Here is a 57,671-nt window from a genome sequence, read left to right as displayed (position 1 = left end):
TAGCGGTTATTCTCAAAACGCGAAGATTGCTCTCATTGATATACATCACGCTTGCCGCCAGCACGGGTTTCGCGTAAAACTGTCTGCCATTCATTAGTGTCGTTAATAACCGCATCTGGACATCTCTTTTACTCATTATGTTTCAAGATAATCCGCTGCTTGCCCAGCTAAAACAGCAACTTCACTACCAAATTCCGCGTGCTGAAGGCGTAGTGAAAGGCACTGATAAAGGGTTCGGCTTTTTGGAAGTCGACGCACAAAAAAGCTACTTTATTCCACCACCGCAGATGAAGAAGGTGATGCATGGCGATCGTATCGTTGCGACGCTCCACTCCGATAAAGATCGTGAAATCGCAGAGCCGGAATCCCTGATTGAACCCTTTTTGACGCGCTTTGTTGGCCGCGTGCAGAAAAAGGATGACCGTTTTTCCATCCTGCCCGATAATCCGCTGTTGAAAGAGGTGATCCCCTGCCGTACCGGACGCGACGTCAATCACACCTTTCAGGATGGTGATTGGGCCGTGGCGGAAATGCGTCGCCATCCGCTCAAAGGCGATCGCAGCTTCCATGCTGAATTAACGCAATACATCACCACCGGCGACGATCCGCTGGCGCCGTGGTGGGTGACGTTGTCACGTCATAATCTTGAACGTACTGCGCCAGAAATGGACAGCGAATTGACACTCAATGACGGCAATCTGACGCGCGAAGATTTGACCGCACTGACCTTTGTTACCATCGACAGCGCCAGCACCGAAGACATGGACGATGCGCTGTATGCCAAAGACAACGGCGACGGCACGCTGGAACTCACGATCGCCATTGCTGACCCTACCGCCTATGTGGAAGCGGGCAGCACGCTGGATAGGCTGGCGCGTCAACGTGCGTTTACCAACTACCTGCCGGGATTCAATATTCCGATGCTGCCGCGCGTGCTTTCCGACGATCTCTGCTCGCTGCGCGCGCAGGAGCGCCGCCCGGCAGTGGTGTGCCGCGTCACCGTCGCGGCCGACGGTACGCTGGGCGATGATGCGCAGTTCTTTGCCGCTTGGGTAGAATCCAAGGCCAAACTGGTTTACGACAACGTTTCAGACTGGCTGGAGCAACAGGGGGAATGGCAGCCGGAGAACGATGCCGTTGCCGAGCAAATCCGTTTGTTACACCGCATCGGTCTGGCCCGCAGCGCTTGGCGTGCCACCCATGCGCTGGAGTTTAAAGATCGTCCTGATTACCGTTTCCTGCTCGGTGAGCAGGGCGATGTGCTGGATATCGTGGTTGAGCAACGTCGCATCGCTAATCGTATCGTCGAAGAAACCATGATCACCGCCAATATCTGCGCCGCACGCATGCTTAAAGAGAAGCTTGGCTTCGGCATTTACAACGTGCACAACGGTTTCGAGCCAACTCAGGTCGATCAGGCCGTGACGGTGTTAAGCAACAACGGCATTGAAGCGGACGCTGCTGCGCTGTTGACCCTGGACGGCTTTTGCAAACTGCGCCGAGAGCTGGATGCGCAGCCGACGTCATTTTTAGACAGCCGCATTCGCCGCTTCCAAACCTTCGCCGAGGTTTCCACTACGCCAGGGCCGCATTTTGGTTTGGGGCTGGATGCGTATGCCACCTGGACCTCACCCATCCGCAAGTTTGGCGACATGATCAACCATCGCCTGCTGAAAGCAATTATTTGCCGACAGCCCGCTGAGAAACCGCAAGATGACATCACGCAACAAATGGCGGAGCGCCGTCGTTTAAACCGGATGGCCGAGCGTGACGTCGGTGACTGGCTGTATGCTCGTTTCCTGAAACAGAAAGCCGGGACTGATGCCCGCTTCCGCGCCGAGATCATCAATGTGACGCGTGGTGGTCTGCGTGTACGTTTGCTGGACAACGGTGCCGTTGCCTTTATCCCGGCTTCGTTTATTCACGCAGTACGCGATGAGTTAGTCAGCAGCCAGGAAACGGGCACGGTCTCCGTCAAAGGTGAAGTGGTCTACCGCCAAAGCGATACGCTAGATGTGGTATTGACCGACGTGCGCATGGAAACGCGCAGTATCATTGCCAAACCCGTAGCATAAACTTCTGGTGTCGCCAACCTGCGGGTTGGCGACACCGATTTTCTCCGCATCAGATTCTCCCTGCCCCTATCATCATTAGCCAAAACTGAATTTAATTTACAAAAATTCACTCTTGCTCACACTTTCTCATCTGCACCTGCCGCGCATCACGCTGAAATACACTATGTTTTTAAGGGTTGCGCCGTTTGCCATGGCGCCACGCCCTAAAAGCCAGCAAAACTCTCGCCCCATTAGTTGGGTAACGAAGGAGCCGTTGTCATGAATAATGTCAAGAGTATAGTGATCTGGCTGTTGGTCGCTTAGCGGGGGCTATCGCCTTCGCGATGCTGGCCTTAAGCCGTGGAGAGCACGTTAATGCCGTGTGGTTGGTCATTGTCGCCTTATCCTGCTACAGCATTGCCTACCGCTTTTACAGTCTGTTTATTGCTAAAAAAGTGTTTGAACTGGACGACCGTCGTGTCACGCCAGCTGAGCGTCACAATGACGGGTTGGATTATGTTCCCACCAACAAGTGGGTGTTGTTTGGTCACCACTTTGCCGCTATCGCCGGGGCTGGTCCGTTGGTTGGTCCGATTCTCGCCGCGCAGATGGGCTTTCTGCCGGGCACCATCTAGATTTTGGTCGGGGTGATGTTCGCCGGTGCGGTACAAGATTTTCTGGTCCTGTTTATCTCGACGCGCCGCGATGGCCGTTCGCTCGGGGAAATGGCAAAACAAGAGTTAGGCACCTTTGCGGGCGTGGTGACGATGCTGGGTGCACTGGGTGTGATGATAATCATCCTTTTCGCACTGGCACTTGTGGTGGTCAAAGCTCTGGCACACAGCCCCTGGGGAGTATTTACCATTGCAGAAACCATCCCGATTGCGCTGTTTATGGGCGTCTATATGCGTTTTCTGCGCCCTGGCAAAATAGCTGAAGTCTCATTGATCGGTTTTGTGCTGATGATGATGGCCATCGTGTACGGCGGCGACATTTCTGTCCATCCGTACTGGGGTCCCTTCTTCACCCTGCAAGGTACCACGCTGACCTGGGCGCTGGTGATTTACGGCTTTGTCGCTTCGGTGCTGCCAGTATGGCTGCTGTTGGCCCCACGCGACTATCTTTCTACGTTCCTGAAAATTGGTGTTATTGTCGGTCTGGCTGTAGGTATTGTGTTCGCCACACCAGAACTGAAAATGCCGTCTGTGACACGCTTTATTGACGGTAGCGGGCCGGTGTTCTCCGGTAGCCTGTTCCCCTTCCTGTTTATCACCATCGCTTGCGGTGCCATCTCCGGGTTCCACGCGTTGGTCTCCAGCGGTACCACGCCTAAGCTGATTGAACGCGAAAGTCACATTCGCATGATTGGTTATGGTGCGATGCTGATGGAATCGTTTGTGGCGATCATGGCGCTGATTTGCGCTTCAGTTATCGATCCGGGCGTCTATTTCGCCATGAACTCACCGTCTGCACTAATCGGTACCACCGTTGAACAAGCCTCACAGGTGATCAACGGCTGGGGCTTTATGATCACACCGGAAGCTCTGAGTGAAATAGCCAAAGACGTGGGCGAAGCCTCTATTCTGTCACGTGCCGGTGGGGCACCTACCTTTGCGGTAGGTATGGCGCATATCATCACCGAAATCTTTAACAGTCGGGCCATGATGGCATTCTGGTATCACTTCGCCATCCTGTTTGAAGCGCTGTTCATTTTGACTGCTGTCGATGTCGGTACCCGCGCCTGCCGTTTCATGGTGCAGGATCTGGTCGGCCTCGCCATTCCCGGTATGGGCAAGAGCCACTCCTGGCTGGGTAACATTGCGGGCACCACGGTGGCGGTTGCCGGTTGGGGATTCTTTGTCTATCAGGGCATTATCGATCCTCTCTGTGGGATTAACACCTTGTGGCCGCTGTTTGGTATCGGGAACCAGATGCTGGCTTCTATGGCGCTGATTCTTGGTACCGTTGTGCTGTTCAAAATGAAGAAACAGCGCTACGCCTGGGTAACTATACTGCCGATCATCTGGCTGTTTATCACTTCCATGACAGCCGGCTGGCAGAAAATCTTCCATGAAAAAGCCAGTATCGGTTTTCTGGCTCAGGCTAAACGTTTCTCGCAGGGTATTGAACAAGGCACGTTAATCGCTCCGGCCAAGACCATCAAAGATATGGAAACCATTGTGTTCAGCAACCAGATCAACGCCGCACTGTGCGGGTTCTTTATGCTGGTAGCGGTTACCATGCTCATTTCCGCCTTTTTCGTAATTCGCCGTGCGCTGGCAAGCGAGACGCCGACGGCAAAAGAAGTGGCTGTTATCTTACGTGAAGAAACAACGCACCGTTAACCGCCTCATTAACGGTGCTGTGTGCCGATGCCCGTCAGCAATGACGGGCATTTTTTTCCATTGTGATACTAGGATGAGGCCTTCGGTTGCAGGGCGCGTTCGCGCGACTGCCCGACAAAATAAGGTAAAAACAGTTGGATCAGAGGACCAATCGCAAAGGCATACACCACCGTACCCACGCCGACCGTACCGCCGAGTATCCATCCTACCACCAGCACCGTCAGCTCAATTCCGGTTCACACATAACGAATTTGCCATCCGGTACGCGCCACAGGGCCAAAACCGGCACCGATATACATGCCAGTAGCTAGCCCGTTGGTGATGACACCCCCGATCAACAGCGCCGTGCGTGCCCCGAGGTGTTCGATTTCTGGCAGTAAATCCAATCCCACATTGGTTGCCAGCCCAATCACAATAACGTTACTGATGGTCCCCAATCCTGGTCGCTGGCGCAGCGGGATCCACAGCAGCAGCACTAACGCCCCCATCAGGATGATGATGGTGCCCACACTCAGTGGCAGATGCTGCGCTAACCCGAGGTGAAACACATCCCACGGGTCCACCCCTAAATTTCCCCGGATCATCATGGCGATTGCCATGCCGTACAGCGCTAATCCCACATACAGTAACCCAAGCCGATACGTCATAGAACTTCACCCCACCATAAACCCTTCGTCACCAACAGGGTGACGTCATCAAGGAAGTTGTGTTACCTTGACGCAAAATGGACTTTATTTTAAGGTCCAGTTTATCGAAAGTGGCTTTTTAATCCGTTTGGGGGTTTGCTATGGCTGCACGGCGAATCGGCTCGGCCTCATTACAGCGTCTGCTCGGTAACTGGCAGCAACCCGAATCACGCACTCCGGCTTATCGACAGCTAGCAGATAGCCTGCGGTTGCTGATCCTGAACGGACGTTTGCCGCTGGATACCCGTCTTCCGGGCGAGCGCGACGTGGCGGAGATATTGCACATCAGCCGTACCGCAGTGACCGGCGCCTTGGCCGAGTTGCGCAGCGAGGGTTATCTTGCCAGCCGACAGGGCTCCGGCTCCCTCACAACGCTACCCATCGCACGCACTGAGCCGGATTTGGCCCGCCTGCCGTTGCCTGCGGTCGATCTCTCCTGCGCCGCCCTGCCCGCGGGTCCTGAGATCCATCAGGCCTATACCCGCGCCCTGTCTCAGTTGCCAGAGTACCTTGAACACAGCGGCTATGACGCTGCCTGGTTGCCACGGCTGCGCAGCGCGATTGCACAACGCTACAACGCACGCGGTCTACCCACTACGGCGGATCAAATCATGGTGGTGAACGGCGCAGTCAGCGGTTTTACCCTGCTGCTGCGGCTGTTGACCGGCCCGGGAGACCGCGTAATTATTGAACACCCTACCTATCCTCATGCGATTGGTGCGATAAAAGGCGCGGCCTGTCGCCCGATTCCAGTGGCACTCCCCGATCAGGGATGGGATACCGATGGTCTTGGCATCACGATTGCTCAGGCAGCTCCGCGTATCGCCTACCTGATCACCGATTATCACAACCCCACCGGTCGCTGCATGGACAGCGCCACGCGCCAAATTGTGGCGGAGATCGTGGCACGCACGCGTACGCCAATAGTGGTGGATGAAACCATGTCGGAACTGTGGTATGACGTGCCACCGCCGCTGGTCGCCTTTGATGACAGCGGGCACGTCATCATGCTGGGATCGGCTGGCAAAAGCTTTTGGGGCGGACTGCGACTCGGCTGGATTCGTGCCAGCGCCCGCACCATAGCCGCATTGATACAAATTCGCGATACTGTGGATTTGGGTTCTCCATTATTGGAACAGCTCGCCTGTGCGGAACTGTTGCAGAACGCAGAACAGATTTTACCTGCACGCCGCTCCGGATTGCGTCAGCAGCGGAACGAGACCGGTGCCGCCATCGCGCGCCAGTTTCCTGAGTGGCAGTTGAATACGCCCAGCGGTGGCCTCTGTTGGTGGGCAGAGCTGCCACAACCCGTCTCAACCATGTTGGCAGCCAATGCATAAACCTTGGGGATACGGATTGGCGCAGGACCGCGTTTTGGAATTGAAGGGGCTTTTGAACGCTTTTTGCGCGTCCCTTTTACGCTGCCAGTCAATGAAATTGAAGATGCGCTAATACGCGCATCAGACCGGTGTGGGATCGTATTGCAGCCCACCGCGTCATTTATCCACGCGGTGGTTTGATTTAAGGTTATTGCCTGTAATAGGCGTTTTTACTGTGCTTACGCAGATAGTGCTTATACAACAGTTGCTGCTGCATCGGGCCAACGTCCGGTGTCAGTTGGCGGGTAAATATGCCCATGTAGGCGATCTCTTCCAGTACCACCGCGTTGTGCACAGCGGTATCGGCATCCTTTCCCCAGGCGAAGGGGTCGTGTGCGTTGACAAGCACGGCGGGGATATCCAAAGGGGGAAAGCCGGCGTTGATGAAAGGTCTCTACAATCACATTCCCCGTTTCCCATTCATAGCGGCCGTCGATCTCCGCGTCTGTCATCAGACGGGTGCAAGGGATTGCGCCATAAAAGTAATCGGCATGGGTGGTACCAAAGGCCGGCAAATCTTTGCCCGCCTGCGCCCAAATTGTCGCATGGCGTGAGTGCGTATGCACAATGCCACCAATCTGATCAAACGCCAGATAGAGCACGCGATGTGTATCTGAATCCGATGAAGGCTTCTTGCTTCCTTCAACCACGCGCCCGGTTGCCAGCTCCACCACTACCATATTTTCGGCGGTCATCACCGGGTAAGCCACCCACGACGGTTTGATGACCATCAGCCCCTGCTGACGATCGACTGCACTGACATTTCCCCAGGTAAAGGTCACCAGGTGATGCGCTGGCAGCGCCAGATTAGCCTCCAGCACCTGCTGTTTGAGTTCTTCTAACATCATTCGCCCCCTTTCATCCGATAGGATATTGTCGGGGAGTCGGAGTGCCGCACCTATGGGCTAACTGGCTAAAAACCCTGCTACGATCTGCTGCGCATTACCGTTTATGACCGGGAAATCATTTATCACCGCGCTCACCGTTATGGTACAAACAGCATTTACGGCAAACCTCGCGCGAAGCAATTAGGATTTTTCCACCTGCCCAGAGTACTTCCGACGATTATATTGAGATAAAGAGAGATGACCGACAAGGTCAGATTAAATAGTGCAAATATCGTGTAATGCGATATTTTCCCGCAGTCGCGGGCGAAAAAATCAGGAGATCACCATGGTTGTGAAAAAAGGTTTCGTCGTTACTGCCCTTGCCGTAGCACTCGTCATGACGCTCAGCGGCTGTTCCAACATGTCCAAACGCCGCCATTGGCGCTGGGGCTGGCGCAGTCGGTGGGGCAATCCTGACCGGTTGCGGCACGCTGGGTGGTGCGGTCATTGGCGGCATTATTGGCCATCAGGTCGATTAATAGCGAGTGACAGCATGGGTCTCCCTGCTGTCAGATTCTGTATTAACCACCCGCCAGCTTAACCTTCAATCCTTTTGCTTCCAATAGCTGTTTTAGCAGATCGCGCTTATCGCCCTGAATCTCAATGGTGCCTTCTTTGACCGCACCGCCACAGCCACACTTCTTTTTCAGTTCTGCGGCCAACGCGGTCAGCGCGTCATCATCCAGATCGAGCCCCGTGATAATACACACACCCTTTCCTTTGCGCCCGCTGGTTTGCCGTTGGATGCGCACTACACCGTCGCCTTTGGCACGCGTTACCGGAGCGGGTTCTTCCTTGATGCGTCCGGTATCGGTGGAATAGACCAACCGACTGTTACTCTCACTCATGCCTGCCCTCCCACCAACAACGAATGCCGAATCTGCGCCAGCGTGTGCGCCGGATCGGCAGATTGGGTGATCGGACGCCCAATTACCATATAATCAACCCCTGCCGCCTGCGCTTGTTCTGGCGTCATAATGCGACGCTGATCGCCACTGGCGCTGCCCGCAGGGCGAATACCCGGCGTGACCAACTTGAACGCGCTACCACAAACCTGCTTCAGTCGCTGTGCTTCCTGCGCAGAACACACCACACCATCCAATCCACAATCACGGGTCAGCACCGCAAGGCGCTCAGCCTGCTGAGCCGGTGTCGCGGTGATGCCTAACGCCAGCAGATCGTCCGCCTCCATGCTGGTCAACACGGTAACGGCAATCAGCAACGGCGCATCGGCGCCAAAGGGCTGCAATGCCGCTTTCGCCGCTTCCATCATCCGCCGACCGCCACTGGCATGGACGTTAACCATCCACACACCTAATTCTGCCGCAGCCGCCACCGCATGTGCGGCCGTGTTAGGGATATCGTGAAACTTTAGGTCGAGAAAAACGTAAAAGCCGCGCTGTTGTAACGCCTTAACAAATTGTGGACCGAAAAGGGTAAACATCTCTTTGCCCACTTTCAACCGACAATCCTGTGGGTTAATGCGATCGACAAACGCCAACGCCTGATTCTGGTCAGCATAATCTAATGCGACAACGATTGGCGACGTAACGGCATGCGGTGGGGTGATGTTCGCTCATGTCGCCCTCAGTTTTGCTTGGCGATTGAATCCGTGGAGTGAGATTGGTCCGCGTATGAAAATTTTCCGCCGCATTCTACCCTTCTCTCCCGCGAAAGCCCAGCGGCCCTGCTGGACCGCGCTGCATTTCGCGCGATGTTCACCGTGAATGTGTTTTCAATAATAAGTATGTTGTAACTAAATTGCGTTTTATAAAATAGACAATAGCATAAGGCACACCCTACGCTATTGTCCGTCCAGACCACGAATCGGTTTGATGCTGGCCCATGAGCGGCATGAAGGACAGTGCCAGTATAGGGATTGCGAGGTGAAGCCACACTTCTGGCAGCTATAGCGCGGTTTGGTGCGTATCTGTTCTCCCACCATATCGCACAGCGCCAGCAAGCTCTCTTTGGCTCGACCATCTTCGGCTTCACTCAGGTGGAAATCCATCAGACGATGGAAAACACGCATTGTCGGGTGACGCTGTAACTGGCGGTTGATGTAGACCTGTGCCACCTCAGCCCCTTCTTTGCGCTCCAGGATATCCGCCAACATCAGATCGGCGCTGGCACCGGTATTCTCTTCAACACAGCGTTTGAGAAAATCTTCCCATGCCTCCGACGCAGGCAAGTTCTGGTAACAGGTTTCCAGCATCGACAGGGTTTCACTGACAAAGGCTTTATCCTGTTCCAGAACCTGCTGGAGCACCTCTACCGCAGGCGCATAGCGCTCCTGAGCGATATGAATGCGTCCCATCATGATCGACGCCCGAGCGCACGCTTTATCCGTTGCTGCACCATTTTTCAGTAGCGTCAACGCTTTATCCAGATCGTCACTGCTCATCGCTTGCAGCGCCAGTTCGCAGTAGAAATGGGCGATTTCCGTATTCAACTGCGGCTGGCCGAGTTTGACCAGTTTTTCCGCAATATCGATCGCCTTCTGCCAGTCGCTGGTAGCCTGATAGATCTGCAACAGTTGTTGAAGCGCGCTGCGACGAAAATCCTCTTCATCCACCAGTTGGGTGAAGATCTCTTCAGCACGGTCATACAGCCCGGCGGCCATATAATCACGCCCGAGTTGCTGCACCGCCAGCAGGCGCTGTTCGAACGATAATGAAGCGCTTTCCGTCAATGCATGATGCATGCGAATAGCACGGTCGACCTCACCGCGTGAGCGGAACAGGTTACCCAGCGTCAGATGCGCCTCGAAGGTGTTACTCTCGTCCTTGATCATATCAAGGAACAGTTCCACCGTTTTATTCTGCTGATTAGAAAGCAAAAAGTTCACGCCTGTCACATACTCTCGCGACAAGCGGTTGGCTTCCTGCTCCTTGTCCTGCTGCGCGCTTCTGCGGCCCATGTACCACCCGTATGCGGCGGCCACCGGCAATAACAGAAACAGCAGTTCTAACATAGAGGAGGATCCTTAGTGGGAAACAGAGGGCGCAGAGGGCGGCGTTTCGCTCCCTGTTACAGACCGTTGCTGTTCCAGGCGTTTGATTTTACGTTGCGCACGGCCGAGGGTGATGCGCAATCGCAGGTAGAATAAACCGCAGATCACCCACCCCAGCACAAACCCGACTGCAAACAGCGTAGCAAGTAGCGTGGAAACACGATATTCGCCCTGTGCCAGCAGATAGTTGAAGGTGACAACCTGCTCGTTGTGCGCCCCCAATGTAATGGAAATGATGAATATCGCCAGTACCAATAAGAAGATCAGCAAGTATTTCACGTTCTTGTTCCTGTGATATCGCCTTAACCTGATGATTATGCCAAATGTTGGCGCTAAACCCCATAGAATTATCCATTATAGCCGGAGAAAGGACGTGGCTAGCTGAGGTAGCATCAGACGAGAGCGGCAGCACCGCCTGTTTTTGAACAACCCGATAATAAAAAGCGATGATCGACAAAACGCGATTCAGGCAAAAGCAATTTTATATAGGGCAAGAACGCGTGGCGGGCTTCAGCCGGAGGCATGAAATGGCCGCTGGCATTACTCCAAAAAGTCAGCTGCTGTTGAGCAAATTTTAGCACCCCAGAGAAATGCACCTTGGTGGCATTCACAAAAGAAGAGCGTCCTTTAAGGGGGAACCTGCTTATCGGTTCTTCAGGGCATGCTAGCGCTGCGCACTGGATCTTGTAGGGCGCGTCGACAGGGATGATAATAACCGTCAATGTGTGAGGCTACCACCTCAATCGCATTGATCATGCGGTACTCCGTTCCCCACTTTTCCAACGTAAAAATTTCGGTTGGGTCGTAAGGCAATTGCACCGTTTTACCTTTGACGATAGTGTGCTGAGACACCAGGGTGACGTTCAACCTCAGATGTAAACTCTCTAGCGCATCCTGTAATGTGGTTCCATCTTTGGCGACCGCATGATTTAACGTGGCCCGTATCCCTGTTTTTATGCACCATGGGGACTTCAGCACCGTAGGAACCGGCTTCAGTTTGCAGTAATGTGTATTAGTCACAGAGACGATTTTACGTATCAGGCCGTTCACGGATATCCGTCGCAAGTGATCATAGCGGACCACGGCCCATCTGCTTGAAACACCAGAAAGGTTCACGGTATGAACCGCAATGCCTGACATCATAAGAGGGGTCACTGATGCCCCTTTTTCACGTCATCATCACTTTGCTTTTCCTGAGGCGATCGCGTTAATGGACCACACCAGCGCTGCGCCAGTGTACAAGCCAGCACCACCAACACCCAGCTCATCAGGGTCGCCGTAATCAAATCCTTCGGCCAGTGCATGCTCAACGCCAAACGACTGGCCATTAGCCCCGACGCCTACACCATCAATACCACCACTGTTTTATAGTGCCGCCGCGCCCACAACAACCCTACCGCCAGCAACGCCCAGGTTGCCGCGAATAGAGTATGCCCTGACGGGAAGGCAAAACCCGTTTCAAATTGCCAATGGGCGCGCAGCCATTCAGGTATCTGCGTCTGTGCGCTCAGTTGTTCCGCCACCAGCCGCGCACGCTTGTGGCGTGGCAAAGAATAGAAATAGCGTTCATCGACCTGATACGCTTTTTCCAACCAGACCACAAAGGGGCGCGGCTCCTGAAGCCGCTCTTTAATTAACGACTTCATGCCCTGACCTACCAGTACAGTCAGCGCCATGATTGCCAGCACGCCCAGTGCCGGTTTGAAACGAAAACGTAAGCACCACAGAAACCAGAGCGCCAACAGCGCGCTGGTCACTATCCCCCAAGGTCGCATCACCGTTTCCGTGACCCAGAACAGTCCACACAGCCACAGTCCCTGTGTTTCAGGTTGCCATTGCCAGCCGCTCAACCCTACGGCAACCGGCAATATCAGCAAAATTCCCGCACCGAGGGCAGTGCGTTTGGCAATGTCGTACATAGCTTCCCCTGTTTCACCTTTCACTCACAAACGCAGAAAAACACGGTTAAAGAGTGGATGTAAATCGCAAATTTTTCATAAATTTATCATGAAATCTCCCCGCCTTCGTCAATGGAACGTAAACTACTCCATCGTTATGTTAGTACCTGTACTTCTGTACAAACATCGTGCTGTGGCACAAACCTGATGAATACATGCAGAACACCTGCGCGGTTTGCGTTTGGTTTTATTGCACAATGGCGTTTTTACTGGTTAATTGCGTTATCCGGCAGTAGGATACGCGCAATCTTTTTGTGTTGGAGATGTAAAATGCAGCTTAAACGGGTGGCCGAAGCAAAATCACCCACCCCCTGGGGCGATTTCCTCATGGTAGGATTCGAAGAGTTAGCCACAGGACACGATCATCTCGCGCTGGTTTTCGGTGATATCTCCGGTCCAGCGCCTGTTCTGGCACGTGTCCATTCCGAATGTTTAACCGGTGATGCATTGTTCAGCTTGCGCTGCGATTGTGGATTCCAACTGGAAGCCGCATTAGGCCATATTGCTGAAGAGGGGCGGGGTGTGCTGCTCTATCACCGACAAGAAGGGCGTAATATCGGCTTGTTGAACAAGATTCGTGCCTATGCGTTACAAGACCTGGGGGCCGATACCGTCGAAGCAAATCATCAACTCGGGTTTGCGGCTGATGAGCGCGACTTCATGCTATGTGCGGATATGTTCAAGCTGTTGGGCGTGAATGAAGTACGTTTGCTGACCAACAATCCGCAAAAAGTAAAAATCCTCAACGATGCAGGCATCAACATTGTTGAACGAGTGCCGTTAGTCGTGGGACGCAACCCTAAAAATGAGCGCTATCTGGCAACGAAAGCGGCCAAAATGGGCCATATATTGGATCTCCCTCCGCGTTAATGTGTGTCTATAGCGACTTGCCGCTATCAACAACACACTGACGTTGCTATCGTGGCCTTCGGGCCCCGATATTTCCGCCCACTGACCATCACAACATCTTGCGAATGACGTAGTGCAAAATACCGCCGTGCTGATAATAAGTCAGCTCATTACTGGTATCGATACGGCAACGAGTTTGAATAACCTGAGCGTTTCCCTGACTGTCCGTGAGGGTGACGTCCACCGTAGCTCCCGGCATCAAGGCTTGCAGGCCCGCTATCGAGATACGCTCTTCACCCGTCAGCCCTAAGGTTTTACGCGTCACGCCAGGGGCAAACTCCAGCGGCAAAATCCCCATGCCAATCAAATTGGAGCGGTGGATGCGCTCAAACGACTCCGCAATCACCACTCTGACCCCGAGCAACCACGGTCCTTTTGCTGCCCAGTCGCGGCTGGGACCCGAGCCGTACTCTTTTCCGGCAATCAACGCCAACGCTACCACCGTAGGAGTTAAAATCCTCCACGCTGACCCCGCGATCGAGCAAGTAATGGCCCGCCGGGCTCTCTTTTTTGATGCTGCCCGCAGGAGAAATATGGTCGGTAGTAACCGAATCCCGCAGCAGAGCAAGAATTCGCGCCCCGTGAATATCCTGTATCGGATCGGGGTCTTTGCCCATGGTGGTAAAAAACGGGGTTTCACGAATATAGGTAGAATCCTGCGGCCATTCGTAGGTCGGGTTATCCCCTACGTCTATCGCCTACCACTCGGGCGTACCTTCAAAAACAGCAGCGTACTCTTTATGAAACAGGTCAACGCTGACATGCTGCACCGCGTCGGAAACGTCCTTCGCCGAGGGCCAGATATCTTTCAAGAACACCGGTTCACCGTTGTGTCCTTCGCCCAGCGGATCGCGGGTCAAATCAAGCGTCATATTGCCCGCCAATGCATAAGCGACCACCAATGGCGGCGAGGCTAGCCAATTGGTTTTCACCAGCAGGTGGATGCGTCCCTCAAAGTTACGGTTGCCCGAGAGAACGGCACCAACCGTCAAGTCGGCGGCCTTAATCGCCTGTTCTATTGGTTCCGGCAATGGCCCTGAGTTACCAATACAGGTGGTACAGCCATACCCTACCAGTTGAAACCCCAGCGCATCGAGATAAGGCATTAATCCCGCTTTGGCGAAATAGTTCGGAACTACTTTGGAACCGGGTGCCAGCGAGGTCTTCACCCAAGGTTTACGTCGCAGGCCGCGCTCTACCGCGTGCTTTGCCAACAACCCCGCAGCCATCAACACGCTGGGATTGGAGGTATTGGTGCACGAGGTGATCGCCGCAATCACGACAGCACCCTGCCGTAGCGAAAAGGTTTCACCCGACCATGTCACGTCAACCGCATCAGCCCCCGCTTTGCCACTGCTGACATCCAGTTCGCGACTGGCGGTAAACGCAGCGGGCACCTGTGCCAACGCGACGCGATCCTGTGGGCGCTTTGGACCCGCCAGACTGGTTTCCACCGTCCCCATATCTAACGCCAACTGGCTGGTAAAACGAGGTTCATCCCCCGGATGCCGCCATAGCCCCTGTGCTTTGCTGTAAGCTTCTACCAGCGCTATCTGTTCGTCGCTGCGGTTGGTTAAGCCCAAATAGGCCAAGGTGACATCATCGATAGGGAAAAAGCGCAAGTGGCACCATATTCGGGTGCCATGTTGGCAATGGTTGCCCGGTCCGTCAGGGTCAGGTTGTCCAGTCCATCGCCGTAAAATTCAACAAATTTTCTGACAACTCCGTGCTTACGCAGCATTTGTGTAACGGTAAGCACCAGGTCGGTTGCCGTGATCCCCTCCCCCAGCTTTCCGCTGAGTTTGAAACCCACCACATCCGGCAACAACATCGAAACCGGTTGTCCTAACATGGCGGCTTCGGCTTCAATACCACCAACGCCCCACCCCAGCACACCTAACCCGTTAATCATGGTGGTGTGTGAATCGGTACCGACCAGTGTGTCGGGATAGGCGATGATTTTGTCCTCCACGGTTTCACACCATACGGCGTTAGCCAAATACTCCAGATTGCCCTGATGGCAAATGCCAGTGCCCGGTGGCACCACGCGGAAATGACGAAACGCCTTTTGCCCCCAGCGTAAAAACTGGTAACGCTCATGGTTACGTGTCATCTCAAGCCGCGTGTTTTCTACCAGCGCCTGCGGATCGCCAAAATGGTCAACCGTCACCGAGTGATCTATCACCAGATCGACGGGTGAAAGCGGATTCACCCTGTTGACCTCTCCCCCCAGACGGTGCACTGCATTGCGCATTGCCGCCAAATCCACCACGGCAAGTACGCCGGTAAAATCCTGCATCAGCACGCGTGCAGGACGGAATGCAATTTCGCGATCCGAATGGCCATGTTCCAACCACGCGGATACCGCGTCAAGATCCGCCTGTTGCACCGTCTCGCCATCGAGATGACGCAACAAGTTCTCCAGCAGCACGGCCAGAGACTTTGGTAATTTTTTTAATGAGCCTAACGATTTTTCAGCCTGTGACAGGCTGTAGTAGTGATAAGTCTGTTGCCGGACATTGAGCCTATCCAGATAGGCGTTGTGTAGCGCCTGTGACATGCTGCCTCCCAATGGCTTGACAGGTTATCGACATTATTGGACCGCCCTGTCACAGGAGAGAAATATCCCTCTGATTCACACGGTTTTGTTTAAATATAACACAAACAAAAAATAACGTTTTAGTAACAAGGGGATTATTCAGCTATCACTGCAATCATCGTTATAAATCGGGCGTTTCTGACACATTCAGGCAAAAGCCAGTACAAATGCGTAAAAACATCGTTTACTTATTGTCAGTAATATGAATTTTTTATATCACAATCTAATTGCGAGTGATCGCACACCTTGTTGAATTGATTTCGGGCACGATAGAGGGTGGTTGGGGCGTTTGAAACACACCACGGTCTGGCGCATTACTTTGTGGAAAGGGTCTTCCGCTCCCCATATCCTAATCTAATGATAAGAAGGAGCTGTTCATGAAGTTGTATTATACAGCAGGAAGTTGTTCTCTTTTTCCCCACATTGTTTTACGCGAGGTTGGTCAAGATTTCACGTTAGAAAGTGTCGATATTAAAAAGAAAAAAACGGCTGGCGGTAAGGATTTTACGGCTATCAACCCGAAAGGGATGGGTGCCGGTACTTCAATTGGATGATGGTACGGTGCTCACGGAAGGCGTCGCCATCGCGCAGTACATTGCGGATAAAGTGCCCGAATCCAACCTGATTGCACCGATAGGCACCATGGCGCGTTATCACTGTGTTGAGTGGCTTAACTATATTTCCGCCGAACTGCACAAAACGTTTACCCACATTTTTCGTCCAGGCACACCAGAAACCTACAAGGAACTGCTACAGGAATACCTTCAGGTTCGTTTCCGCTATATCAACATCGTGCTCAGTGAACAAAACTATTTGGTGGGAAATCGTTTTTCCGTCGCGGATGCATATCTGTTTACTGTGATGCGGTGGGCGCAGTCGTTAAAGCTCGATGTGTTCCGCTATCCGGCCCTGGCCGCTTATCTCGACCATATTGCAGAACGCCCGGCGGTGTTAACGGCATTGAAGGTTGAACGATTGAAAGGGTAAGAGAGAGTGCGGCACCCAAGGGTGCCGCCTAACGCGCCATTAACCGAGGCGTTCCGCCTGAAAATGATGACGTTGGTTGGCAATGCCATCTTGTGCCGCCACCAATTGCAGTTCGTACTCGTCCATCTCTTTGGTCACCAGCATCACTTCATATACTGCTGCCGTGGTGTGCTCCAGCGCCTTATCTAATGCAACGCCTTTGAGCAGGTTCACCAGTAACAGGCCGCTGGTCAAATCACCTACACCAACAGGCTGACGTTCGAACTCCACCAGCGGACGGCGGATATGCCAGGCGTCAGTAGGCGTAACCAGCAACATTTCAAAACTGTCAGCACGGCGTGCTGCGCGGCTGAGGTGTTTAACTAACACGATTTTCGGTCCGCGCTCACAGAGCTGACGCGCTGCGGCAACGGCCTCATCCACATTGTGTACCGTCACACCAGCCAGAAGTTCCAGTTCCGGCAGGTTCGGCGCAATCACATCGGCTGCCAGCAGCGACTGGTTACAGTGGAAACCCGAAACACCGGGTGCCACAAAACAACCTTTCTCGGGAGTGCCCATCACCGGATCGCAAAAATAGATCGCCTGCGGATTCGCCGCTTTAACCTGACGGACGATATCCAGAATGCTGGCGCCCTGCTCGGGGGAACCGATATAGCCACTCAGCACCGCATCGCAGCGCGCCAGTCTGTCAATATTGGCAATCCCCTGCACAATGTCGGTCAAATGACTGGCGTCCATCACACTACCGGCCCACTGCCCATACTGCGTATGATTGGAGAATTGTACCGTATTGAGCGGCCAAACGTTTGCGCCCATACGCCGCATCGGAAACTCTGCGGCACTGTTCCCTGCATGTCCAAAAACCACATGGGACTGAATAGAAAGAATGTTTTTCATTTATCAACAACCTGACCTTGCTTATCACTAACCTCGGAGTGTTACCAAGAATAAAGGGAGCCTTCGCTCCCTTATGCATGCTGTTTTCTTATGCCGTCCAACAAATCAGGCAGTAGTGCTTTTTACCACGGCGTAGCAGCGTATAGCGGTCAAACAGACGATCGCTGTTCGTGAAGGTATACTCAGGGTTAGACTGTTTTTCGCCGTTAATGGTCACCGCATTTGAGGCGATCATGGTACGCGCCTGACCACGAGAAGGGACCAGTTCGGCCGTTACCAACGCCTGCTGCAAGTCAGTATCACGCCCCAGTTCAATAACCGGCATGCCATCTTGTGCCAACTGGGCAAAGTCATTCTCTGTCAGCGCATTCAGTGCACCTGAGAACAGACTCTGAGTAATGCGCTGCGCCGCTTGCAGACCCTCTTCACCGTGCGCCATACGCGTGACGTTTTCTGCCAGCACATACTGGGCGCGCGGCGCCTTGCCGCTGTTTTTGTCCTCTTCTTCCAACGCGGTAATCTCTTCAATGCTGAGGAAGGTAAAGAACTTCATGAAGCGATAAACATCCGCATCGGCGGTGTTGATCCAGAATTGGTAGAATTTGTACGGGCTGGTTTTCTTGGCATCCAACCAGACTGCGCCGCCTTCCGTTTTACCAAATTTGGTGCCGTCTGATTTGGTGATCAACGGAACGGTCAGTCCGAACACCGTATTCTGGTGCAAGCGACGGGTCAGATCGATCCCGGAGGTAATATTACCCCATTGGTCAGAGCCGCCGATCTGCAACGCAACGCCATATTTTTCGTTCAACGCCGCGAAATCATATCCTTGCAACAGGTTGTAAGAAAACTCGGTAAAAGAGATACCCACATCATCACGGTTCAAACGCTGTTTCACCGCTTCGCGGTTAATCATCTGGTTAACGGAGAAGTGCTTACCGATATCGCGCAGGAAAGTCAGCACGTTCATGCCGCCGAACCAGTCATAGTTGTTCGTCATGACAGCGCTATTGTCGCCGCAATCAAAATCCAGAAACGGCGACACCTGATCGCGAATCTTCTCAACCCACTCGCCCACGGTTTCGTTGGTATTGAGTTTACGCTCTGTGACTTTAAAGCTCGGATCGCCGATAAGTCCAGTGGCTCCACCGACCAATGCCACGGGTTTGTGTCCTGCAAGCTGGAAGCGACGCAGGCACAACAGCGGCACCAGATGACCCAAATGCAAGCTGTCAGCGGTCGGATCGAAACCGCAATACAGTGCAATTGGCCCCTGCGCCAGCTGCTCTGCTAACGCGTTTTCGTCCGTTACCTGAGCAACCAGGACCCGCTCTTGCAATTGTTGAATCAGGTTACCACTCGCCATCAATAGCTCCATTTTCGTAAAATAAACGATGTTTAAAAAAACGTATTCCAAGGGAAATAACGTAACGTCATAGAATAAAGCGCCCCCGAGGGGAGCGCCAGTATTTAAAGGGGATATTTGCTACAATTCGCAGCACTTAAGGTGCCAGACGATCGATTTGCCAGTTCTCGCCGTCGCGCTGGTAGATAAAGCGGTCATGCAGACGATGCGCCCTGCCCTGCCAAAATTCGACAGTATCAATGGCCACACGGTATCCGCCCCAAAAGCTCGGTAACGGCACCACGCCTTTCATGAATTTTTGTTTCAGTTCTAAAAACTTGCTTTCCAGTACGCCCCGGGCCGATATGCGGCTCGATTGTTGTGAAACCCAAGCGCCTATCTGGCTCTCTTTCGGCCGGCTGTGGAAATATTTCAACACCTCGATGGTGGATAAACGTTCAGCATGCCCCGTCACAATCACCTGGCGATCCAGGCTGTGCCAGGGAAACAGTAAACTGATACGCGAATTCAGCGCCAGATGCTGTGCCTTGCGACTGCCCAGATTGGTGTAAAACACCATACCTTGCTCATCGACGTGTTTGAGCAACACGATGCGCTGGTATGGTTGGCCCTGCTCATCGACAGTGGCAACGCACATCGCGGTAGGATCGGACAGGCGCGCATCGCACGCCTGCTTGAGCCACTTATCAAATAAATCGAGTGGGTTTGCGGTCAATTCATTGCGGCGTAAACCGCCACGGGTATATTCGCATCTGACGTCCGCAATTTCATCTTCGGTCGGAAATGCGGCGGAGGGAAGTGAGGTGTTGTCCTGTGTCATAACATCCTGCTGTGGTGTGTCGGGACGAAAATCATCATTCCATTCTGCGCCCACAGCGGGAAAATCTCAATGTAACACGTTGCGTCAAGGCGCATTCTGTAGGAGGCAATAATCCGCAATGATGTGTCCGCTACGCTCAATAAAGGCGCGTTCCCCCTTGCTCCAGAAGGTATACCGGTTATTGCTGTATTTGGTGCCTGAGGCAGAAACCACCTGCGGAAGTTGCAGACGCTCGCCATCCAGCAGGAAATGCACTTCCGCTGGCTGGATATCCTGTTTCAGCGTCATGGTGAGCGGCAGGGGCCACACTGATAATGCAGCGTTTTTACCGGTGTCTGCCGGTTAAACCCGCTACAGCCGGACAGAATCATAAGCCCTAACAGCACGCCCGCGCGGCCCGATAGCATTATTTTCATTGTTACTTTCCCGTTGTTACCTGTCTGAAGGTTATCACCAGGTGACCACGACACAGTCTGTCGAGTCACAGAAAACAACAGTGTAATAACTGGTTTTACAACGACCTCTCAGCAAAATCTGATTAGTCGTTCAGAACGGGAAAAATCGCCCCCAATATCGTCGCTTTGCTGGCACCGGTCACTGACGGCAGATTACCGGGCAGTCCCGACAAGGTGCGCGCAGCGAGCCAGGCAAAAGCCAGCGCCTCCATATCGTCGCCGTTCACGCCACACTCATCGGTGGTATTGACCTCAATGCCTGGCATCAATGCAGACAGACGCGCCATCAACAGGGGATGCGCGCCCCGCCGCCGCACACCAGCACACGTTCACAGCCTCCCGTTAACAGCACCTGGTCGGCAATGCTGACGGCGGTTAGCTCCGCCAGTGTGACCTGTACATCCTGAGGCGCAAGGGTGCCATATCCCGCAAGCTGCTTTTCCAGCCAGCCCAGATTAAAGTATTCGCGCCCGGTGCTTTTAGGTGCAGGTAAAGCGAAATAGGGATCGGCCAGCATGCGGCGCAACAAGGAGACGTTAACCTGTCCGGTTGCCGCCCACTGCGCGTCTTTATCATAGGGTTGCCCTTGACGACGCCAGATCCAGGCATCCAGCAACATGTTCCCTGGCCCGGGTATCATAGTCACGTACCGGACAGTCAGACGCCAGCAGGGAGATATTGGCAATCCCCCCGATATTGAGCACTACGCGACGCTCATCCTGGTGCATCAGCAACGCATAGTGAAAACCCGGCACCAGCGGCGCACCATGCCCGCCAAGCGCGATGTCACGTCGGCGAAAATCGCCCACCGTGGTGATGCCAGTCAACGCCGCAATCTGGTTGTTATCACCGATTTGCAGCGCACAAAGCGCGTCACCGACCGGTTCGTGCCACACCGTTTGTCCATGGCAGCCGATCGCCATGATATCGCTGGCATCGAGTTCGGTCTGTTTCAACAGCATTAGCACTGCTTCGGCAAACAGCTTGCCGAGGCATGTATCCAGCTGACCTAGCGTTGACAGCGTTACCGCCTGCCCCTGACACACGTCCAGAATCGCTTGCTTAAATGCCAACGGCATTGGATGACAATAGCTCGCCTGCTGCGCGACCGTGTGCTCATCAATCGCTGCAAGAACCACATCGACACCGTCCAGACTGGTGCCCGACATCACTCCGATGTATCTGCCTGATTTCATAACGGTGTATTTCCCATCCCGTGCTGTACACGCACACAAAATCCCCATAAACCAAGCTGCACTTGTTTACAAAATAACATGGCGAGCGGGCGAACGGCTCAGGTATTCTTCATTCTACGGCGGATTCGTTATCCTATTCTTTGAATGCGCGTTTATTTTGAGGAAAAAAAGGCCGTTTTTTGCTATAAAAGGAACATATGCGCCAATAGGATGAAAGAGAATAGTGGCAGCAAGGAACTTTAGCCATTTTTCATTATCAATATAATCCTATTATATCAGGGTGAGTTGTGCGCAACGGCCAATTTGGCGTTTCGCGGTGACCGTTTGATAAGCATTACCACGTTAGCCTTCAGTAACGGAAAGCTGACACATTGCGATTACAGGAGTCTTATATATGATGAAGCGTTTACTTGTGATTACTTTAGCCGGTATGACATTGGCGGGCTGTGCCAACACCAGTTCGCTTTCCGGTGACGTTTATCGCGCCTCTGAAGCCAAACAGGTTCGTACTGTAACTTATGGCACCATCGTTTCATTACGACCTGTACAGATTCAGGCTGGCGATGAGAATGGCACCATGGGCGCTATTGGTGGCGCAGTACTGGGTGGGTTCCTGGGTAACACCATCGGTGGTGGCACAGGTCGTTCATTGGCAACCGCAGCAGGCGCTGTGGCGGGTGGCGTAGCGGGGCAAAGTGCACAAGGTGCGATGAACCGCGTTCAGGGCGTCGAGTTGGAAATCCGTCGTGATGATGGCACCACCATCATGGTGGTGCCACGCCAGGGTGATATCCGTTTCAGCGTAGGCCAACGTGTTGCCATGTCCAGCAACGGCCAGAACGTGACTGTAGCGCCACGATAAACACGCCTCTATTTTCTGTTATCACCACCGGCACGGTGGTGATAACATGCATTATTGCTTAGGTCAATAATGTCACTTCACATGAAAAGTTCATTCGGACACAATGCAGCCTCAATCGTACAGGCATGCTGAACAAATAATTGCAATCGCATAAAACACGTCGGGTACAACACGTTTTTAACGAAAAATAGCATATCATCTAAAAAAGATGTCAAGAAGGTATATCACCTGCCCAGGCTAAAACCTCACCAGCTTTTTTCAGTTAAAAAACATCCACACGGCATCAATAATTCACCAGAAATAGGGATCAGGTAAAGGATCGTGGCGTGATGTCATGTTTGAATACAGTGCATTATTCAATTCGGCTTGATGGACATTTATTCTACCCACGCATTATTCTGTCTGGTGACACATCAATGATGGCTTTCATGGCTCTCATGTAATGCGAGAATATTTTTCTCCAGGCGTGCAATAAGGCCAGTCAGTGCACTGACTTCCTGTACCAAAATACCCAGCAAGATTTCACCACGCGTTTGGCTTATCACATCATCAACCGCCTGGATGATCGGCTCTGCCGCATCGGTCAACGCGATGCGTTTAGCACGCCGATCGTGCGCACAAATACTCCGAGTAATCAGCCCTTTCTCTTCCAACTGATCCAAGGTTCTTACCAGTGACGACTGCTCGATGCCAATGGCTTTTGCCAATTGAATCTGTGACTGCCCCGGAGGCAGTTGGTATATATTATGCAGCGTAACCCAATGCGTCTATGTTAATTACAGCGGTTTCAGGCGAAAATCAATTAATGATCGCCACACGCGAACCAATCTGGCCAAATCAGAACCTAACGGCAATTCCATAACATCTCCTTATTATTAGCGTACTAAGTTATATCCCTGGATTGCAATCAACTCTGATTTTAAAAAAAATGAAAAAGGCGCCTTGCTTAATAATTTATCCATAATGGCGGTAGCCACATTGCTGTTATACCAAATATATACACCTTGAGGAAATTCTCTCAACGCATAACGGTGCAAAAGAGTTGTTCTCTCTGCATTATGCAACATAAGTTATTAGGGCCGTAGCCGCACTACTCATCGTTGAATAACGAAGACTGCTGCCACTCGCTATTCAGTGTAGCCTTTTCCGAACGTAACATCCGTTTTTCGCGCTGCCGGCAAAGCCTCAGCACGTCCTGTTTTTGCGCATCGCTCATCTGCCCCCAGGAGAAACGTTCTGGATTTGCCCCTATATTTCCAGACGCAAGATCACTCTTAAGTTAGCGATTCTCGCTGGCGACGATACTCTCGTGGTGAGCGATACCCCAGCGCGTTGTGTGGATGCTTCTCGTTATAGTGCTCGAACGCGATAGCCAGGTTTTTCAATGCCACTTGCTGATTCGGTTTGGGCATTATACTGATATAGTCGCGCTTCATCGTCTTCACGAAGCTCTCAGCCATTCCATTGCTTTGTGGACTCCTCACTGCCGTTGTCCTCGTTTCAAGATTCAATAGATGACCGAACGCCCTCGTTTCCTTCGCTGTGTAACAGGAGCCGTTATCGCTCAGGAACTCGATGGGGACCTCTGGAAGCCCATTTCCGAACCGCTTACTGACGCTGTTTACCATCACATCCATCACGATTTCACTGGTGTACCCGCCATTTGTCGCTATACAGTCCAGCGCCTCACGGTCACAACAGTCAAGCGCGAACGTGACACGCAGCTTATCGCCATTATCGCAGTTGAACTCGAAGCCATCCGAGCACCACCTGAGGTTACTTTCAGCAACCGCAACCCTGCCGTTGTGACTTCGCTGCTCTTTAGTAACGCCCTTTCTATCCAGCAACAGATGATTGTCGCGCATTACTCTGTAGACCCTTTTGGCATTAACTATCGCAAGCCTATCCTGCTGGCTTTCATCACGCAGTAATGCCCAGACTCGTCTGTAGCCATAGGTCGGCAATTCAGCAGTATGATGCCGTATTCTGCTGATAAGCTCAGCATCGTTGTGGTTAGGCTTCTGTCGGCGATCCTGCCACTCGGCAGAGCTTAGAAGATAAACCGATAACTGCGCACGCGACACATTAAGAGCGCGGCTGACCTGTGTCAGTCCGAATCCCCGGGCAGCAAGGGCGCGTGCGCTATCCATTTTTTTGCCCGGCCGTACTCCACGGCTTCTTTGAGGAGCTCAACCTCCATCGTTTTTTCCCCAGCAGCCGTTGCAGCTCTTTAATCTGCTTCATGGCAGCAGTGAGTGCAGAGGCCGGAACCACTTCTTCTGAGGCACTGACAGCAGTGAAGCTGCCATTCTGATACTGCCGGCGCCAAGTAACTACCTGATTAGGATTGATGCCGTGCAGGCGAGCCACGTGAGATACTGTCATCTTGGGCTCCATAGTCTGCTGAACAATAGCGATTTTTTCCTGAGCGGTACGCCGATGGCGGCGTTCAGGCCCTGACAGAACTGAGATCATTTTTTCGTTGTGACCGGTATTAAACATAGTTTTTAGACTACCTCTTATTTTAAGAGTGTCTATCTGTCTGGAGATCTAAGGGGCCAATCTAGCGACAATGGCAAGCTTTAGGTGTAGAGCGGCGCTGGTTGTAAACGATACTCAGTATTATATATTGTAGCGCCGAAGATTTCTCTAGCGACACTATTTATTTGGCCTGTCATTAATATACCGCAAAATTATGGCATAAATGTGATTTTTGTCCACTGCGGCACTCAGGGTGTACCTTCTACATCAAGGGTTTGGACTCAATCCCGTTACAATGGTATACTTTGTAACGAGCCTTTGTGATGGCGGTCAACCACAGTAGTCAATCGAGGATATTATGCGCTTACTTCATACCATGTTGCGTGTTGGGGATTTACAACGCTCAATCGATTTTTACACCAAGGTACTGGGTATGCGTTTGCTGCGAACCAGTGAAAATACCGAATACAAATACACGCTCGCTTTCGTGGGTTATACCGAAGAGAGCGAAGGGGCCGTCATTGAACTGACGTACAACTGGGGCGTTGATAAATACGATTTGGGTAATGCTTTCGGGCACATTGCGCTGGCGGTTGAAGACGTTGCCGCAACCTGCGAGCGAATTCGTCAGGCGGGCGAAAAAGTGACGCGCGAAACTGGCCCGGTTAAGGGCGGCACCACAATTATTGCCTTTATCGAAGATCCCAATGGTTACAAGATTGAGCTGATTGAAAAAGCGCAATCCGGGAACGGGCTCGGCAACTGATTGTCAGGCAATGCTCTGCGGCGACTTCTGTCCGCCGCTTTTTTGGCTTTCTCCTTCCCCTTCTCTCTTACGCTGTGCTCATTCCATTGCGCACTTCTCCCCTTCGGGGTGCTCAAGGCATCAGGTTTACTGCATTGATGATGGGAATTTGCCATAATGCGCGCTGCATTTAGTAAATGATTAAAGAGAACATGGCTGATAAAAATAACCTGAACGCACTGAGTGGCCGTTTCCGCGGGTTTTACCCGGTTGTTATTGATGTTGAAACTGCAGGGTTCAACGCGAAAACTGACGCACTGCTGGAAATTGCCGCCATCACGATGAAAATGGATGAAGACGGTTGGTTACAGCCCGATGAGACGTTGCATTTTCACGTCGAGCCATTTGAAGGCGCGCTGCTTGATCCCGCTGCGCTGGCATTTACCGGCATTGATCCCCACAATCCGTTGTACGGTGCCGTCTCTGAATACGAAGCCCTGCATGAAATATTCAAAATGGTGCGTAAAGGTATTAAAGACAGGGGCTGCAATCGCGGGATTATTGTCGCCCACAACGCCAATTTTGATCACGGCTTTCTGATGGCGGCAGCGGAACGCTGCGGGCTGAAGCGCAATCCGTTCCACCCCTTTGCCACCTTTGACACTGCCGCGCTGAGCGGATTGGTGCTGGGACAAACCGTATTGGCAAAGGCCTGCATGACCGCTGGCATCGCCTTCGACTCCGCACAGGCACACTCAGCGCTTTATGATACGCAGCAAACCACGGCGCTATTTTGCGAACTGGTTAATCGTTGGAAGCGGCTGGGCGGTTGGCCATTGCCCGTGGAAGACCAAACGGACTGAGTTCCCCGAATACGACCATAAACAGGTTTCATCCCCAAATAAAAGGGGACCCAGGTGCTGGGTCCCCTCTTTTACCTCAGATACCGGCGGTATGCCCGCCTACAGGCACGATTTACTGTGTGCTGTCTCCATCCTGCGGCTCACGTTATTTGTCTGCGGTTTCTTTGATCAGTTGCTGCAATTCGCCACGTTGATACATTTCAATGACAATATCGCATCCACCAACCAGTTCACCGTCAACCCACAGTTGGGGAAAGGTCGGCCAATTAGCATATTTTGGCAGCTCAGCACGAATATCCGGGTTTTGTAAAATGTCCACATAGGCGAAGCGTTCACCGCACGCCGACAGCGCTTGCACGGCTTGGGCAGAGAAACCGCAGTTCGGCAACTTCGGGGAACCTTTCATGTATAACAGAATCGGGTTTTCTGTAATCTGGCGCTGAATTTTTTCAATCGTTGTCGTCGTCATGCTTTTTGCTTCCTCAAACGGTGTTTCTGCGAGCCATCACGATGCCCTCTTCCTGTATGAGGGATCGCACGGCATCATTATGTAACGGGGTATTATCGCACCATTGTCGCGTATGTGCTCTGTTATCTAAGCGATTGCAAAGCACATATACCGTTGCTTCATTGTAGCGAGAGCCGTCATGACAAAAAAAACGCCATTTTTTGTAGGGCTTTTCCTGTCGCCGTTCCCTCTAAGCCATCCTCGGTGAAATATGCCGCAATAAATGATGATATTTACAGCTGGAAAACAATTATTAACGTTTTCTCATGATTCTGTTAAGCGAAAAGGTGATTTCCTGCTTTTTCTCATGCCGTTTTCGTGAATACTGTTCGAATTGAGCGAGTTAAGGATTGTATTCGGTCTCTTTTATCATGCGCGTATTTATTACTCTGATCTTTGTTTTCTTCAGCCATCTGTTTGTTAATGTTGCCCAAGCAGCTCCGCACACCAATGCGGAGAAGAAAGCCAGCGCCAGCACGTATGACAAACACCTGAAAAAAAACCAGACCACCAAAACCGCTAAAAAACCACAAACCCCACCAGAACCACCGAAGAAAAAGGCGACGCGGGAAAAAGCCAAAGTAGCGCAAAACACTAAATCCACCAAAACGACGGCCAATAAAAAGATCTCTGCTGACGTTGAGACCAAGAGCGCGATGTCAAAAACCACGTCATCGCGCTACCACAGCGCAACTCACGCAAAACTGGTAAAGGGGCTAAAAAAAGGCACAAATGCCACTGAGAAGAAAACGGCGGCGATAAAACCAGGAGCCAAGAAAGCGGGCAAAGAGTTGGTGCTCAGCGAAGCGCATAAGCGCCGTTACCAGCATGCAAAAATGACGGCGATGAACAAACTGATGAGTCAGATCGGTAAACCTTATCAATGGGGTGGTAACTCGCCCTACACCGGTTTCGACTGTAGCGGTCTGGTCTACTATGCCTATAAAGATGTGGTGAAGATTCCTATCCCGCGCACCGCCAATGAAATGTATCACCTGCGCGATGCTGCGCCCATCAATAAGGGTGAACTGGAGATTGGCGATCTGGTGTTCTTTCGCATCAATGGTCGCGGCACCGCCGATCATGTCAGGGTTTATCTCGGCAATGGCAAGTTTATTCAGTCACCGCGAACCGGTGCCGATATCAAGATCAGTAAATTGAGCGAAGACTACTGGCAGGAACACTAAATTGGTGCGCGTCGCGTGGTGACACCACAAACGATTCGTTAATCGCACATCGACGCGTTAGCGATAATAAATACCAGGTGGTACCTATGCAACCTGGTCTTTATTTTAATCGCGATCAGTTCAACACGACAACAAAGCTAAATACCATGATCATGACTAACGCTCCAACCGTGGTCAGTAATGACATTTTCAAATCAGTATTCATTCTATCTCCTTGAAACACAGAAACGCGTGAAAATTGCCGCCGTACTGGATGCCACGTTCTTTCCTGCACATCACTACCAGCAGCACAATGACGCCAAAAAAGCATCGTTACACATTTTATAGGGAAAATCTCCGATCCCGGCTGCACTAATTAAATCAATTATCCCTTTCACTTTCGCGGCAAATCAGCCAGAATTCGCAGTTTACCGTGCGCTGCGTCGGTGTCCGAACACGTCATCTTCGATGGGATCAATGCGTCCCCTTTAGGTACAAAGTATTTCGGCAGTCTCCTTCTGATATCCTGTTTATACCATCGGAAAGAGAACATTACGCAAAAGCAAACGATTAACAAACTATATACTGCCGTAACAAGTAGGTTCAGGAGTCATGTTTAGATGGCAACGATCAAAGATGTGGCAAAGCGTGCTGGCGTTTCAACAACAACCGTCTCTCACGTCATCAATAAAACACGTTTCGTCGCCGAAGAGACCAAAACGGCCGTGCGGGAAGCCATCAAGAAATTACACTACTCCCCGAGCGCAGTGACTCGGAACTTAAAGGTAAACCACACAAAATCCATCGGTCTGCTCGCCACCTCGAGCGAAGCACTCTACTTTGCGGAAATTATCGAAGCGGTTGAAAACAGTTGTTATGCAAAAGGCTATACCCTGATTCTGTGTAACTCGCATAATAACCTGGAAAAACAGCGGGCCTATCTTTCCATGCTGGCGCAAAAACGGGTTGATGGTCTGTTGGTAATGTGTGCGGAATATCCGCCTGAACTGCTGAGCATGTTTGCCGATTACCGCAGCATTCCCATGGTGGTGATGGATTGGGATCAGGCACACAGCGATTTCACTGACACCATCATTGATAACGCCTTTGAAGGGGGATATCTGGCTGGGCGTTACCTGATTGAACGCGGCCACCGCGACATCGGTGCCATTCCCGGTATTCAGGAACGCAACACAGGCAGCGGGCGTTATCTGGGTTTTCTCAAAGCCTTGCAGGAAGCGGATATCACCGTTCGCGATGAATGGATTGTTCAGGGCGATTTCGAGCCGGAATCCGGTTATAAAGCCATGCACCAGATTTTGGCGCAGAAACAGCGCCCGACCGCTATTTTCTGCGGCGGTGACATCATGGCCATTGGCGCCATCTGCGCGGCAGATGAGCTCGGACTACGCGTACCGCAAGATATTTCCGTGATTGGCTACGATAATGTTCGCCATGCACGTTATTTCACGCCAGCCTTAACCACGTCCACCAGCCAAAAGAGCGTTTGGGCCAATCGGCTTTTACCATGCTGCTCGATCGCATCACCAGTAAGCGCGAAGATGCGCAGATGATTGAGGTTCACCCAACGCTTATCGAGCGTCGTTCAGTGGGTGACGGCCCTTTCCGCGACTACCGCCGTTGATGTTTAAGACGATTTTCTTATAGCACCTTGATTTGTAAATTCTTTATGACTGCATCAATCAATTTTGACTTGTCCTCTGATTGAAGCAGCCATACACTGTTTTTCATTCGGACAATATCCCTACACTTATCCTTATTATAACGAACGCACGACTGCGTATCAGGATATGCGCCCCTACGTGTTACCACGTACCGGCATTGACACTTCATTCCCTCTGGGTATCCAGAGAGTAAACGATGGATGTTATGCCAGCTGCCGCTATGCAACGGGCAAGCATAAACGGCTGCGCACGAATGCAACCGCTTACTATTTGAACAGCGGGTAACCTGCCCGTGATTCGAACACGCTGCGCGCAAGCCGCAGCGTTCGGGTTGATGAGAGACTGTCTATGCTGTTCCTTGCGGCGCTGTCTGGCAAGGTTGGGAGAAGTTATGAGTTCATCATATGTAGAGGAACTGGCAGAACATAACACGTCCTGGTTCCGGATCGTACATGCGTTATTGGATATCGCCGATATCAAAATCAATGGTTCACGCCCGTTTGATATCCGGGTACGTAACCCTGATTTCTACAAGCGCGTTCTGCGTGAAGGCTCCCTGGGGCTCGGGGAAAGCTATATGGACGGTTGGTGGGAGTGCGATCGTTTAGACTGTTTTTTTCGGCGTATTTTACGCGCGGGGCTTGAGAAAAGGGCCCCCCATCATCTTAAAGACATTTTGCACATTGTCGCTGCGCGCTTGATTAACCTGCAATCCCGCAAGCGAGCCTGGATCGTCGGCGAGGAGCATTACGATCTGGGTAACGATCTGTTTAGCCTGATGCTCGACACGCATATGCAGTACTCCTGCGGCTACTGGAAAGAGGCCACTACCCTAGAACAGGCGCAACAAGCCAAACTGCGCATGATTTGCAAAAAACTTCAGCTTCAGCCAGGCATGACACTGTTGGATATTGGCTGCGGCTGGGGTGGGCTGGCCGCCTATGCGGCACGCCATTATGGCGTATCGGTTTACGGCGTGACCATTTCGCGTGAGCAGCAAAAACTGGCTCAGGCGCGCTGTAGCGATCTCAACGTCACCATTGAATTGCAGGATTATCGTGACCTTAACCGATATTTCGATCGCATCGTGTCTGTCGGCATGTTTGAGCACGTTGGACCGAAAAATTACGATACGTACTTTCGCGTCGTCAGCAAAAATCTCAAACCCGAAGGATTGTTTCTGCTGCATACCATTGGGGCAAATAAAACCGATTCGCAGGTTGACCCCTGGATTAACAAATATATCTTCCCAAACGGCTGCCTGCCCTCCGTGCGCCACATTGCCGCACGCAGTGAACCTTATCTGGTGATGGAGGATTGGCACAATTTTGGGACCGATTACGATAAAACCTTGATGGCCTGGCACGATCGCTTTGTCGCCGGTTGGCCACAGTTAGCGGACCGTTATTCGCCGCGTTTTAACCGTATGTTCCGTTACTACCTGAATGCCTGCGCCGGGGCGTTTCGCGCGCGGAACATTCAACTGTGGCAGGTGTTGTTTAGCCCCCAAGGGATTGAAGGTGGCGTGCGTGTAGCGCGCTGATTTCGGTCAGCTTAACGCCGTACAGCCAAGGGTGTACGGCATTTTTTATCGCCTTTTCAGCGCAGGCTTCAGGCGCTCTGCGCGGCATTTGCCGTTGCGGCCTCTTGTGCCTGACGCTGTGCCAGCAAACGTTCAACCGTGTCGATCACAGCCTGAGTTTGCGGGTCGATTTCGATATTGATCCGGTTCCCCAATCGTTTCTGGCCGAGCGTGGTGCGTTGCAGCGTTTCGGGAATCAAATGCACGCAGAAACGGCTGCGAGTCACCTCACCCACCGTGAGACTGATGCCATCAATCCCGATAAAACCTTTGTGCAGCACATATTTCATCTGCGATTCATCGGAGAGTCGGAACCAAATCTGGTGGTTGTTTTCCGAGGTAAGAATTTTAAACACTTCGGCTGTGAACATAATGTGCCCGGACATAACATGTCCGCCAATCTCATCGCCGTATTTTGCGGCACGTTCAATATTAACCAGATCGCCCAGCGTGATATCGCCCAGGTTGGTCAGACGCAGCGTCTCTTTCATTAAATCAAAACTGACCCGATCGCCATCAATTGCCGTCACCGTCAGGCAGCAGCCGTTATTGGCAATCGAGGCACCTGTCACCAGGCCGGTCAGTAATTCGGGAGGAAGTTTTACCACATGCGTGCGGAAGTTCGTTTTTTCATCGATGGACACCACCGGCGCGGTGCCCTGAACAATACCGGTAAACATACGCTTGCCTCATAATAAATCAGTGAAATAACTGAATGCTACTGTGCCAGTCTCTACCCCTACGCTACCGTGGCACGCCGCGAGGGAATAAAGGCTGACAAATCATTTTGCAGTTTGCCCCATAACGACTGGAAAACCAAACGTATTCCCGCCTTTGTCACCTGACAAATCCGATAAGACAACAGAACCTCTTCATTGACACAATACCCTTACGAAGAAGTTGGTTTACTTATGCCAAGCCGCTACACTAGAACAACGTTCTGTCATCGATTGATTTTCCATCTCAGATGGATGGCTTCGAAAGCCATTTGTGCTCGTTATCTCGCTTGCGGTTGTTTACTTTCATTCATCCCAACCCCCTGCTGGAAAAGCAACGCGCCACCTCGCCGTGCTGCCGTATAACAGAAAGCGAGGGGGTATCGACGTCAGTTTTTCGTTTTAACAATTCAAGGAAGGTGTTTGCGTGCAGAAATATTTGTCAGAGGCGCGGAGCCTGTTAACGCTCGCGGTTCCTGTCATTATTGTGCAGGTTTCCCAAACGTCCATGGGTGTCGTTGACACCATTATTGCGGGTGCTTATAGCGCAACCGATATGGCAGCGGTTGCAGTAGGTACCTCCGTGTGGTTACCGGTCATCCTGTTTGGACATGGTTTATTAATGGCGCTCACGCCCGTGGTAGCCCAACTCAACGGATCTGGCCGACGCCAGCGCATCGTTCAGCAGGCGTTTATTTTGGCCGCGATCGTTGCGGTTATCACCATGATAGTGCTGTATAACGGCAAGCATGTTATTGCCATGATGCATACCGACTCACCGGAGCTCGCGAATGTTGCCATCGGCTATCTGCACGTGATGCTGCTGGGAGTACCGGGCTATCTGTTCTATCAGGTGCTGCGCTGCCAGTGTGAGTGGTTATCCAAAACCAAGCCGGGCATGGTGATTGGCTTTATTGGCGTGCTGATCAATATTCCGCTGAACTACATTTTTATCTACGGCAAATTTGGCATGCTCGAACTGGGCGGTGTGGGTTGCGGCGTCGCGACAGCCTCTACCTATTGGATCATGATGCTGATGATGGCGTTTTACAGTATGCACGCACGCTGGCTGCGCGATATCAAGTGGCAGCCTGGCAGATTGATTTCTCCGCCATGCGGCGTCATTGACGTTGCCGGGCATCAGATAGCACTGAACTTCAGTTCTCTGATGTTCGTACTGCCGTTGTCTATCGGCATTGCCTCGACGATCCGCGTTGGTCACCGGCTGGGGGAAGGCTCCGTGGAAGATGCGCGTGTTGCGGCCTACACCGGCATCGCGACCGGCGTGATGCTGGCCTGTTGTACCGCCATTTTCACCGCGTTGCTGCGTGAGCAGATCGCCTTGTTGTATAAAAAAACCCTGAAGTGGTCGCTATGGCGGCGCAGTTGATGCTTCTGGCCGCGATTTATCAGATTTCAGACGCGGTGCAGGCTATCGGTAACGGCGTATTACGTGGCTATGTGGCTATAAAGATACGCGTTCCATTTTCTACATCACCTTCGTCTCCTACTGGATACTCGGTTTACCCAGCGGTTATCTGCTGGCAATGACCGATTATTGGGTGCCGCGCATGGGCCCTGCCGGTTTCTGGTGTGGCTTTATCATCGGACTCACTGCTGCCGCCATCATGATGGTGCTACGTATCCGTTATCTGCAACGCCAACCGCCCGGCGATATTCTGGCGCGCGCGGCGCGCTAGCCCTGATATCACCCAACGCAAGGGGGAGCACGCCACCAGCGTTGGGTGAAAAAAATGCAAAGTGAACACAAGCGCAGCAGTCGTGCGGTTCAACCGCATAAATGTTGCATTTGCGTCTTGCCAGCACCACGTTCACTCGCTACTATGCGCCCCGCACGGCAGCACAGGGCATTGCCCGCTGCATTAGTTATCCGCCTTACAAAATGCGTTCTTAGCTCAGTCGGTTAGAGCACCACCTTGACATGGTGGGGGTCGATGGTTCGAGTCCATTAGAACGCACCATTTCTTGTTCCTCAGTGTTCTATTTATCACGCAGTTTCCAATCTCCTGAAGCTCATTTTTGGCAATAACACTCGACATTTATCATCAAGAGGCAAACCAAAGAGGTGGTCTGCACAGGGATTGTGCTCTACACTGCGCGCTGCAAAAATAAGGTGATAAACGATTAGGTAGGCGGTAATGGCGATGAACGGGACGATCACAACCTGATTTAAAGATAAAGGCTTTGGATTTATCAAAGATGAAAACGGCGATAATCGTTATTTTCATGTGATTAAGGTCGCCAATCCAGATCTGCTTAAAAAAGGCGCGACTGTCAGTTTCGAACCCACCACAAATAACAAGGGTCTGTCGGCTTATGCCGTGAAAGTCGAACCGGAAAGCAAATACATTTATATCGCAGGCTAGCGCATCAAGCTTACCGCCATTAAATCCTTTCTGGTATTCAGCGAAGAAGTGTCGGCCGATACCCGCATTGATAAAGAAAATACGGTGCTTTCTGTGGGCGCGCTAATGGGAAATATCAAGCCGAAATCAACCGCTAAATCCAGTGACGTTCGTTCGATGAAAAAATTGGCGATCACCATCTTCCAGGGTTCGACGTTAATTTTCACGGAAGATGAAATAGACATTGAGGCCACGGTGAAACTGCTCAAGGTGTGAAGCCATTTCGCTGCCGTGTTCACTGCGTCCCTGATGGCGTCCTCCAGATTCAAACGCCGTGGCGATCGGGTTTTGCGCCAGGTTACAGCCTCGGCGATTACAGGTATAATCCCACAAATTTTTCTACGGTTTCGAAACGACGATGACAAAACTCACCTTACAAGAGCAGATGCTGAAAGCGGGATTAGTGACCAGCAAAAAAATGGCCAAAGTTGAAAGAACGGCCAAAAAATCACGCGTTCAGGCGCGTGAAGCCAGAGCCGCGGTAGAGGAAAATAAAAAAATCAGCTTGAACGCGATAAACAGCTCAGCGAACAACAGAAACAGGCTGTGTTATCTAAATAGTATAAAGCGCAGGTGAAACAACTGATTGAGATGAACAAAATCGACATTGCAAAAGGTGATATTGGTTTTAACTTCACGGATAACAATGTAATCAAAAAGTTGGTTGTAGATAAGCTGACGCAAACTCAGTTGATTAATGGTCGTCTCGCCATCGCGCGTCTGGTTATTGATAACAAGGGTGAGAGCCAATACGCAATTATCCCCGCGAGCGTGGCCGAAAAAATTGCGCAGCGCGATGCGAGCAGTATTGTTTTACACAGTGCGCTGAGTCAGGAGGCGCAAGATGAAGAAGATCCTTACGCCAACTTTAAAGTGCCAGATGATTTAATGTGGTAACTGACGCAGTAGGTTTTTGTGGTTTTACTGCATTTCACCACCTGACTAGACAATGTTGGTGGTACGGACAAACACCTTACCCCGTGGGGACAACGTATGAACAATGAAATACCCCTTAAATATTATGATATTGTGGATGAGTATTCGACGGAAGTCGCCACGTTGGTGAATGAGTCAGAGCGTGACGCTCTGGCGCACTATTTCCAATTGCTGATCACTCGCTTAATGAATAATGAAGAGATCAGTGGGCAGGCTCAGCACGAAATGGCGCGTGAGGCCCATATCAACGACCAGCGTATTGATGAGATAGCGACGTTTTTGAATCAATGGGGCAATGAGTAGTGTTGCACAGCACATAAACCAAGGGCGATGCTGAGTTTTTCTCGCTCATCGCCCTTCAATAATGTGCGCAGCGCCTTTACCTCGCCGGCTCTCCTTTTAAGCCTGGTTGCCCAGTCTGTGCAGCAGAATCTGTCGGGTGTATGCCAGACGCGGCTGACGTAACGCACTCGGCAGCCACACCAGATTGTAACGAATTTCCGTGTCTGCCACTGGTGCTTTAAGACGGGCCAGCTTACCTTCATCAAGATGCTCACGGCACAAAAATTCCGGCATGACCGTCCACCCAAATCCTTTACACAACAGACTTCTCTGACCGCGTAAATCCTGACCGACCATTGCAGGAAGCAACGAGCTGAATTTTATCCGGTTTTTGCCCAACCAGTGTTCGATCAGTGAAAGCTCAAGATTGTAAGCCAGCAGCGGCTCATTCAATAAATCCCGGCCAAAATGTTCACTGTTATTCAGGCGTTCGGCAAGGGCTGGCGATGCAATCGCGATCACGCGATCGCTAAATATGACATCCCCCCCCCTTTAATCGCGTATCGGTGACCGGATGCGCCGTGATACCCAAATCGCAGTGCCCTTCTATCACCATCTGGGAAACCATCGGACCATCTCCGGCATGCAAATGCACGCGAATACCACTTTCCAGTAATTGCGGCAGTTCCCCCGCCAATTTCTCTGCCATAAAGTCAGAATGACCAATGATCTGTAGCGTTCCCGCAACATCCATGGATCTTGCCCTTGCTGAGGCAAGTGCGGATTCAGCATCATCCAGTTTATTGCCGATATCCGCCGCCAGATCGTCAGCGACCACAGTCGGTTTAACCACCTGCGGTTGGCGCTCAAACAGGCGCCTTCCGATGGCTACCTCAAGGCCGATGATGTGCTGAGAGACCGCAGGCTGGGTCAGGTTCAACACCCGTGCAGCCCCGAAATCGAGCGTTGCCGGTACACCTCTATGAAAGTGCGTAGACGCAACAATGACATAGCTTACCCATAAATTAATTTATACCCTTGACAAAATAGCGTTGTTATCCGTAAACATCCAGACACTTTATGCTGTTTTCACCCCACGAAACCGCCGTACCAACAGGAAAGTCACATGAGCGAACAACATCATTATCAGGCGTTATCACACATCCTTGACGCAATGAAGAAGTACCATCGACAGAATGAGCCCGCTACGGCTGCATTACGCCGCGATCGTCTTATTCGCAGCGCCGCCTTGATTCGTGACAACCATGTGGCCCTGACCGATGCGATAGGGCGCGATATTGGTCATCGCAGCGGCTATCGGACGCAGGCCGCCGATCTGATAACCACCATCAATATGTTGACGCATCCCGCCGAAAAGCTGGAGCAATGGATGCAACCGGAAGCAGCCGAGGTACCGCTTCCTGGAATGCAGGCCTGGATCGAACCACAGCCGCTGGGCGTGGTGGGCATTATCAGCCCGTGGAATTTTCCAATAAACCTCGCCTTCGGTCCGCTGGCGGGTATATTTGCAGCGGGCAACACCGCGATGCTGAAACCCTCCAAGCTGACGCCTTTTACCTCTGAATTGCTTGCAGAGCTGATCCCTCATTACTTTGATTCGAATGAGCTCGTGGTGGTGTTGGGTGATGCGGATGTAGGTCAGGAGTTTAGTCAGTTACCGTTCGATCATATGGTCTTTACCGGCAGCACGGCGGTTGGCCGTCACGTCATGCGCGCGGCTGCCGAAAATCTGGTTCCCGTTACGCTTGAACTGGAAGGAAAATCCCCGGTAGTGTTGGATACCGATGCAGACATCAGCATCGCCGCCGAACGGATACTGACGATAAAGACATTTAATGCCGGACAAATCTGCATCTCCCCGGATTATGTCCTGCTGCCGGAATCATCCGAAGCGGGCTTTGTCGATGCGGCAAAACGTTTTATGCACGAGAGCTACCCAACGCTTCAGTGCAATACGGATTACACCGCTATTATTAACGACAGACACTATCAACGATTACTCATGCTGCTGGACGATGCTACCAGCGAGGGGGCTAACATCATCAGTCTATCTCCCGATAACGAACCTGATTTTGATCCGCACAGCGGAAAGATCGCACCGCATCTTATTCTTGGCGTCACAGAAGAGATTCTCGTGATGCAGGAAGAGATCTTCGGGCCACTCCTGCCGTTAAAAACATACGCATCCGGGATCGGTGACGCCATTCATTACATAAACGCGGGCCCGCGTCCACTTGCTGCCTACTACTTTGGCCATGACGCGGAGCGTCAACGCCAAATCGCCACAAGGACAACGTCTGGTGCCTTGGTCATCAACGATGTCATGACTCATGCTGCAATCGATAGCCTACCCTTTGGCGGCATCGTGGCTTCAGGAACCGGGGCATATCACGGTATCCATGGTTTCAGGCGTTTCAGTCATGCAAAACCGGTTGTTGTTCAGGACAGAGCCGGCATGGCCAATCTTCGTCTTCGCGCGCCTCATCAGGATAAAGCGACCGTTGCCGAAGCGTTCCTGAACAGCTAATTCACCTGCACCAGCACTATCGAGGTTAACAATGAAAATTTTAATGGTTCTGACATCCCATGCCGAACTGGGCAACACAGGAAAGAAAACAGGCTTTTGGTTGGAGGAGTTTGCCGCGCCCTACTATGTCTTTAAAGATGCGGGGGCTGAAGTGGTTCTTTCCTCCCCGGCCGGTGGCCAGCCGCCACTGGATCCCAAAAGCGATCTTCCTGAATTTCAGACAGCGCTGACGGCGCGTTTTAAAGCGGATAAAGACGCACAGGACGCGCTTTCTCAAACGGTCAAACTGGAAACCGTATCTCAGGAGGATTTTGACACCGTGTTCTATCCTGGCGGCTACGGCCCGCTATGGGATCTTGCGGAGTCAGCAACATCGATTGCACTGATTGAATCGTTCGATCGCACCGGGAAACCAGTGGCCTTTGTCTGCCATGCACCGGGTGTGCTGCGTAAGGTTACCTCCGCGACGGGCGATCTGCTCATCAAAGGACGTAACGTTACAGGCTTCACTAATAGCGAAGAAGAGGCCGTTGAGTTAACCCATGTCGTCCCGTTTTTAATCGAAGATACCTTTATTGCTGCTGGCGCACATTACCAAAAAGGAGCCGACTGGATGCCGTTCGTCGTGGAAGATGGCAATCTGATCACAGGGCAGAACCCGGCCAGTTCAGAGGCCGTTGCAGTCGCCCTGCTGAAAAAATTGAATAACGAAAGCTCAATGAGCCATTAAAAATTACAGGGTGCGATGTTGGGCTAGCACAATTAACTATGATAACAAAGTAGCTCTCAATGCAATGACTGGGAGTTATCATGGCGACAATGAAGGATGTAGCCCGCCATGCGGGTGTTTCTGCGGCAACGGTATGCCGAGTGATCAACAACAACGTTTACGTTAAGCCGGTTACTCGCGAACGGGTTGAAACGGCGATGCGTGAGTTCAACTATCAGCGCAATGTTACCGCACACGCCATGGCGAAAAGGAGTGGCAAGACACTCGGGCTATTTACCGGAAACCTGGATGATCCTTCTTCTCGCGTATGGCGCGTGGCATTGAGGATACCACGCGTAAAGCCAGAGTACAGTTGGTCGTTTGTAGCGGTGGGCATCGCGCCGAGCAGGAAAAAGCTGGGCTTGATTTACTGATTAATCATGGGTGTGAAGCCATTGTCGCTTATCTGCCCCGTATAAATGAAGAGGATATCTTGCGCTATGCGGCCCATACGCCTGCATTGGTGGTGATTAATCGCTATTTACCGATCATCGCCAATCGCTGTGTGTGGCTGGATAATGTCAGTGCCGCTCAGGCCGCAACCAATCAGCTCATTCAACATGGCCATCGGAAAATATCCTGCATCACGGCAGATATTCCCATCGATGATAGAACTCACCGCGTCGAAGGTTACCGCAAAGCCATGGACATCGCTGGGATTCCGGTAGCAGATGACTGGATCATCAGCGTTCCATTTAATGAACACGGGGGTGAGCTAGCAGCAGAGAAACTGTTACAGTCCGGGCTTAACTTCACTGCGTTGGTCACCTTTAATGATGTCATGGCCGCTGGCATCATGCGAACCTTTCACTACCATCAGGCTCGCGTCCCCGACGACATCTCCTTGGTGGGCTTCGATGACATTGCCTGGGCCAAATATCTGCACCCAACCTTGACGATCATGCATAATCCCATTGAGAAAATGGCACGCAGTGCCGCGACGCTGGCGTTACAACTTAATGCCGGAATCGTCGGGCTACCGCAAAATAATGCCTATTGTGCTGAGCTTATCCATCGGGCATCGGTCAAGCAGGTTTAATTCCGCTTTGTCAGCCCGGAGCAAGCCAGAAAAATGCGAATCGCGTCGCAGTGATTAAACACATGAAACCCGTTACACCCACAGCGGTCCGGGATCACATTTATGCTGCCTTACTCTTACTACGCTGGCCTCTTCAATGCTTAAAGGAGTGAGAAATGAAAGCTAAAAAGGAACTTAATCTGGGATTGGCACTGCTTCCCATCGTTGCCATGCTCATGTTGTTGGTTATTTGTAATGGCTCGCAATCGAAATCCCTCGTGCTCGCAATCAGCGCGATTTTCGGCTCAGATTAAGTGACAATGAAAATCCTGCCGGGCTCACATTAAGTGATAATGAGCTCGCATTTATCTTTTCCGGCTCGCCATTCATTGCCTCGGGCTCACAATAACTGCAAATGAAAAACGTCATATCTGGAGCCCTACTGCCAGCATTCGGTCCCGCAATTCTGCCGCCCGGGCCGGATCAAGTTGATTGTTGAACAGGGCCCTGATTTCTGCCGGTTTGGCATCAAACTGCTCTACCATGTCTTTAAGTCGATAACCATGGCGCGTTAATGTAGGTTCCAGATCGTCAAGTTGACGGGAAAGTACCGATTCAACCAGGGCAGCAGTTATCGGCTTTTCTCCTGTCTGATAACCTGCCTCCAGGGCCAGTGTCAGATTCTGTTGAACCTGAAGTGGGGTGCGTAGTTTCATTGCCAGCAGGTCGATGGCGTCAGCCGTCAGAATGTCTTCGGATTTGCCTTTTCCCATGCTGGATTTCAGTAACCACTGAATATATTCCCGCTGGCTACCGGCAATGCCATCCAGCGTAAAGATATCGGTGCGATAGCCAATCTCTTCCATGGTCGGGCGTCGCAGATCATTGCGTAGCTTTGGGTGACCCGCCAGAACAACCAACAGGCGGCCACCGCCGTCTTCCACAACTTCCATCAATCTTTTGAGTCCGGTCAACGTATGGCCGTTCAGGTCATGCGCTTCATCAACGAACAACGCCACCGGGCGTTTCCCTTTTTTGACCAACTCCTGCAACTCACGCTCGCGCCGTTCGCCCTGCTTGGGGATCTGAACCTGCTTATCCTGTGTCAAATCGTAAAAGAGAGCACTGATCAGCGTAGCCAGCTTAATGCTGCTTTTTTCTATCGACAGGGAGCGTGCAACGGTAATTTTATTTTCCTCCCTGAGACTCTGTTGCAAACGCCGCATGGTGACTGTCTTGCCACTGCCAACCACACCACAAACAGCAATTAACCGGCCTTCGTGGATAGCACCCCGGATATCCTTGATAAGCTGCTTATGGTGATCCGTCTCATAGTAGCCGGCCTGATCGATGGGTTGTGCCAGCCCATAATGTTCCATTACCCCAACCCGCATGATCTTCTCCTGACTGGTTGTTGCGAAAATACTCCCTAATCCTGCTGAATATCTCACTGCGGATCAGCGTGTCTGTCAGCACCTGGTCGATAAACGCCTTGTCTTCAACCGATAGTTTCGCCAATGGTGTGGACAGATCAGCAGCAATTGCCAGCTTCGCTGCCACCGGTGTAGGAAAACAGTACTCAAATGTTGGGGATTCGAACGACTGATGTGGCAACAGCCGTGTACTCTGGGCGCTATCAGTCACCAGTTTGAGGTCATTGCCGGACATGGCGCTGATGGGTAAGTTCAGTTGCTGAGCCAACGCCTGGATACGGTCTGCCCGCACCGCCGCTTTGCCGCGTTTGAACGTCCGGTAGCGATGCAGGGGGATGGGGCCGGAAACGGGAAAGTAAGGCCCCCACTTTTCGTTGTCAAACTCCACGAACATTTCGTCATCAAACAGGCCCCACAGCAGGATAACGGTTTCGCCCGCCATATCTGGTTCGACTTCGTAAGCGGTCCCGTCAAGGGTTATACGGGCGTCCCCCCCACCTTGCGGGATTCCGACTCCCGGGCAAAGCGGCAGTACTGTTCCCAGGAGCACATATCCTGAAGCCCCTCCGGTGATAAATGCCTCAGCCAGTCTTCCAGGCGGGCATGCTTTTCGCTGTGATGCTGTTGTGCGTTATAGCGTATCAGGTAGTTCCAGAGCCATTCATTGGCCTGCTGTTCTGTTTCCGGTTTATGAAAATGATACAGCGTTTCATGGGCTTCCTTCACAGTGCGAAACGGACGCTCAACCTTACCTTTTGACCTGGCAGTGGTGCGGGTGCCATCCTTGCCTGCCGGCATATGCGTCTGCCAATCAATATGCAGTGCCCGCATTACATTCTTGAATACATGGCTTTTTGCCACCGGGTTATTATCGAGGTACAGCATTTTCGGCCGGCCCTGGAAAGGCATTTCCGGATTGCTTTTTGGGGCCATGGCATTGAACAGAAAACACAGGGCAGACTCAGCATCTTCGCTATACACACAACGGTATTCCTGGTAAGTCACACCGCTGCGATCATCTACCACGCTAAATAACATCAGTGTGGGTAGCCCATGTGCCGGATCAATCCAGTTTGGGCAATCGATATGTTTGAGATCGGAGGGCGACATATCAAACTGCCAGCAGTCATTACTGCATTCAGCCTGAAACCGCACTGCCGGCGGTTCCCGCAACAGGCGTGAATGATCAAGTCGGAATAGGGACAGATAGCGGTTAACCGTTGGTCGGCGTAACAATCCCGGTGGGGGTTTAACCAGCCCCTGAGCCGTTTCCACACCATGCTCTTCAAGCAACTGAATGGCGCGAGTTGTTGACAGGTGACGACCCTCTTTAATTCGTGGTACGTAATTTCAATGCAGCGATCAGTTCACAATTAAGTGTTCGAGTTCGGACGGTGGTAATACCCGGGGTTTCCCATAATCACGCCGGTGTGCAGTATGGGGTTTCTGGAAGGAGCGAAGTGTGCGATAGACGATGGTAACGGAAATGCCGTACAACAGGGCCGTCGCGGTGATCTGGGCCGCGCGCTCCGGGCTTTTTGGTGGCAGGCGATCAAGCCGTTGCCGCAATTGCAACAGAGAATCCGCGGGAATGGCCTTACGCCGGCTGCTCATCGCGCTCCAGCACGCGATAGACAGAGGCCCGTCCGATCCCCAGTTGGCGGGAAATCGCGGTAGCGCCCATTTTCTCGTCAACGTACAACCGCCGAACCTCTGCAGCATCAATGCGTGGTTTGCGCCCCTGATAGACCCCGCGAGCTTTGGCTGCCGCAATACCTTCCAGTTGGCGTTCGCGGCGCAGGTTAGTTTCAAATTCAGCAAAGACGCCGAGCATATCAAGAAATGCCTTGCCTGCTGCAGTTCGTGTATCGACAGGCTGCTCTGTTGCCTTGAGGGTAATGCCCTGCTGATTCAGGGCATACACGGATATCCTGCAAATCTTTAATGCTACGGGCCAGGCGATCGACTCGCGTGACAATCAGCGTGTCGCCAGGTCGTAGAAAATCAAGCAGAAGCTGCAGCTCTGTTCGCCCATCCCGGCTGCTCGCAGTGTTTGCGCCTGCAAGGTGAGATCCTGATCGCTGCTTGAAACCCTGGCATAGCCATAAAGTGCCATTTTACTCAAAGTGTCTCGTTAGACTTTAGATGAGGAAAACGTAACACGCAGATGAGACAAAAACGACCCAAATGAGACAGAAAAACTGTCTCATCAAGCTGTTCTCTTAGGGTGTACTCATACAGGACAATAGGTCGCCTAGGGGATCTAATTTCAGTATCACTTAGCGTGAGACGGCAAAGTGTGACAGCTACGAGAATTCAGTTTACCATCCCTAGCTGTTTGCTACGGAGTCGTTGTTATAACATTTATCATCAAGTACAGTTAGATTTATTTTATTGTATTGACTCACGTATAACTTTTACAACATTATCTCCGGCATGGAATAATTCCGGATAAGCAACAGAGAGATTAACAATATCTTTTTTATTCACATGAATGGGGGGCGTTTCTGCCCAGTAATTCCTAAGTGTGCTGGCTAGATTTGCAACGACAAATTTTTCAGTGTCTTCAGTATGTCGGTAAACTTTGTTGAAAGAAGAAAAGATATCGTTCAGATATTTTAAGTTTATTTCCGAATGCTTGAAATTAATCGCGACGTTCCATAGTTCGCCAGGAAACAAGTCTGGCCTGAAAGCTCTACTCTCTCCACATGGTATAAAACTTGTGATCCCATTTCTACATAAATCAACTACTTTACATATACGATCTGGATGAGTGTTTTTATAACTATCGGGTAAGTATTCCGTTCCTATCTGGATGTTTCCTTCAAGAATGGGGTGCGGACGTGAAAAACAGTTTTTCAAACTTAATGTTATCTCTTTTGTTTGATTACCACCAAGTAAGTTTCTGATTAGGTTGTCACACATTATTTCTCGAATGTTTTTCTCTACATATCTCGAGATTTTCCCATGCGTTAGCTTGTTATTCATTACAGAAAAGCTATCTAAGCTTTCGCTCATGATTTTACCTGTTGCCCGTAAGCTGGCATAATCTTTTGAATCAAGATTAAAGGCGATTTTTTGTTTGAGTTCTACTGGTAGGTTACATATATTGATCATTTTGGATAAAGCACATTCAGTATTTTGTGATGATTCTTGCGTATCTAAAGTGACTCGATAAGTATCACTCCTGCTACCGCATTCAGTTGGGCTAATCATCTATCTATCTCCTTGATGCATCACTATTGTTAAGTATATCCCCTATTGGTAATACATAGATGAATAATTAGCATTCAAAAAAAGTCTTCCCTTCAAATTCGCACTTCAACTTACCATTAGTACTGAATTCGATTGTACGGGAATGCACTAGATTTATCATGTACTTAGCGATTTATCGTGGTCTTTCTGGTTGAAGCCTTGTTGTTATCGTATTGATATTTTTAAGCTGGATGGCATTTGACGTTTTTCATTTGCAGTTATTGTGAGCCCGATGCAATGGATGGCGAGCCGGAAAAGATAAATGCGAGCTCATTATCACTTAATGTGAGCCTGTCAGGATTTTCATTGTCACTTAATCTGAGCCTAAAATCGCGTTGATGCAAGCACGAGGGATTTCGATTGCGAGCCGTTACAGTTATTGGTTATGGTCAGTATAAATTACCCATCGAGTCGCTATTGTTGGTCTCGGCTGCCGTCGCTACAGCCGTTGCCTATTGGCAAGGCTACCACTGGGTAGACATCATAGACGCAATTGTCGCGAAACTGGCCAAAGCGATGCCCGTGAACTGATATTGATCTGCGTCGGTGGCATGATCGGAGCCTGGATGTTAAGTGGCACGATCCCTTACATGGTGTATTGGGGCCTGAAACTGATCAGCCATCAATATATCGTTATCACGGCCTTTCTTATCACCTGCGCAACGTCGGTTTGCACAGGTACCTCATGGGGCACCGCGGGGGTGGCGTTGATGGGCGTCGCCGCTGGCCTTGATGTCTCTTTACCCGCCACGGCGGGTGCGGTGGTTTCAGGGGCCTATTTTGGCGATAAGCTGTCACCGCTGCCTGATTCCACCAATTTCGCCGCCATCGTCGCTGAAACCGATCTCTACAGCCACATCCGCCATCTTATGTATACCACACTGCCGAGCTTTGCCTTAGCCGCCGGGGCCTATCTGTTTTTTGGCTATACCCATCTCCCCAGCCACGCGGCCAATCTGGATAAGGTGGATCAAATTGTAACGTCGATAGCGAGTTTGTATCACTTTAACGTGATCCTGCTCGTCCCGCCCATCCTGGTATTGTGGGGTGCCATCACCAAACGCCCTGTGATACCCGTTATGTTGGCAGCATCCGTCTTGGCAATAGGCATCGGCGTAGGCCTACAGGGATTTACCCTGCAACAAGGGTATATTTCATTGATTCACGGTTTCAACACATCAATGTTTGCCGCACAGGGTACAGAGGTAACCGGCTTAATCAGCGACATTCCCCGTTTGCTCGATCGTGGAGGGATGTTCTCCATTATGAGCACCATCCTCTTGGTGCTTTGCGCATTTTCCTTTGCAGGAGCCTTAACGTTGACATGGGCCCTGACCGTAATCATTAACTGGTTGCTAAAAGCGATTCGCAGTGTGGGTCCGTTGATTGCAGCTACCGTGGCAATCACCCTATTGGTCACGGGAGCAACCAGTGACGGGAAGTTGGCGCTGCTTATTCCCGCTGAATTGTTTAGAGAATCATATCTGCGTATGGGACTGGGACACCAAGAACCTATCGCGAACGGTGGAGGACGCGGGTACAGTGACTGAGCCATTACTGCCCTGGACCTCGGCTGGGGTGTATATGGCCAGCACCCTGTGGGTTAGCACATTGGACCTTGTTCCATGGGCAATCCAATGCTATACAGCGATCTTCTTCGCGCTAATATACGGCTTCACCGGGTTTGGTATCGCCAGATTACCCACCGTCGCCAGAACAGCACCGCAAGGCCTAAACCATCTGTAATACGGACGGTCCAAAATAATAACACCCAGCCATTGGGTCACACTGGCTGGGCACAAAATTAAGATAATGTGTTAACTCAGGCAATTTATCTTATTCAAAACAGTATGTGGATCATCGTAAATACTCACACCACCTTTTCCCCTAACAGCCTGATTATGGATTAACTTTCTTCCTGAGCGTCTGCGGAACAAGCCCGAATTTCGAGGAAAATGCTTGCGCCTCCAAAGGCTTACCAAACCAATAGCCTTGCCCTTCCTGACAGCCGTGCTGGCGTAAGTCATGCCACTGTTCTGCGGTTTCGATTCCCTCCGCAATCGCTTCAATCTCGAAATTACGGGCAATATCAAGAATGGCATAAGCAACAGAGGTATCGCGTCGTGAAGTGAGCAAATTTTGAATAAATGAGCGATCAATTTTTATGCGCGTTACCGGGTACTGATTTAGCATACTCAACGACGCATAGCCCGTACCAAAATCATCGAAGGCAATAGAAACACCCATATCACGAATTTTTTGCAGTGTGTCCGACATGATTGAATCATTGTTATTATTCAGGGCGATATTTTCCGTTAATTCAATTTCCAAGGCTTCTGCGGGAAGACCGTGGCGTTTCAGCACGTCCGCGACCTCTGCGGCCAGATCCACTGTCGTCAGTTGCACATCGAACAAATTCACGCCGATGCGAAAATCAGGTGCACCACACCGACGCCAATAGGCCGCCTGTGCACAGGCTTCATTGAGGATCCAAGACCCCACGCTAACCACATTGGCCCGCGTGCCAATGTGGTTAAAAATTCCGAAGGGGGTAATAGCCCACGCGTGGGGTGTACCCAGCGGATTAACGCCTCCGCGCCGGACAATGAACCATCACTCAGCTTTATTTGCGGCTGATAAAACAACACAAACTCTCTGTTGTCCGTTGCGCGTAATAGCTCCATGGCGTGATGGCGGCGCGCCGTTGCCTCCTGGCGCAACTCCGGCGTAAAGATATAGAGTTGATTACGCCCCGTCCGCTTCGCCCTTGATAAGGCCAGATCGGCGTTGGCAATCAGCTCCAGCGCCCCATAGCCGTGTTTCGGAGCCAGTGAAATGCCGCCACTGACCGTTACACTTATCGGACTGCCCTGTACCAGAATCGGCTGAGCGATATGCTCCATGATTTGCTGGGCATAAAACCCGGCCTCAGCCTGTTCGTAAATATCCGGCAGCATCACAGCAAACTCATCACCGCCAATGCGTGCGACAATCTGCGTTTCCTTGGTTGATATCAATAGTCGATGAGTGATTTCACATAAAATTTCGTCACCGGCAGCATGCCCAAAAGCAGCATTGACATCCGAGAAACCGTCAATATCAATCATCATGATGGTAGCATTGGGGTCTCACAATACGGCGTCTTCGACGCAACGATAAAAGCGGCGTCGATTTCTCAGCCAGGTTAGCGGATCGCAATCGGCACTGATGGCAATGGCCTTTTTATCCTGTCGATAACGAGTCATATCTCGTAACGCGGCGGTAAACTGCAAATTGCCACCACAACATTCACAAAACAGCGATAACACAAAGAACAACTTGCTGCCGTTTTTATGCCGTCCGCTGACCTCAAAAGGCGGTGTTTCACTGCATGTACCGTCCGCAATAACACGGCGGATGGCGTTCCAGAATTCCGTATTTTCATCAATACCAAAAAGGTCGCTGACCACTAATTCAGCGCTATCATCCTCAGCGTAGCCCCATAACTGTGCTGTCGCCTCGTTCCAACTGGTAATGCGCAAGGCCCGATCAAAGTGGATAACCGGCACTTCCACCGTCAATACCGTAGTGTCCATCTCGGCGCGATGCTCGCTGGCCACTTCATCAATGCGTCGCAGTTCAAGACGATCGGACGCCATTCTGGCCAGTTCGGTCAGACGAGCGTGATCCTCAGCGGTAAAGTTTTGGTGGGGACTGTTATCCAGAATACACAACGCACCCAGCGCATACCCTTCGGGGGATCGTAACGGCACACCAGCATAAAAACGGATATGGCTCGGCCCGGTCACCAAGGGATTATCATGAAAACGCTCATCCCGCTCGGCGTCACGCACAATCATACCGTTTTCGGTCAGAATGGCATGCGCACAGAAAGAGGCATCTCGGGTCATGTCAACAGACCCCTCACCCAACCCATGGCTCGCGGCAAAGAACACACGATCGCTGCCGATCATATTGACTGCCGCAATGGGCATATCGAACATACGTGACGCGATGCGCACGACTGGCGACAAACTGGATAAGGTCGCTCCAGGATCAAGCGCATATTCGCAGAGCGCTTTCAGTCTTTGTGGATCATCATCAGGAATGCTCGGACACTTCATAGAGTCTCCTTAATACCAAACCATACAGAAAATCTTACAAAAAAACGTTACAGAGATAAGCGTAGGACAAAATTGCATAATTCCGCCACCCCTAAACTTTTCCATCGCACGCCAGTAGGCATCAAGACTGTGAAAATTTTCTGCCATGTTGAGCACAATTAAGCACTTTGGCTTGTGAACCGCTTGAAAATAGATACATTACTTATTTTAATGAGCCGCACAGGTGCGCGTCAGTATCTTCACGATCGCTCACGAACCCACGCTTGCCAACATTGAACAAGGGGGTTGAACTCGCGCGACAGTATGGAGTAGATGCCGTTGTCAGCCTTGGCGGCGGCGCGGTTATCGATGCAGGTAAAGCAATCGCTACACTGGTTAAAGCACACGGGCCGCTGATTGACTATCAGGAAGTGGTTGGTAATGGCCGAATCCTGGAGTCAGCCCCCTTAACCTTCGTTGCGCTGCCCACTACCGCCGGGACAGGTGCTGAGGTAACCAAAAATGCTGTTATCAACGTTCCTGCACACCGTCGAAAAGTCAGCCTGCGTGATAACCGCATGCTGCCAGACCTCGCCATCATTGATCCAGCTCTGACAGACAATACGCCTCGCAGTGTGACGCTCGCCTCTGGGCTGGATGCCTTGACGCAGGTGATTGAACCTTATATATGCAATCGCGCAACGCCTTACACGGACGCCCTGTGTCGAGCCGCAATCCCGCAGGGCATCAGCGCGTTAATGCAACTGATGAAACAAGAATGTCCGCATAGCCGGGATACCATGGCGTGGGTAAGCCAGTGTGGCGGTCTGGCGCTGGCGAATGCCGGGCTTGGCGTGATTCATGGCTTGGCGGGCCCATTGGGCGGATTATGCGATGCCCCACACGGTGCACTATGCGGTAGCCTGCTCCCCTTTGGCTTGATGCTGAATAATGCCCATGTCGCCGATCCAACGTTACTGGTACGCTTTGATGAAATACGCCGTTGGTTTGCCAGTGCGCTCGATGTTCCTCCCTACGCAGGCCTTTGAGGCACTACGCGACTGGCGTCACCAGGCTGGTTTAGGCTCACTCAGTACGCTCGGTGTCTCACAGGATGCGTTGCAATCCGCCGCGTTGGCGGCCAGCAGTGCATCATCCATGAAAGCCAATCCGGTGCCGTTAACCTACGATCAATTACTCGGTATGTTACAACTGGCTTGGGAATAACGCGTTCGTAATAATGCAGGCCAAATACGATAGCGGCGTTTATACCTTGGCAAGCGCGATCAGGCTCGCCTCGGATCTCAAAACAAAGGAATTACTGATAACCCCGCAGACGGTTAATCTGACGGCTATGCCAACGCCGTTTTATAGAATTTATTGACCAGACTGGCAAGGCTGTCCGCTTGCATTTTCTCCATCACGCGAGCGCGGTGCACAGCGCGATATGCATCTTTTCCGCGATTTCCCGGTTGATCATCCCTTGCACCACATAACTGGCCAGTTCCCGTTCTTTAGGCGTCAGTTCAGCATAACAGCATCGGATCTGGTGACATGCAAACAGGTCGGCAGAGACGGTAAATGCCTGTGCCAACGCGGCGGTCAACGGCACAACGGCGACCGGCTTTTGCAAAAAATCCACTGCCCCCTGTTTGATTTGTGTGACCGCCATCGGCACATCGCCATGCCCGGACAAAAAAATTACGGCCAGCGTGCTGCGCTGTTGCCGCATGGCGGCGTAGACCTGCTGCCCATCCATTCCCGGCATGCGCATATCCCCAGCGTATTTTTGGGACTGAGACGGTTTTCCAGCGTAATCTCGCTGTCGCATTGCCGCATCAAACGCTGGCAAATCGCCAGGCCTAACCCCATGCCCGTTGCTTTGCTGGTGGTAAACGGCGTAAAAGCCTGACTGAGTGTATTATCACTCATGCCACCCGCATTATCCTGAAGCTCGAGCACCACAGTGGCCTCATCACGCCATCCGCAGAGCCAGATATCCTGTGCGCCTGCCTGGGTCGCATTCAGCATCAGATTCGCCAGGACCTGATCCAGCAACACAGGCGGCAGCCTAAGCGTCAGGTCATTATCGACATCCAACCAGAGCCGGACCTGCGGATATTGTTGTTCCATCCGCAACAGGTGCCAAACATGCTGTGCCGCAGCAGTCACCGCCACCGATTGCCAATCCCCTGCTGCCGCGCCTTGTGATTGGGTCGCCCACATGCGTAAATTATTCAGGGTGTCACCGCCGCGTTGCGCTTGAGCGTCAATATGTTCCAGCGCCTGGATCAGCGGATGGTGTGCATCCGCATTGCGTAAACGAATCACCCCCCCTTTGCGCATAGTGGCGTATCGCCGCAAGCGGCTGGTTTAATTCATGAGCAAAACCGGATGCCATTTCGCCCAGCACGCTCATTTGTCGCGCCGTCGTCAAGGCCTGTTCCTGCTGATGCAATTGCGCACTGGCCTTTTCCAACTGCTTGCCACGCCGTCGTACCAGCAGCATCACCCAGACATAATTCACGGTCAGTACCGCCAGTATCATTGCCAAGATGCTCATCGCAAGCTGGTGCTGAATCAGCCAGCTTTTAATATCCAACCATAAGCGCCGCTGTTCCGGGTGTTGATTCACGTCACGCAGTAACGCTTCAACCTGGTTGATAGAGGCTGGCGCACCCCATTGATATTCCGCCGTCTCGGGCGCATTCAACAATATACGCGCCACGCGATCGACCAGCACATTATCTCCACATCAGGCAAAGCGGCAAACGACCAGTTGGGATAGAGCGCCGTGCTGGTCACACACGGAAAGGGCTGCACTTGCGCTAGCAATGGGCGAAACTCCGCCTTGTTGATCAGCCCCTCTTCATCCATGTTTTCTAACAAGCATACCGGCACAATCGCGGCCTGAATGGCGCGCTCACGCAGCAGATACAGCAAGGCATCCGCAGGGAACCCGGTAAAACGCAGTTGGAAATCGTGTTCCGGTCGCAACCCGGCGTCGTTAAGCACTTTATAACCTAATAAATAACCACCAAACGCCTGTGTATCAATCGAGCCCACGGTTTTTCCTATCAGCGCTTGCGGGCTGACAATATCACTGTCACGCCGTACCAAAATGGCGCTGCCAATCAGGTTCCCGCCCTCCATACCTCCGCGACGTGAGCGTAACGACGCCAACCAGCGCAGATGATAATGGCTGTTAAGCTGGGCAAATTGCGCCGGATTGGTCACCAGAAATTGCACGCTTCGCTGGTTGACGGCCTCACCCATTTGCCGTAAATCCAGCGGCTGAATATGAAAGCGTTCTTCAGGAATCGTCTGGTTTAACATCTGTTCCAATGCTTGCCTCTGCTGCCGGGTATTGGCCTCACCGCGCATGGCTAAAATCCCCACCGTCCACTCTCCCGCAATCACCATTGGGCACAGTAGCAAGCACAACACCGCGACCACAAGCTGTTTCACCCCACCTCCCAAGCAATACCCCTGTCGTTATTGTTGTTTTAGATCAACAACGCTTCGGGTATGTGGTTAACCACAATATAGCCATACCCGCCGCCATTTTTACACTGTAAATCATCGACATTGTTAATTCATCGCTCACCGGCTGACAGCGTGACACAGGTTACGCCGTTACGACGTGATGGGAGAACACCATGGACAGCAGTAAACAACAATTTCTGCAACGCATAGGCATGATTACCGCAGGTGCATCGCTGGTTCCACTGGCGCAGGCTGGCATGACATTGGCCCCTCAGCGCAAAGGGGGCTCCCGTGAACATCTCTATGCGATGTTGATAGACCTGCGCCGCTGCATTGGCTGCCAGTCCTGTACTGTCAGTTGTGCCATTGAAAATCATGCCCCGCATGACGCCTTGCGCACCCATGTTAGCCAGTATCAGGTGGTGTTAACCGAGGCACACTCGGTCACCAATGTGCTATTGCCGCGATTCTGCGATCAACCGCCTTGCGTGCCCGTATGCCCGGTGCAAGTCACCTTTCAACGCGAGGATGGCATCGTGGTAGTAGATAACACACGCTGCGGCGGCTGTGCCTACTGCGTACAAGTCTGCCCTTACGACGCACGTTTTATCAACCATGAGACCCAGACCGCAGATAAATGTACGTTTTGCGTTCATCGCCTTGAAGCGGGATTACTGCCCGCCTGCGTTGAGTCTTGCGTCGGCGGCGCTCGCATTATCGGCGATCTGCGCGATCCCAACAGCAAAATCAGCCGCATGCTGGCACAACATCACAGTGACATCAAGGTGTTGATGCCGGAACAGGGGACTGCGCCTCACGTGTTTTACCTCGGCCTTGATGGGGCCTTCGTCACCCCACTACTGGGGCGTGCACAGCCCGCACTGCATCAGGAGGTTTAAATGACACAACAGATTATGATCGAAGAACTGGTCACCCAGTCTCAATCCATCACCTGGTTACCCTGGGCCGTGCACTTCTTCTTCATTGGTATTGCCGCCTGCGGCGCGCTGTTTGCCTGTGGCCTACGCTGGCGTGGCGATGTCCATAGCGCACGACAGGAACATATCACGCTCATCATTACCCTGACCTGTGCCATCACGGCACCCTTGGCGCTGACCGCCGATCTGCATCAACCCGCGCGCGTGTGGCATTTCTACGCCTATCCAACCCCCTGGTCATGGATGCCGTGGGGTGCAGTGTTTTTACCACTGTTCACCCTGTTGCTCGGGATATGGTTTATCGCAGTACAGTACAACACACCGACAGGAAAATCGTTTGCCGCCACACGCTGGCTGGCACTCTTCAGCGCACTGGCCGCTATCGGATTGCTGATCTACACCGGCAGAGAAGCTTCTGTTCTTAAAGCGCGGCCAATATGGTTTAGCTATGCCTTTCCCATCACCATGTTCCTGAGCGCATTGCAAACGCTGTTCGCTTTACTCATTTTCGCCATGCGACAAGACGACGTGTGGCGATGCCGATTAGGGCGCGCGCAGCTTTTGTCGCTCCTCGTATTAGCGGGCACCGTTACGCTTTGGGCAACCGGTGATACCGTCTCCGGTAACGCCGTTCGCCTGTGGCTGACAAACAGTGCTTCCGCACGCCTGTATGCCGGTGCATGGGGGCGCTGTGGTTATGCACCACCTTGCTCGCCATCGCGGTAAGCCTTCGGGCGCGGGCACCGCGTATCTTGCTGTGTGGTGCCTGCTGTGCCATGGCCCTACGCTTGGCTAATTCGTTGGACACTGCTGATTCAGGTCCAAACCGTTCCTAAATACAACGCGCACCTCACCCCTTATACGCTACCGAGCACCACCGACGGCCTGCAAGCCCTTATTGGTACCTTCGGACTCTGGGTAGCACTGCTGATTATGGTTCGAGAAGCCCTCGGATGGCTCGCAAGGAGAAAACAACATGGCTAAATTGACACGACGCCAGTGGCTGAAAGTGGGCCTGACGATCGGCGGACTTTCCGCGTTTGGGTTAAGCTATCGCGATGTCGCAAAGCGCGCCGTTTATGGTCTGATGAAGGGCGCCTCGGGTACGATCACCCGCGATCGTATCATCGGTAATGCGTTGGAGCCGGAAGGGATAGCCCTCAATGGCTGGCAAGCCAATCCACAACAAACCGTATCGATGACACAATGCTTCAGCTGCTGGACGCAATGCGATTTGCGCGTCAGGGTCGATCGGACATCAGGGAAAGTACTGCGCATCGCGGGCAACCCTTATCATCCGCTGTCGCACGAACACCACATCGACGCAGCCATTCCGATGGCTCAGACGCTGGCTCGTTTATCCGGCGAAAGCGGCCTTGATGAGCGTTCTACCGTCTGCGCCCGTGGTGCCACGCAGGTAGATAGCCTATACAGCCCGCTGCGTATCCTCGAACCGATGAAGCGCGTTGGCAAGCGCGGCGAAGGTAAATGGCAACGCATCAGCTTTGAACAGTTAATCACTGAAATCGTCGAAGGTGGCGATCTGTTTGGTGAAGGACACGTTAACGGTCTACGCACCATCCACGCGCCCGACCCCCCCATCGATCCGCGCCATCCCAGCTATGGACCTAAAACCAATCAGCTACTGGTGACAAACGCTGCTGATGATGGGCGCGATACCTTTCTGCGTCGTTTCGCACAAAACAGCTTTGGCAGTAAGAATTTCGGGGCACACGGTGCTTACTGCGGTCTCGCCTACCGCGCCGGTTCAGGCGCCCTATTAAGCAATCTCGATAAAAACCCGCATGTGAAACCCGACTGGGACAACGTCGAATTTGCGCTTTTCATGGGCACGTCTCCGGCACAATCCGGCAACCCGTTTAAACGTCAGGCACGGCAGCTAGCCAGTGCACGGTTGCGCGCAGCCTTTCGTTACGTGGTGGTCGCACCGGCACTGCCACTAACCACCGTGTTGGCGGATGATAACGGTCACTGGTTGCCGGTCAATCCAGGCAGCGATGCCGCGTTAGTCATGGGGATGATCCGTTGGATCATTGAAAACCAGCGTTATCAATCCGCTTACCTCTCCATTCCCAGTGTGGCGGCGATGCAGCGTTAAGGAGAAAAGAGTTGGACTAACGCTACACATCTGGTCATCGTTGATGACGATCATCCACAAGCAGGCCTGCACCTCACCACCACACACCTACACAACGACAGCACAGCCTCGGCTATGCCCATCGTGGTTGATGCCAGCGGTGCGCTGGTTGCGGCAGATCGCTGCGATATGGCGACGCTGCTGGTGAATCAGCAGGTCACCCTGTACGACGGACGGCAAGTGACGGTGAAAAGCAGCTTCCAGCGCCTGAAAGAGGCAGCAGAGCAGATGACATTGGCGGCGTACAGCGCGCAATGCGGTGTGCCAGTTGCACAGATCCAGCAGCTTGCGGAAACCTTTACCCGCTATGGGCGCAAAGCGGCAGTTATCACCCACGGCTGCATGATGGCGGGCAACGGTTTTTATAACGCTTGGGCGACCATGATGCTCAATGTGCTGATCGGTAACATGAGCCTGTCTGGCGGCGTATTCCTCGGCGGCGGTCAGTTTAATGGCGTCAGCGATGGGTCGCGTTATAACCTGGTCAGCTTTCCCGGTCAGGTCAAGCCGAAAGGGCTCAATATTGCGCGCAGCAATACCGCCTATGAAACCTCGGATGAATACCGGGAAAAAGTCGCCGCAGGCGTTTCACCCTGGCCAGCCAAAGCGCCCTGATATCCGTTCGTTGCCGGGCAACTGACGGAACTGCTCAACTCCGCGTTGGACGGTTATCCCTACCCGCTCAAGGCATGGATTTCCAACATGACCAACCCGATGTACGGCATCCCAGGATTACGCGGCGTCGCGGAAGCCCGCTTGAAAGATCCGGCACGCTTACCGCTGTTTATCGCCATCGATGCGTTCATGAATGAAACCACCGCACTGGCAGACTATCTGGTGCCCGACACCCATAATTTTGAAAGCTGTGGATTCAGCGCACCATGGGCTGGTGTAGCCAGCAAAGCCTCCACGGCACGTTGGCCCATCGTCACGCCAGCAACCGCACGTACCGCCGATGGACAACCGATCGGCATGGAAGCCTTCTGTATTGCCGTGGCAAAACGGCTTGATTTGCCCGGTTTTGGTGAAAACGCCCTCAGTGATACACAAGGTAACCGCTACCCGCTGCATTGTGCAGAAGACTATTACCTGCGCGTTGCAGCCAATATTGCTTTTGCCGGTAAAGCGCCAGTAGCCGCCGCAACGCAACAAGATATTCAACTGTGCGGCGTCGATCGCATCATGCCGTTGCTTAGACAAACACTTCGCACCGACGAAGTTGACCGCGTGGCGTTTATCTACACGCGTGGCGGCCGCTTCGCCCCCGATGCCAGCGGACGCGTTGATGACAGCGTGGGTAATCGCCTGGACACACCGTTGCAAATCTGGAACGCGCAGGTCGCCTCTCATCGCCATGCCATTACCGGTGAACGCTTCAGCGGCTGCCCAACCTGGTATCCCGCACGCTTATCCGATGGTCGCGCCATTGAACAGCTCTAGCCTGCCACACACTGGCCATTAAAGTTGATCTCGTTCAAATCCAATACCATGGCAAGCGCGTCTGCAGTGATCCCGGCTACATCAGGTGAAGCCGAGCAATCTGGTGGCGCTCAATCCAGCGGATGGACAACGTTATGGCCTGCAACACGGCGATCGGGCGCGCATCACTACGCCAGGCGGCAGCGTCATCGCCCAGATCAGTCTATTTAGCGGCGTCATGCCCGGAGTGATCGCCATTGAACACGGCTATGGGCATAAGGAAATGGGCGCGGCACAGCATTATCTGGACGGTGTTGCGTTACCCGTCAATCCGCAGGTAGGCGCAGGGATCAATCTTAATGATTTAGGTTTTACCGACCACACGCGCCAGATCCCCAATACCTGGCTTGATTGGGTTTCTGGCGCATCGGTGCGGCAAGGGTTACCCGCCAAAATTGCACGCCTGTAACGCGGCAAACACGCGGGTCATTCATCGCACCCGCGTGTTTTCACCTTATGGCATAACAAATAAAAATACCTGATAGCTGACAACCGCAGAGGGATATGCAACACTATTTCGTACAAATGTACGACACGCAAGAACCTATTATTGGTGGTGAATATTCATTAACGGTCAATAATCACACTCACTGCTGTGCGTACTGTGCTACCCGATAATGTGAGAAAGGTTTGTTGTTATGTCTTCATCCGTTCTGCGCCAGAAAATGGCGTTATTTTCCCTGATGTTTTTGCCCGGCT

General features: G+C 52.1%; 30 protein-coding genes, 1 tRNA gene and 26 pseudogenes (1 of these 57 only partly in view). 27 read left to right on the top strand and 30 right to left on the bottom strand.

Going from position 1 to position 57,671, the window contains the following annotated elements; all coding sequences use genetic code 11:
* Window positions 1–137: 137 nt before the first annotated feature.
* Window positions 138–2,075 (top strand): exoribonuclease II, encoded by a 1,938-nt coding sequence (locus JZM30_RS14965; protein ID WP_252319613.1) that lies wholly within the window; start codon window positions 138–140, stop codon window positions 2,073–2,075.
* 258 nt (window positions 2,076–2,333) lie between these two features.
* Window positions 2,334–4,399, top strand: a pseudogene (locus JZM30_RS14960) (carbon starvation CstA family protein).
* 68 nt (window positions 4,400–4,467) lie between these two features.
* Here the strand turns inward: JZM30_RS14960 and JZM30_RS14955 are convergent.
* Window positions 4,468–5,046 (bottom strand): annotated as a pseudogene (locus JZM30_RS14955) (YczE/YyaS/YitT family protein).
* 140 nt (window positions 5,047–5,186) lie between these two features.
* On the opposite strand from JZM30_RS14955, the pseudogene yczR reads away from it, so the two are divergent.
* Window positions 5,187–6,610: pseudogene (yczR, locus tag JZM30_RS14950) on the top strand (MocR-like transcription factor YczR).
* 2 nt (window positions 6,611–6,612) lie between these two features.
* On the opposite strand, the pseudogene araD reads toward yczR, so the two are convergent.
* Window positions 6,613–7,309, bottom strand: a pseudogene (gene araD, locus JZM30_RS14945) (L-ribulose-5-phosphate 4-epimerase).
* A gap of 328 nt (window positions 7,310–7,637) precedes the next feature.
* On the opposite strand from araD, the pseudogene JZM30_RS14940 reads away from it, so the two are divergent.
* Window positions 7,638–7,830, top strand: a pseudogene (locus JZM30_RS14940) (osmotically-inducible lipoprotein OsmB).
* Between the two features lie 42 nt (window positions 7,831–7,872).
* Here the strand turns inward: JZM30_RS14940 and yciH are convergent.
* The 7 genes and pseudogenes from yciH to pgpB all read right to left on the bottom strand — a co-directional run bounded on the left by yciH (window position 7,873) and on the right by pgpB (window position 12,283).
* Window positions 7,873–8,199, bottom strand: coding sequence for a stress response translation initiation inhibitor YciH (yciH, locus tag JZM30_RS14935; protein WP_252319612.1), 327 nt, complete (start codon window positions 8,197–8,199; stop codon window positions 7,873–7,875).
* Complete coding sequence (gene pyrF / locus JZM30_RS14930; RefSeq protein WP_252319690.1) at window positions 8,196–8,921, bottom strand: orotidine-5'-phosphate decarboxylase; 726 nt, start codon at window positions 8,919–8,921, stop codon at window positions 8,196–8,198. The genes yciH and pyrF overlap by 4 nt, the downstream gene beginning before the upstream one ends.
* A gap of 234 nt (window positions 8,922–9,155) precedes the next feature.
* Window positions 9,156–10,325: a lipopolysaccharide assembly protein LapB gene (gene lapB / locus JZM30_RS14925; protein ID WP_252319611.1), complete on the bottom strand. Its 1,170-nt coding sequence runs from the start codon at window positions 10,323–10,325 to the stop codon at window positions 9,156–9,158.
* Between the two features lie 12 nt (window positions 10,326–10,337).
* The gene (locus JZM30_RS14920) at window positions 10,338–10,643 is read right to left on the bottom strand and encodes a LapA family protein (protein WP_252319610.1); all 306 of its coding nucleotides are present in this window, start codon (window positions 10,641–10,643) and stop codon (window positions 10,338–10,340) included.
* 113 nt (window positions 10,644–10,756) lie between these two features.
* Window positions 10,757–10,975, bottom strand: a complete 219-nt coding sequence (locus JZM30_RS14915) for a hypothetical protein (protein ID WP_252319609.1) — start codon at window positions 10,973–10,975, stop codon at window positions 10,757–10,759.
* 43 nt (window positions 10,976–11,018) lie between these two features.
* Complete coding sequence (locus JZM30_RS14910; RefSeq protein ID WP_252319608.1) at window positions 11,019–11,342, bottom strand: hypothetical protein; 324 nt, start codon at window positions 11,340–11,342, stop codon at window positions 11,019–11,021.
* Between the two features lie 173 nt (window positions 11,343–11,515).
* Window positions 11,516–12,283 (bottom strand): annotated as a pseudogene (gene pgpB / locus JZM30_RS14905) (phosphatidylglycerophosphatase B).
* Window positions 12,284–12,592: 309 nt separating this feature from the next.
* Here pgpB and ribA point away from each other — a divergent pair.
* Window positions 12,593–13,192, top strand: coding sequence for a GTP cyclohydrolase II (ribA, locus tag JZM30_RS14900; protein ID WP_252319606.1), 600 nt, complete (start codon window positions 12,593–12,595; stop codon window positions 13,190–13,192).
* 88 nt (window positions 13,193–13,280) lie between these two features.
* Here ribA and acnA read toward each other — a convergent pair.
* Window positions 13,281–15,791 (bottom strand): annotated as a pseudogene (gene acnA, locus JZM30_RS14895) (aconitate hydratase AcnA).
* Between the two features lie 416 nt (window positions 15,792–16,207).
* Between acnA and gstA the strand changes: the two are divergent.
* Window positions 16,208–16,817, top strand: a pseudogene (gstA, locus tag JZM30_RS14890) (glutathione transferase GstA).
* A gap of 39 nt (window positions 16,818–16,856) precedes the next feature.
* Here gstA and pdxY read toward each other — a convergent pair.
* The 5 genes and pseudogenes from pdxY to anmK form a co-directional block, all read right to left on the bottom strand.
* Entirely contained in the window at window positions 16,857–17,717 is an 861-nt protein-coding gene (gene pdxY, locus JZM30_RS14885; RefSeq protein ID WP_252319605.1) for a pyridoxal kinase PdxY, read from the bottom strand.
* An 88-nt stretch (window positions 17,718–17,805) separates the two neighbouring features.
* Window positions 17,806–19,083, bottom strand: coding sequence for a tyrosine--tRNA ligase (gene tyrS, locus JZM30_RS14880; RefSeq protein ID WP_252319604.1), 1,278 nt, complete (start codon window positions 19,081–19,083; stop codon window positions 17,806–17,808).
* A gap of 136 nt (window positions 19,084–19,219) precedes the next feature.
* Complete coding sequence (gene pdxH / locus JZM30_RS14875) at window positions 19,220–19,903, bottom strand: pyridoxamine 5'-phosphate oxidase (RefSeq protein ID WP_252319689.1); 684 nt, start codon at window positions 19,901–19,903, stop codon at window positions 19,220–19,222.
* A gap of 84 nt (window positions 19,904–19,987) precedes the next feature.
* Window positions 19,988–20,319: pseudogene (locus JZM30_RS14870) on the bottom strand (MliC family protein).
* Between the two features lie 122 nt (window positions 20,320–20,441).
* A pseudogene (gene anmK, locus JZM30_RS14865) lies at window positions 20,442–21,554 on the bottom strand (anhydro-N-acetylmuramic acid kinase).
* Window positions 21,555–21,948: 394 nt separating this feature from the next.
* Here anmK and JZM30_RS14860 point away from each other — a divergent pair.
* Window positions 21,949–22,416 (top strand): outer membrane lipoprotein, encoded by a 468-nt coding sequence (locus JZM30_RS14860; RefSeq protein WP_252319603.1) that lies wholly within the window; start codon window positions 21,949–21,951, stop codon window positions 22,414–22,416.
* Window positions 22,417–22,829: 413 nt separating this feature from the next.
* On the opposite strand, the pseudogene slyA reads toward JZM30_RS14860, so the two are convergent.
* Window positions 22,830–23,276 (bottom strand): annotated as a pseudogene (gene slyA, locus JZM30_RS14855) (transcriptional regulator SlyA).
* Between the two features lie 414 nt (window positions 23,277–23,690).
* A pseudogene (locus JZM30_RS14845) lies at window positions 23,691–24,891 on the bottom strand (IS3 family transposase).
* Between the two features lie 364 nt (window positions 24,892–25,255).
* Between JZM30_RS14845 and gloA the strand changes: the two are divergent.
* Both gloA and rnt read left to right on the top strand, forming a co-directional pair.
* Window positions 25,256–25,663 carry a lactoylglutathione lyase gene (gene gloA, locus JZM30_RS14840; RefSeq protein ID WP_252319601.1) on the top strand — a complete coding sequence of 136 codons (408 nt, stop codon included), beginning with the start codon at window positions 25,256–25,258 and terminating at the stop codon, window positions 25,661–25,663.
* Between the two features lie 191 nt (window positions 25,664–25,854).
* Window positions 25,855–26,505 carry a ribonuclease T gene (gene rnt / locus JZM30_RS14835; RefSeq protein ID WP_252319600.1) on the top strand — a complete coding sequence of 217 codons (651 nt, stop codon included), beginning with the start codon at window positions 25,855–25,857 and terminating at the stop codon, window positions 26,503–26,505.
* Window positions 26,506–26,650: 145 nt separating this feature from the next.
* On the opposite strand, the gene grxD is transcribed toward rnt, so the two are convergent.
* Entirely contained in the window at window positions 26,651–26,974 is a 324-nt protein-coding gene (grxD, locus tag JZM30_RS14830; RefSeq protein WP_252319599.1) for a monothiol glutaredoxin 4, read from the bottom strand.
* 410 nt (window positions 26,975–27,384) lie between these two features.
* Between grxD and JZM30_RS14825 the strand changes: the two genes are divergently transcribed.
* Window positions 27,385–28,200, top strand: a complete 816-nt coding sequence (locus tag JZM30_RS14825) for a C40 family peptidase (RefSeq protein ID WP_252319597.1) — start codon at window positions 27,385–27,387, stop codon at window positions 28,198–28,200.
* Between the two features lie 115 nt (window positions 28,201–28,315).
* Here the strand turns inward: JZM30_RS14825 and cydH are convergent, their stop codons facing one another.
* Complete coding sequence (gene cydH, locus JZM30_RS24360; RefSeq protein ID WP_368858841.1) at window positions 28,316–28,405, bottom strand: cytochrome bd-I oxidase subunit CydH; 90 nt, start codon at window positions 28,403–28,405, stop codon at window positions 28,316–28,318.
* A gap of 394 nt (window positions 28,406–28,799) precedes the next feature.
* Between cydH and purR the strand changes: the two are divergent.
* Window positions 28,800–29,824 (top strand): annotated as a pseudogene (gene purR / locus JZM30_RS14820) (HTH-type transcriptional repressor PurR).
* Between the two features lie 431 nt (window positions 29,825–30,255).
* Window positions 30,256–31,407, top strand: a complete 1,152-nt coding sequence (cfa, locus tag JZM30_RS14815; protein ID WP_252319595.1) for a cyclopropane fatty acyl phospholipid synthase — start codon at window positions 30,256–30,258, stop codon at window positions 31,405–31,407.
* 68 nt (window positions 31,408–31,475) lie between these two features.
* Here the strand turns inward: cfa and JZM30_RS14810 are convergent, their stop codons facing one another.
* A complete protein-coding gene (locus JZM30_RS14810; RefSeq protein ID WP_252319593.1) occupies window positions 31,476–32,126 on the bottom strand; it encodes a riboflavin synthase subunit alpha in 651 nt (216 codons plus the stop codon).
* 463 nt (window positions 32,127–32,589) lie between these two features.
* On the opposite strand from JZM30_RS14810, the pseudogene JZM30_RS14805 reads away from it, so the two are divergent.
* The 5 genes and pseudogenes from JZM30_RS14805 to JZM30_RS14785 all read left to right on the top strand — a co-directional run bounded on the left by JZM30_RS14805 (window position 32,590) and on the right by JZM30_RS14785 (window position 35,827).
* A pseudogene (locus tag JZM30_RS14805) lies at window positions 32,590–33,862 on the top strand (MATE family efflux transporter).
* Window positions 33,863–34,067: 205 nt separating this feature from the next.
* Window positions 34,068–34,144 (top strand) — tRNA-Val (locus JZM30_RS14800).
* Window positions 34,145–34,375: 231 nt separating this feature from the next.
* A pseudogene (locus JZM30_RS14795) lies at window positions 34,376–34,804 on the top strand (cold shock domain-containing protein).
* 142 nt (window positions 34,805–34,946) lie between these two features.
* Window positions 34,947–35,485, top strand: a pseudogene (locus JZM30_RS14790) (DUF2058 domain-containing protein).
* 96 nt (window positions 35,486–35,581) lie between these two features.
* Window positions 35,582–35,827 (top strand): YmjA family protein, encoded by a 246-nt coding sequence (locus JZM30_RS14785; RefSeq protein WP_252319592.1) that lies wholly within the window; start codon window positions 35,582–35,584, stop codon window positions 35,825–35,827.
* Window positions 35,828–35,923: 96 nt separating this feature from the next.
* Here the strand turns inward: JZM30_RS14785 and JZM30_RS14780 are convergent.
* A pseudogene (locus JZM30_RS14780) lies at window positions 35,924–36,817 on the bottom strand (LysR family transcriptional regulator).
* Between the two features lie 115 nt (window positions 36,818–36,932).
* Between JZM30_RS14780 and JZM30_RS14775 the strand changes: the two are divergent.
* From JZM30_RS14775 to JZM30_RS14760, 4 genes and pseudogenes are all read left to right on the top strand, one after another.
* Entirely contained in the window at window positions 36,933–38,354 is a 1,422-nt protein-coding gene (locus JZM30_RS14775; protein WP_252319591.1) for a coniferyl aldehyde dehydrogenase, read from the top strand.
* A gap of 31 nt (window positions 38,355–38,385) precedes the next feature.
* Window positions 38,386–39,084: a type 1 glutamine amidotransferase domain-containing protein gene (locus JZM30_RS14770; protein WP_252319590.1), complete on the top strand. Its 699-nt coding sequence runs from the start codon at window positions 38,386–38,388 to the stop codon at window positions 39,082–39,084.
* An 80-nt stretch (window positions 39,085–39,164) separates the two neighbouring features.
* Window positions 39,165–40,162 (top strand): annotated as a pseudogene (locus JZM30_RS14765) (LacI family DNA-binding transcriptional regulator).
* A gap of 155 nt (window positions 40,163–40,317) precedes the next feature.
* Window positions 40,318–40,455 carry a hypothetical protein gene (locus JZM30_RS14760; protein WP_252319589.1) on the top strand — a complete coding sequence of 46 codons (138 nt, stop codon included), beginning with the start codon at window positions 40,318–40,320 and terminating at the stop codon, window positions 40,453–40,455.
* Between the two features lie 111 nt (window positions 40,456–40,566).
* On the opposite strand, the gene JZM30_RS14755 is transcribed toward JZM30_RS14760, so the two are convergent.
* From JZM30_RS14755 to JZM30_RS14740, 4 genes and pseudogenes are all read right to left on the bottom strand, one after another.
* Complete coding sequence (locus JZM30_RS14755) at window positions 40,567–41,535, bottom strand: ExeA family protein (protein WP_286673587.1); 969 nt, start codon at window positions 41,533–41,535, stop codon at window positions 40,567–40,569.
* A pseudogene (locus JZM30_RS14750) lies at window positions 41,471–43,188 on the bottom strand (transposase family protein). The gene JZM30_RS14755 and the pseudogene JZM30_RS14750 overlap by 65 nt, the downstream one beginning before the upstream one ends.
* Window positions 43,172–43,690 (bottom strand): annotated as a pseudogene (locus tag JZM30_RS14745) (recombinase family protein). Before JZM30_RS14745 ends, JZM30_RS14750 begins: the two co-directional pseudogenes overlap by 17 nt.
* A gap of 275 nt (window positions 43,691–43,965) precedes the next feature.
* Entirely contained in the window at window positions 43,966–44,790 is an 825-nt protein-coding gene (locus tag JZM30_RS14740; RefSeq protein ID WP_252319587.1) for a hypothetical protein, read from the bottom strand.
* Between the two features lie 399 nt (window positions 44,791–45,189).
* On the opposite strand from JZM30_RS14740, the pseudogene nhaC reads away from it, so the two are divergent.
* Window positions 45,190–46,575 (top strand): annotated as a pseudogene (gene nhaC / locus JZM30_RS14735) (Na+/H+ antiporter NhaC).
* A 153-nt stretch (window positions 46,576–46,728) separates the two neighbouring features.
* Here the strand turns inward: nhaC and JZM30_RS14730 are convergent.
* From JZM30_RS14730 to JZM30_RS14720, 3 genes are read right to left on the bottom strand one after another with little or no spacing between them, the layout of a single operon-like run.
* Entirely contained in the window at window positions 46,729–47,331 is a 603-nt protein-coding gene (locus JZM30_RS14730; RefSeq protein ID WP_252319586.1) for an EAL domain-containing protein, read from the bottom strand.
* The gene (locus JZM30_RS14725) at window positions 47,247–47,939 is read right to left on the bottom strand and encodes a diguanylate cyclase domain-containing protein (protein WP_252319584.1); all 693 of its coding nucleotides are present in this window, start codon (window positions 47,937–47,939) and stop codon (window positions 47,247–47,249) included. The genes JZM30_RS14730 and JZM30_RS14725 overlap by 85 nt, the downstream gene beginning before the upstream one ends.
* Window positions 47,940–47,957: 18 nt before the next feature.
* On the bottom strand, window positions 47,958–48,932 hold the full coding sequence (locus JZM30_RS14720; protein WP_252319583.1) for a GAF domain-containing protein: 975 nt from the start codon (window positions 48,930–48,932) through the stop codon (window positions 47,958–47,960).
* A gap of 214 nt (window positions 48,933–49,146) precedes the next feature.
* On the opposite strand from JZM30_RS14720, the pseudogene JZM30_RS14715 reads away from it, so the two are divergent.
* Window positions 49,147–50,138, top strand: a pseudogene (locus tag JZM30_RS14715) (iron-containing alcohol dehydrogenase); the annotation flags it as partial.
* A 125-nt stretch (window positions 50,139–50,263) separates the two neighbouring features.
* On the opposite strand, the pseudogene JZM30_RS14710 reads toward JZM30_RS14715, so the two are convergent.
* A pseudogene (locus JZM30_RS14710) lies at window positions 50,264–50,688 on the bottom strand (response regulator); the annotation flags it as partial.
* Window positions 50,613–52,334: pseudogene (ttrS, locus tag JZM30_RS14705) on the bottom strand (tetrathionate respiration histidine kinase TtrS). The pseudogenes ttrS and JZM30_RS14710, both read right to left, overlap by 76 nt.
* A gap of 236 nt (window positions 52,335–52,570) precedes the next feature.
* Here ttrS and ttrB point away from each other — a divergent pair.
* The 4 genes and pseudogenes from ttrB to JZM30_RS14685 all read left to right on the top strand — a co-directional run.
* Complete coding sequence (ttrB, locus tag JZM30_RS14700) at window positions 52,571–53,296, top strand: tetrathionate reductase subunit TtrB (RefSeq protein WP_252319582.1); 726 nt, start codon at window positions 52,571–52,573, stop codon at window positions 53,294–53,296.
* Window positions 53,297–54,319, top strand: a pseudogene (gene ttrC / locus JZM30_RS14695) (tetrathionate reductase subunit TtrC). It begins immediately after the preceding gene.
* A pseudogene (ttrA, locus tag JZM30_RS14690) lies at window positions 54,312–57,381 on the top strand (tetrathionate reductase subunit TtrA). The pseudogenes ttrC and ttrA overlap by 8 nt, the downstream one beginning before the upstream one ends.
* A gap of 229 nt (window positions 57,382–57,610) precedes the next feature.
* Window positions 57,611–57,671 carry the 5' portion of an MFS transporter gene (locus JZM30_RS14685; RefSeq protein ID WP_252319581.1) on the top strand. The gene runs 986 nt beyond the window's last position, so the window shows 61 of its 1,047 coding nt (coding positions 1–61); its start codon is at window positions 57,611–57,613; the stop codon falls past the right edge of the window.

Source organism: Candidatus Symbiopectobacterium endolongispinus, assembly GCF_018777385.1.
Classification (GTDB): domain Bacteria; phylum Pseudomonadota; class Gammaproteobacteria; order Enterobacterales; family Enterobacteriaceae; genus Symbiopectobacterium; species Symbiopectobacterium endolongispinus.
Note: the sequence above shows the minus strand (reverse complement) of the source record. Positions and strands in the feature narration are given on the sequence as shown.

Bases quoted from the DNA above. Each gene is read 5' to 3' on its own strand.
- cfa (WP_252319595.1), top strand. From the start codon at position 30,256: ATGAGTTCATCATATGTAGAGGAACTGGCAGAACATAACACGTCCTGG.
- JZM30_RS14965 (WP_252319613.1), top strand. From the start codon at position 138: ATGTTTCAAGATAATCCGCTGCTTGCCCAGCTAAAACAGCAACTTCAC.
- pdxH (WP_252319689.1), bottom strand. From the start codon at position 19,903: ATGACACAGGACAACACCTCACTTCCCTCCGCCGCATTTCCGACCGAA.
- rnt (WP_252319600.1), top strand. From the start codon at position 25,855: ATGGCTGATAAAAATAACCTGAACGCACTGAGTGGCCGTTTCCGCGGG.
- pdxY (WP_252319605.1), bottom strand. From the start codon at position 17,717: ATGAAAAACATTCTTTCTATTCAGTCCCATGTGGTTTTTGGACATGCA.
- JZM30_RS14740 (WP_252319587.1), bottom strand. From the start codon at position 44,790: ATGATTAGCCCAACTGAATGCGGTAGCAGGAGTGATACTTATCGAGTC.
- JZM30_RS14775 (WP_252319591.1), top strand. From the start codon at position 36,933: ATGAGCGAACAACATCATTATCAGGCGTTATCACACATCCTTGACGCA.
- yciH (WP_252319612.1), bottom strand. From the start codon at position 8,199: ATGAGTGAGAGTAACAGTCGGTTGGTCTATTCCACCGATACCGGACGC.
- JZM30_RS14825 (WP_252319597.1), top strand. From the start codon at position 27,385: ATGCGCGTATTTATTACTCTGATCTTTGTTTTCTTCAGCCATCTGTTT.
- JZM30_RS14725 (WP_252319584.1), bottom strand. From the start codon at position 47,939: ATGATGATTGATATTGACGGTTTCTCGGATGTCAATGCTGCTTTTGGG.
- ttrB (WP_252319582.1), top strand. From the start codon at position 52,571: ATGGACAGCAGTAAACAACAATTTCTGCAACGCATAGGCATGATTACC.
- JZM30_RS14860 (WP_252319603.1), top strand. From the start codon at position 21,949: ATGATGAAGCGTTTACTTGTGATTACTTTAGCCGGTATGACATTGGCG.
- tyrS (WP_252319604.1), bottom strand. From the start codon at position 19,083: ATGGCGAGTGGTAACCTGATTCAACAATTGCAAGAGCGGGTCCTGGTT.
- JZM30_RS14755 (WP_286673587.1), bottom strand. From the start codon at position 41,535: ATGCGGGTTGGGGTAATGGAACATTATGGGCTGGCACAACCCATCGAT.
- ribA (WP_252319606.1), top strand. From the start codon at position 12,593: ATGCAGCTTAAACGGGTGGCCGAAGCAAAATCACCCACCCCCTGGGGC.
- gloA (WP_252319601.1), top strand. From the start codon at position 25,256: ATGCGCTTACTTCATACCATGTTGCGTGTTGGGGATTTACAACGCTCA.
- JZM30_RS14810 (WP_252319593.1), bottom strand. From the start codon at position 32,126: ATGTTTACCGGTATTGTTCAGGGCACCGCGCCGGTGGTGTCCATCGAT.
- lapB (WP_252319611.1), bottom strand. From the start codon at position 10,325: ATGTTAGAACTGCTGTTTCTGTTATTGCCGGTGGCCGCCGCATACGGG.
- JZM30_RS14785 (WP_252319592.1), top strand. From the start codon at position 35,582: ATGAACAATGAAATACCCCTTAAATATTATGATATTGTGGATGAGTAT.
- cydH (WP_368858841.1), bottom strand. From the start codon at position 28,405: ATGAATACTGATTTGAAAATGTCATTACTGACCACGGTTGGAGCGTTA.
- JZM30_RS14770 (WP_252319590.1), top strand. From the start codon at position 38,386: ATGAAAATTTTAATGGTTCTGACATCCCATGCCGAACTGGGCAACACA.
- JZM30_RS14760 (WP_252319589.1), top strand. From the start codon at position 40,318: ATGAAAGCTAAAAAGGAACTTAATCTGGGATTGGCACTGCTTCCCATC.
- JZM30_RS14720 (WP_252319583.1), bottom strand. From the start codon at position 48,932: ATGAAGTGTCCGAGCATTCCTGATGATGATCCACAAAGACTGAAAGCG.
- grxD (WP_252319599.1), bottom strand. From the start codon at position 26,974: ATGACGACGACAACGATTGAAAAAATTCAGCGCCAGATTACAGAAAAC.